The 56,209-nt window shown below is 61.6% G+C and carries 59 protein-coding genes (1 of these 59 cut by a window edge); 19 read left to right on the forward strand and 40 right to left on the reverse strand.

What is annotated here, in order from left to right; genetic code table 11:
* The 3 genes from VR71_RS12505 to VR71_RS12515 form a co-directional block, all read left to right on the forward strand.
* The coding region (locus tag VR71_RS12505) for a ferredoxin (protein WP_296430379.1) at positions 1–641 on the forward strand (641 nt) is incomplete at its 5' end.
* Positions 638–1,126, forward strand: coding sequence for a histidine phosphatase family protein (locus VR71_RS12510; protein WP_045684435.1), 489 nt, complete (start codon positions 638–640; stop codon positions 1,124–1,126). The genes VR71_RS12505 and VR71_RS12510, both read left to right, overlap by 4 nt.
* A gap of 7 nt (positions 1,127–1,133) precedes the next feature.
* Positions 1,134–2,249, forward strand: a complete 1,116-nt coding sequence (locus VR71_RS12515) for an acetoin utilization protein AcuC (protein ID WP_045684438.1) — start codon at positions 1,134–1,136, stop codon at positions 2,247–2,249.
* A 102-nt stretch (positions 2,250–2,351) separates the two neighbouring features.
* On the opposite strand, the gene VR71_RS12520 is transcribed toward VR71_RS12515, so the two are convergent.
* From VR71_RS12520 to VR71_RS12580, 13 genes are all read right to left on the reverse strand, one after another.
* Positions 2,352–3,119 carry an amino acid ABC transporter ATP-binding protein gene (locus tag VR71_RS12520; protein ID WP_009817373.1) on the reverse strand — a complete coding sequence of 256 codons (768 nt, stop codon included), beginning with the start codon at positions 3,117–3,119 and terminating at the stop codon, positions 2,352–2,354.
* A gap of 14 nt (positions 3,120–3,133) precedes the next feature.
* Entirely contained in the window at positions 3,134–4,423 is a 1,290-nt protein-coding gene (locus tag VR71_RS12525) for an amino acid ABC transporter permease (RefSeq protein WP_045684440.1), read from the reverse strand.
* Positions 4,424–4,425: 2 nt separating this feature from the next.
* On the reverse strand, positions 4,426–5,640 hold the full coding sequence (locus VR71_RS12530) for an amino acid ABC transporter permease (RefSeq protein WP_045684442.1): 1,215 nt from the start codon (positions 5,638–5,640) through the stop codon (positions 4,426–4,428).
* Positions 5,641–5,760: 120 nt separating this feature from the next.
* Positions 5,761–6,780: an amino acid ABC transporter substrate-binding protein gene (locus tag VR71_RS12535; protein ID WP_009817370.1), complete on the reverse strand. Its 1,020-nt coding sequence runs from the start codon at positions 6,778–6,780 to the stop codon at positions 5,761–5,763.
* 203 nt (positions 6,781–6,983) lie between these two features.
* A complete protein-coding gene (locus VR71_RS12540) occupies positions 6,984–7,706 on the reverse strand; it encodes an ATP12 family chaperone protein (RefSeq protein ID WP_045684443.1) in 723 nt (240 codons plus the stop codon).
* A gap of 4 nt (positions 7,707–7,710) precedes the next feature.
* Positions 7,711–8,385 (reverse strand): HAD-IA family hydrolase, encoded by a 675-nt coding sequence (locus tag VR71_RS12545; RefSeq protein WP_045684444.1) that lies wholly within the window; start codon positions 8,383–8,385, stop codon positions 7,711–7,713.
* On the reverse strand, positions 8,382–9,425 hold the full coding sequence (locus VR71_RS12550) for an RluA family pseudouridine synthase (RefSeq protein ID WP_045684445.1): 1,044 nt from the start codon (positions 9,423–9,425) through the stop codon (positions 8,382–8,384). The genes VR71_RS12545 and VR71_RS12550 overlap by 4 nt, the downstream gene beginning before the upstream one ends.
* Positions 9,422–9,799, reverse strand: coding sequence for a fluoride efflux transporter CrcB (crcB, locus tag VR71_RS12555; RefSeq protein WP_045684446.1), 378 nt, complete (start codon positions 9,797–9,799; stop codon positions 9,422–9,424). Before crcB ends, VR71_RS12550 begins: the two co-directional genes overlap by 4 nt.
* A 47-nt stretch (positions 9,800–9,846) precedes the next feature.
* Positions 9,847–10,944, reverse strand: coding sequence for a molybdenum ABC transporter ATP-binding protein (gene modC, locus VR71_RS12560; protein ID WP_045684447.1), 1,098 nt, complete (start codon positions 10,942–10,944; stop codon positions 9,847–9,849).
* Positions 10,941–11,624, reverse strand: coding sequence for a molybdate ABC transporter permease subunit (modB, locus tag VR71_RS12565; protein ID WP_045684525.1), 684 nt, complete (start codon positions 11,622–11,624; stop codon positions 10,941–10,943). The genes modC and modB overlap by 4 nt, the downstream gene beginning before the upstream one ends.
* Complete coding sequence (modA, locus tag VR71_RS12570) at positions 11,611–12,411, reverse strand: molybdate ABC transporter substrate-binding protein (RefSeq protein WP_045684449.1); 801 nt, start codon at positions 12,409–12,411, stop codon at positions 11,611–11,613. Before modA ends, modB begins: the two co-directional genes overlap by 14 nt.
* Positions 12,412–12,484: 73 nt before the next feature.
* Entirely contained in the window at positions 12,485–12,850 is a 366-nt protein-coding gene (locus VR71_RS12575; RefSeq protein WP_045684451.1) for a LysR family transcriptional regulator, read from the reverse strand.
* A 205-nt stretch (positions 12,851–13,055) separates the two neighbouring features.
* Positions 13,056–13,358, reverse strand: a complete 303-nt coding sequence (locus tag VR71_RS12580) for a helix-turn-helix transcriptional regulator (RefSeq protein ID WP_296430382.1) — start codon at positions 13,356–13,358, stop codon at positions 13,056–13,058.
* Positions 13,359–13,416: 58 nt separating this feature from the next.
* Between VR71_RS12580 and VR71_RS12585 the strand changes: the two genes are divergently transcribed.
* Together VR71_RS12585 and VR71_RS12590 are read left to right on the forward strand one after the other, a co-directional pair.
* Entirely contained in the window at positions 13,417–14,286 is an 870-nt protein-coding gene (locus VR71_RS12585) for a PhzF family phenazine biosynthesis protein (RefSeq protein WP_045684455.1), read from the forward strand.
* Complete coding sequence (locus VR71_RS12590; protein WP_296430384.1) at positions 14,283–15,233, forward strand: ornithine cyclodeaminase family protein; 951 nt, start codon at positions 14,283–14,285, stop codon at positions 15,231–15,233. Before VR71_RS12585 ends, VR71_RS12590 begins: the two co-directional genes overlap by 4 nt.
* Before the next feature lie 269 nt (positions 15,234–15,502).
* Here VR71_RS12590 and VR71_RS12595 read toward each other — a convergent pair whose 3' ends face one another.
* Positions 15,503–15,991: a dual specificity protein phosphatase family protein gene (locus VR71_RS12595; RefSeq protein ID WP_009817358.1), complete on the reverse strand. Its 489-nt coding sequence runs from the start codon at positions 15,989–15,991 to the stop codon at positions 15,503–15,505.
* Positions 15,992–16,184: 193 nt separating this feature from the next.
* On the opposite strand from VR71_RS12595, the gene VR71_RS12600 reads away from it, so the two are divergent.
* From VR71_RS12600 to VR71_RS12615, 4 genes are all read left to right on the forward strand, one after another.
* A complete protein-coding gene (locus VR71_RS12600; protein ID WP_045684457.1) occupies positions 16,185–17,948 on the forward strand; it encodes a DNA polymerase III subunit gamma/tau in 1,764 nt (587 codons plus the stop codon).
* A gap of 106 nt (positions 17,949–18,054) precedes the next feature.
* The gene (locus tag VR71_RS12605; protein WP_040651261.1) at positions 18,055–18,399 is read left to right on the forward strand and encodes a YbaB/EbfC family nucleoid-associated protein; all 345 of its coding nucleotides are present in this window, start codon (positions 18,055–18,057) and stop codon (positions 18,397–18,399) included.
* A 73-nt stretch (positions 18,400–18,472) separates the two neighbouring features.
* Entirely contained in the window at positions 18,473–19,066 is a 594-nt protein-coding gene (gene recR / locus VR71_RS12610; RefSeq protein ID WP_045684529.1) for a recombination mediator RecR, read from the forward strand.
* Between the two features lie 51 nt (positions 19,067–19,117).
* Positions 19,118–19,474 carry a DUF1294 domain-containing protein gene (locus VR71_RS12615; RefSeq protein ID WP_045684464.1) on the forward strand — a complete coding sequence of 119 codons (357 nt, stop codon included), beginning with the start codon at positions 19,118–19,120 and terminating at the stop codon, positions 19,472–19,474.
* Positions 19,475–19,589: 115 nt separating this feature from the next.
* On the opposite strand, the gene VR71_RS12620 is transcribed toward VR71_RS12615, so the two are convergent.
* The gene (locus VR71_RS12620) at positions 19,590–20,363 is read right to left on the reverse strand and encodes a DUF1013 domain-containing protein (protein ID WP_045684467.1); all 774 of its coding nucleotides are present in this window, start codon (positions 20,361–20,363) and stop codon (positions 19,590–19,592) included.
* A 117-nt stretch (positions 20,364–20,480) separates the two neighbouring features.
* Here VR71_RS12620 and VR71_RS12625 point away from each other — a divergent pair, with 117 nt between their 5' ends.
* Complete coding sequence (locus VR71_RS12625) at positions 20,481–21,137, forward strand: ribonuclease T2 (protein ID WP_045684469.1); 657 nt, start codon at positions 20,481–20,483, stop codon at positions 21,135–21,137.
* An 84-nt stretch (positions 21,138–21,221) separates the two neighbouring features.
* A complete protein-coding gene (locus VR71_RS12630) occupies positions 21,222–22,091 on the forward strand; it encodes a DMT family transporter (protein ID WP_045684471.1) in 870 nt (289 codons plus the stop codon).
* 20 nt (positions 22,092–22,111) lie between these two features.
* Here VR71_RS12630 and VR71_RS12635 read toward each other — a convergent pair whose 3' ends face one another.
* Positions 22,112–22,747: a LysE family translocator gene (locus tag VR71_RS12635; RefSeq protein WP_045684473.1), complete on the reverse strand. Its 636-nt coding sequence runs from the start codon at positions 22,745–22,747 to the stop codon at positions 22,112–22,114.
* Positions 22,748–22,935: 188 nt separating this feature from the next.
* The gene (gene aroC / locus VR71_RS12640) at positions 22,936–24,039 is read right to left on the reverse strand and encodes a chorismate synthase (RefSeq protein WP_045684531.1); all 1,104 of its coding nucleotides are present in this window, start codon (positions 24,037–24,039) and stop codon (positions 22,936–22,938) included.
* Between the two features lie 262 nt (positions 24,040–24,301).
* On the opposite strand from aroC, the gene VR71_RS12645 reads away from it, so the two are divergent.
* Entirely contained in the window at positions 24,302–25,945 is a 1,644-nt protein-coding gene (locus tag VR71_RS12645; RefSeq protein ID WP_009817349.1) for an ABC transporter substrate-binding protein, read from the forward strand.
* 50 nt (positions 25,946–25,995) lie between these two features.
* Here the strand turns inward: VR71_RS12645 and VR71_RS12650 are convergent, their stop codons facing one another.
* A complete protein-coding gene (locus VR71_RS12650; RefSeq protein ID WP_009817348.1) occupies positions 25,996–26,535 on the reverse strand; it encodes an NADPH-dependent FMN reductase in 540 nt (179 codons plus the stop codon).
* A gap of 180 nt (positions 26,536–26,715) precedes the next feature.
* Entirely contained in the window at positions 26,716–27,621 is a 906-nt protein-coding gene (locus tag VR71_RS12655; RefSeq protein WP_009817347.1) for a LysR family transcriptional regulator, read from the reverse strand.
* 193 nt (positions 27,622–27,814) lie between these two features.
* On the opposite strand from VR71_RS12655, the gene VR71_RS12660 reads away from it, so the two are divergent.
* On the forward strand, positions 27,815–28,258 hold the full coding sequence (locus VR71_RS12660; protein ID WP_040650464.1) for a DUF4399 domain-containing protein: 444 nt from the start codon (positions 27,815–27,817) through the stop codon (positions 28,256–28,258).
* A gap of 6 nt (positions 28,259–28,264) precedes the next feature.
* Here VR71_RS12660 and VR71_RS12665 read toward each other — a convergent pair whose 3' ends face one another.
* The 4 genes from VR71_RS12665 to VR71_RS12680 form a co-directional block, all read right to left on the reverse strand.
* On the reverse strand, positions 28,265–30,292 hold the full coding sequence (locus tag VR71_RS12665; RefSeq protein WP_045684475.1) for an NADPH-dependent 2,4-dienoyl-CoA reductase: 2,028 nt from the start codon (positions 30,290–30,292) through the stop codon (positions 28,265–28,267).
* Positions 30,293–30,452: 160 nt separating this feature from the next.
* The gene (locus tag VR71_RS12670) at positions 30,453–31,601 is read right to left on the reverse strand and encodes an alpha-D-ribose 1-methylphosphonate 5-triphosphate diphosphatase (RefSeq protein ID WP_045684478.1); all 1,149 of its coding nucleotides are present in this window, start codon (positions 31,599–31,601) and stop codon (positions 30,453–30,455) included.
* Complete coding sequence (locus VR71_RS12675; RefSeq protein ID WP_045684480.1) at positions 31,598–32,332, reverse strand: alpha/beta fold hydrolase; 735 nt, start codon at positions 32,330–32,332, stop codon at positions 31,598–31,600. Before VR71_RS12675 ends, VR71_RS12670 begins: the two co-directional genes overlap by 4 nt.
* 39 nt (positions 32,333–32,371) lie before the next feature.
* Positions 32,372–34,057 (reverse strand): thiamine pyrophosphate-dependent enzyme, encoded by a 1,686-nt coding sequence (locus VR71_RS12680; RefSeq protein ID WP_045684533.1) that lies wholly within the window; start codon positions 34,055–34,057, stop codon positions 32,372–32,374.
* Between the two features lie 123 nt (positions 34,058–34,180).
* Here VR71_RS12680 and VR71_RS12685 point away from each other — a divergent pair, with 123 nt between their 5' ends.
* Positions 34,181–34,624, forward strand: a complete 444-nt coding sequence (locus VR71_RS12685) for an NUDIX domain-containing protein (protein ID WP_045684481.1) — start codon at positions 34,181–34,183, stop codon at positions 34,622–34,624.
* On the opposite strand, the gene VR71_RS12690 is transcribed toward VR71_RS12685, so the two are convergent.
* The 4 genes from VR71_RS12690 to VR71_RS12705 form a co-directional block, all read right to left on the reverse strand.
* Positions 34,591–35,469 carry a DMT family transporter gene (locus VR71_RS12690; RefSeq protein ID WP_045684482.1) on the reverse strand — a complete coding sequence of 293 codons (879 nt, stop codon included), beginning with the start codon at positions 35,467–35,469 and terminating at the stop codon, positions 34,591–34,593. The genes VR71_RS12685 and VR71_RS12690 overlap by 34 nt on opposite strands.
* 157 nt (positions 35,470–35,626) lie before the next feature.
* Positions 35,627–36,310 (reverse strand): aquaporin, encoded by a 684-nt coding sequence (locus VR71_RS12695; protein ID WP_045684483.1) that lies wholly within the window; start codon positions 36,308–36,310, stop codon positions 35,627–35,629.
* Positions 36,311–36,480: 170 nt separating this feature from the next.
* Entirely contained in the window at positions 36,481–38,118 is a 1,638-nt protein-coding gene (groL, locus tag VR71_RS12700; protein WP_040650461.1) for a chaperonin GroEL, read from the reverse strand.
* Between the two features lie 55 nt (positions 38,119–38,173).
* Positions 38,174–38,461 carry a co-chaperone GroES gene (locus VR71_RS12705; RefSeq protein ID WP_009817336.1) on the reverse strand — a complete coding sequence of 96 codons (288 nt, stop codon included), beginning with the start codon at positions 38,459–38,461 and terminating at the stop codon, positions 38,174–38,176.
* Positions 38,462–38,718: 257 nt separating this feature from the next.
* Between VR71_RS12705 and VR71_RS12710 the strand changes: the two genes are divergently transcribed.
* A complete protein-coding gene (locus VR71_RS12710) occupies positions 38,719–39,639 on the forward strand; it encodes a manganese-dependent inorganic pyrophosphatase (RefSeq protein ID WP_045684486.1) in 921 nt (306 codons plus the stop codon).
* Between the two features lie 68 nt (positions 39,640–39,707).
* Here VR71_RS12710 and VR71_RS12715 read toward each other — a convergent pair whose 3' ends face one another.
* The 13 genes from VR71_RS12715 to dctP form a co-directional block, all read right to left on the reverse strand.
* On the reverse strand, positions 39,708–41,915 hold the full coding sequence (locus tag VR71_RS12715; RefSeq protein WP_009817334.1) for a PAS-domain containing protein: 2,208 nt from the start codon (positions 41,913–41,915) through the stop codon (positions 39,708–39,710).
* 3 nt (positions 41,916–41,918) lie between these two features.
* Positions 41,919–43,088, reverse strand: a complete 1,170-nt coding sequence (locus tag VR71_RS12720) for an FIST N-terminal domain-containing protein (RefSeq protein ID WP_296430387.1) — start codon at positions 43,086–43,088, stop codon at positions 41,919–41,921.
* A 47-nt stretch (positions 43,089–43,135) separates the two neighbouring features.
* Positions 43,136–43,858, reverse strand: a complete 723-nt coding sequence (locus VR71_RS12725) for a response regulator transcription factor (protein ID WP_045684489.1) — start codon at positions 43,856–43,858, stop codon at positions 43,136–43,138.
* 57 nt (positions 43,859–43,915) lie between these two features.
* Positions 43,916–44,707 carry an ABC transporter permease gene (locus VR71_RS12730; RefSeq protein WP_045684490.1) on the reverse strand — a complete coding sequence of 264 codons (792 nt, stop codon included), beginning with the start codon at positions 44,705–44,707 and terminating at the stop codon, positions 43,916–43,918.
* Complete coding sequence (locus VR71_RS12735; protein ID WP_045684491.1) at positions 44,704–45,423, reverse strand: ABC transporter ATP-binding protein; 720 nt, start codon at positions 45,421–45,423, stop codon at positions 44,704–44,706. Before VR71_RS12735 ends, VR71_RS12730 begins: the two co-directional genes overlap by 4 nt.
* Before the next feature lie 48 nt (positions 45,424–45,471).
* Positions 45,472–45,912, reverse strand: coding sequence for a hypothetical protein (locus VR71_RS12740; RefSeq protein ID WP_045684535.1), 441 nt, complete (start codon positions 45,910–45,912; stop codon positions 45,472–45,474).
* A 23-nt stretch (positions 45,913–45,935) separates the two neighbouring features.
* The gene (locus tag VR71_RS12745) at positions 45,936–46,901 is read right to left on the reverse strand and encodes a YVTN family beta-propeller repeat protein (RefSeq protein ID WP_045684493.1); all 966 of its coding nucleotides are present in this window, start codon (positions 46,899–46,901) and stop codon (positions 45,936–45,938) included.
* 11 nt (positions 46,902–46,912) lie between these two features.
* Complete coding sequence (locus VR71_RS12750; protein ID WP_045684495.1) at positions 46,913–48,094, reverse strand: ABC transporter substrate-binding protein; 1,182 nt, start codon at positions 48,092–48,094, stop codon at positions 46,913–46,915.
* Between the two features lie 254 nt (positions 48,095–48,348).
* Entirely contained in the window at positions 48,349–49,866 is a 1,518-nt protein-coding gene (locus VR71_RS12755; RefSeq protein ID WP_045684497.1) for a malonyl-CoA synthase, read from the reverse strand.
* Positions 49,867–49,878: 12 nt separating this feature from the next.
* A complete protein-coding gene (locus tag VR71_RS12760; RefSeq protein WP_045684499.1) occupies positions 49,879–51,123 on the reverse strand; it encodes a malonyl-CoA decarboxylase in 1,245 nt (414 codons plus the stop codon).
* Positions 51,120–52,436: a TRAP transporter large permease gene (locus tag VR71_RS12765; protein ID WP_045684501.1), complete on the reverse strand. Its 1,317-nt coding sequence runs from the start codon at positions 52,434–52,436 to the stop codon at positions 51,120–51,122. Before VR71_RS12765 ends, VR71_RS12760 begins: the two co-directional genes overlap by 4 nt.
* Positions 52,436–52,984 carry a TRAP transporter small permease gene (locus VR71_RS12770; RefSeq protein ID WP_045684503.1) on the reverse strand — a complete coding sequence of 183 codons (549 nt, stop codon included), beginning with the start codon at positions 52,982–52,984 and terminating at the stop codon, positions 52,436–52,438. The genes VR71_RS12765 and VR71_RS12770 overlap by 1 nt, the downstream gene beginning before the upstream one ends.
* 73 nt (positions 52,985–53,057) lie before the next feature.
* Entirely contained in the window at positions 53,058–54,044 is a 987-nt protein-coding gene (gene dctP, locus VR71_RS12775; RefSeq protein ID WP_045684505.1) for a TRAP transporter substrate-binding protein DctP, read from the reverse strand.
* Between the two features lie 138 nt (positions 54,045–54,182).
* Here dctP and VR71_RS12780 point away from each other — a divergent pair, with 138 nt between their 5' ends.
* From VR71_RS12780 to sseA, 4 genes are all read left to right on the forward strand, one after another.
* Complete coding sequence (locus VR71_RS12780) at positions 54,183–54,839, forward strand: GntR family transcriptional regulator (RefSeq protein ID WP_009817321.1); 657 nt, start codon at positions 54,183–54,185, stop codon at positions 54,837–54,839.
* A gap of 47 nt (positions 54,840–54,886) precedes the next feature.
* On the forward strand, positions 54,887–55,363 hold the full coding sequence (smpB, locus tag VR71_RS12785; protein ID WP_009817320.1) for an SsrA-binding protein SmpB: 477 nt from the start codon (positions 54,887–54,889) through the stop codon (positions 55,361–55,363).
* A 15-nt stretch (positions 55,364–55,378) separates the two neighbouring features.
* Complete coding sequence (locus VR71_RS12790) at positions 55,379–55,639, forward strand: hypothetical protein (protein ID WP_045684507.1); 261 nt, start codon at positions 55,379–55,381, stop codon at positions 55,637–55,639.
* 80 nt (positions 55,640–55,719) lie between these two features.
* On the forward strand, positions 55,720–56,209 hold the 5' portion of the coding sequence (sseA, locus tag VR71_RS12795; RefSeq protein WP_045684537.1) for a 3-mercaptopyruvate sulfurtransferase. The gene runs 362 nt beyond the window's last position; 490 of the gene's 852 nt are visible here — the first part of the coding sequence; its start codon is at positions 55,720–55,722; the stop codon falls past the right edge of the window.

The following is a 56,209-nucleotide window of genomic DNA, read 5'->3' on the forward strand; positions in this document are numbered from 1 at the left end:
CCGGCCTCCCCCCGGCGCTCGCAGACCTCGCGCGCGCGCATCACCTGACCGCCTCGGGCGCGCTGCATCTGGCATCCGGTGAAGTGCCCGGCCACCAGAGCCTCGTGCTCCTCAGCCCCGCCGAGCCGGGCTTCTGGCCACATTTCACCGCAACGCCTGAATATCGCGACGGCGCGCGCGACCCGATGAACCGCTGGTCCACCCGCGTCATCACGGCCATGGCCGCAGCACTTGGGGCAACGCCCGTCTTTCCCTTCGACGGCCCGCCGTGGCAGCCCTTCACCGATTGGGCACGCCGCAGCGCCCGCGCTTGGCCGTCACCCGTGGGCCTCTTGGTGCATGATGAGGCGGGGCTGATGATCTCCTATCGCGGCGCACTCGCCTTCCCTGACCGCTTCGCACTCCCGCTGCCCGGTCCACGCCCCTGCGATAGCTGTGCGGATCAACCCTGCCGCAGCGCCTGCCCAGTGGATGCGTTGATCCCCGAGGCCTATAACGTCCCCGCCTGCAAAGCCGATCTCGACCGCCCCGGCAACGACTGTCGCGAGCGCGGCTGTGCCGTGCGCCGCGCCTGCCCGCTCAGCCAATCCTATGGACGACGCCAAGAACAATCCGCCTTTCACATGGGATATTTCGGATGAAGACGCTCATCCTCATGCGCCATGCCAAATCCGACTGGGGCGATCCCCGCCTCCCCGATAGCGCCCGCCCCCTCAACGCACGCGGGCGCAAGGCCTCCACCGCCCTCGGCCACTGGCTCCGCGTCCAGGACCTTCTGCCCGATCAGATCCTCTGCTCCTCTGCGGAACGCACTCAGGAAACCTGCGCCCGGCTCAAACTCGCGACACCACCAGACCTCACTGACGCGCTCTATCTGGCCGAGGCTGACGAGATGCTGGCGGTCCTGCGCCACGCCACCGGCCATCAGGTGCTGATGCTGGGCCACAACCCCGGCATCGCAGAATTCGCGGCCCTGTTGGTCGCCGCCCCCCCGGATCACGAGCGGTTTGACGATTACCCCACCGGCGCCACGCTCGTCGTCAGTTTTGACATCGCCGATTGGTCCGCGTTGCACCCCGGCACCGGCACGGTGGTGCAGTTCCTCACCCCGCACGACCTGCCCTAACCGGCGCATGCAAACGCCACTCTTTATCGGATCAGAGATCTATCGCGGCTCCTCCTACGGAGCGCGCCACCCGCTCTCGATCCCGCGCGTGCCCACCGTGATCGACCTCTGCCGCGCTCTGGGCTGGCTGCCGCCGGCGCAATACCGCACCAGCCCCCGCGCCAAGCCGCAGGCGCTGACCACATGGCACACCCCGGACTATATCACCGCTCTGCAAGTGGCCGAGACATCAGGCCAAGTGACGCCCGAAATCCGCGCCCGCCACCAGATCGGCACGCTGTCCAATCCGATCTACCCAGAGATGTTCCGCCGCCCCGCCACCGCCGCCGGTGGCTCGCTTCTGGCCACAGACCTCTTGGCCACGGGCGGCGTGGCCTATAACCCCGGCGGCGGCACACATCACGGCATGGCCGATCACGCGGGCGGGTTTTGCTACCTCAACGACCCGGTGCTGGCGATCAAGGCGTTTCTGGCCCAGGGACTCAGCCGCATCGCCTATGTCGATATCGACGCGCATCATTGCGACGGGGTCGCCGCCGCCTTCCACGGCGACCCCCGCGTCCTGATGATCTCCACCCATGAGGCCAGGCGCTGGCCCTTCACCGGCACGCTTCATGACCGCGCCGGGGGTCATGCCATCAACCTGCCCCTGCCCCGCGCCACCAATGACAGCGGCTTTGCCATGGCCCTGCACGAGGTCATTCTTCCAGCGGTGCAATCCTTCACCCCTCAGGCGCTCATCCTGCAATGCGGGGCCGATGCCGTGACCGAGGACCCGCTATCGCGCCTCGCCCTCTCCAACAACGCCCATTGGGAGGCGGTGGCGCTCCTGCGCCCACTCGCCCCCCGCCTGCTTGTCTTGGGCGGCGGTGGCTATAATCCCTGGACCGTCGGCCGCCTCTGGTCGGGCGTCTGGGCCACGCTGAATGGCCACGCGATCCCCGACCGCCTGCCCGAACCCGCCCGCGCCATCTTGGCAGCACTCTCCTGGGCGCGCCGCCCGGCCCTGCCTGACGATGCGCTCATCGACACCCTGCGCGACACCCCGCGCCCCGGCCCCATCGCCGATGACCTGCGCGCCTCGGTCCAACACCTGCGCGACCGCCGCACCACTTGGGTCTGACAGCAAAGGGGCGGCGCAGCGCCACCCCTTTCATCGTTCTCAAAATACTCCGGGGGAGTCCCGGACTTGCTCCGGGACGGGGGCAACGCCCCAATCCCTTTTTCAGTGCCCCAAAATTTGGCTCAGAAACAGCTTGGTCCGGTCACTCTTGGGATTGTTAAAGAACTCTTCCGGCTCGTTTTGCTCGACGATCTGGCCCTGATCCATAAAGATCACCCGATTCGCCACCTTGCGCGCAAATCCCATCTCATGCGTCACGCAGAGCATGGTCATGCCTTCCTCGGCCAGTTGGATCATCGTATCCAAAACCTCCGAGATCATTTCGGGATCAAGCGCCGATGTCGGCTCGTCAAACAGCATGATCCGCGGTCGCATGCACAAAGAGCGCGCAATCGCCACCCGCTGCTGCTGCCCCCCCGAGAGCTGGCCGGGATATTTATTGGCCTGCTCCGGGATCTTGACCTTTTCAAGGAAATGCATCGCCACTTCCTCGGCCTCGCGCTTGGGCGTCTTGCGCACCCAGATCGGCGCCAGCGTGCAATTCTCCAGAATCGTCAGATGCGGAAACAGGTTGAAGTGCTGAAACACCATGCCAACCTCTGACCGGATCTTGTCGATATTCTTGAGGTCATTCGACAACAGCGTGCCATCGACCGTGATCTTGCCCTTCTGATGCTCCTCGAGCGCGTTGATACAGCGGATCAGCGTGGATTTGCCCGAACCCGACGGCCCGGCGATCACGATCCGCTCGCCCTGATACACCGTCAGATCAATGTCGCGCAGCACGTGAAACGCGCCATACCACTTGTTCATCTTGGTGATATCGACGGCAACCTGATCCGAGACGTTCAATTGTTTTTCAGCGGCCATGATGATGACCCTCCTTACCGATGATCCGTGCGAAGCTGACGCTCCAGCCACTGGGAATATTGCGAGATACCGTAGCAGGTGATGAAGAACAGGACGCAGGCAAAGCCAAACAGCTCCCAATAGACCCCGTTCCATTCGGACGAGGCGAGGATCGGACCACGGATCATGCCGACGATGTCGAACATCGAAATGACCGAGACCAGCGTCGTATCCTTGAAGAGACCGACGGCCACGTTGACAATGCCCGGAATCGAGATCTTGAGCGCTTGCGGCAGGATGATCAGCTGCATGGATTGCGCGTAATCAAGGCCCAGACTGTCCCCGGCCTCATATTGTCCGCGCGGCAGCGCCGCGAGCCCCCCCCGGATCACCTCGGCGATATAGGCCGACGAGAACATCGTGATCATGATGATCACCCGCAGGATCAGGTCGAAATTCGTCCCCGGCGGCAGGAAATACGCCAGCACAACATTGGCCACGAACAAGAGCGTGATCAGCGGCACGCCGCGAATGAACTCGATAAAGACCACGCAGATCCATTTGATGATCGGCATGCTCGATTGCCGCCCGAGCGCCAGCAAAATACCCAAAGGCAAGGACAGCGACACACAGACCACCCCCAGCATCAGGTTGATCATGAACCCGCCCATATCGCGCGAGGCCACGGCCTGAATGGCCATCACATTCTCCATCGGTCCGGTCACATAGCCCGACAGAATCCAAAAGATGAGCGCCGCCACGAAGGCGGCAATCACCGCGACACCCGCGCTGATCGTCACCACACGGCTATAGGTAAACGCGCCCACCAGCACCCCCAAGATGGCAAAGACCGGCACCAACACCGACCCGCCCCAGATCAGCCAATAGGCGATGAACGGGTAAAGCCCGGTAAAGATCAGCATCTTGCGCGGGAATATCTTGCCAAACAGCACCGGTGCGGCGGCAATGAACAGCAGCACAAAGGCCAAACCGGGCCGCCAATAGAGCTCGGATGGGTATTTGAACCCGAACAAAAGCTGATTCCAGCGCTCCGTCAGCACCGCGAAACAGCCGCCCATCTTGCCATCTAGGATCTCACGACAGGCGGTCAGGCTCGGGCTTTCCCAAACACCGTTGATAAACCAAGGCGCGGTGGAGATAACGATCTGAAACACCACATAGGCCGACACCAGCGTCAAAAGCGCGTTGCCGGGTGACGAGAACAAGTTCTCGCGCAGCCATTTCACCGCCCCCGTCTGCGCCGTTGGAGGCGGCGCTTCGGGCAGCATGTGCGTGCGCACAAAGGCGAGTTGATCACGGGCCATGCTCAGCGCTCCTTCAGCTTGATCGAGTTGTTATAGACGTTCATCACCGCCGAAATGGCGAGGCTGATCGTCAGATAGAACAACATCAGCATCAGCACGCATTCAATCGCGCGCCCCGTCTGATTGAGCGTGATCCCCCCCAGCGTGCCGGTCACATCCATGTAACCCACGGCAATCGCCAGTGACGAATTCTTGGTGAGGTTGAGATACTGCGAGATCAGCGGCGGGATGATCACCCGCAGCGCCTGCGGCAGGATCACCAGATTCATGATCCGCTTGGGCCGCAGCCCCAGCGAGGCCGCCGCTTCCGTCTGCCCCTTGCTGACCGCCTGAATACCCGCCCGCACGTTCTCGGCGATAAAGGCACCGGTATAGATCGCCAGCGCAAACCACAGCGCAATCAGCGAGCCTCGAATATGCAGCCCCCCGTCAAAGTTGAACCCTTTCAACGCCGGGTAATCGAGAGTGATCGGCTGACCCAAGACAAAGAAGATCAGGATGGTCGGCACGAACAGGATCACCAGCGATGGCCATCCCATCGGCAACAGCCGCCCGGTGTCATACAACAGCTTGGTCGCATAGCGGCGGTAATAGAACACCCCCGCAATCGACGCGAGAAAGGTCAGGACAACCACCAGCGATCCCGCCCCCCAAACCGGCGCGGGCACATATACCCCCCGGTTGGTAAAGGCGAACGCATCCAGCAACATCGACGCGTCGGCATTATCCCCGCGGAATTGATTGGGGGACGGCATCGACGCCGTCATAATCGTCGCAATGATCAGGATCCAGATCAGCACCGGCACATTGCGGAAGGCCTCGACGTAAACGGCCATCAGCTTGCGCACCAGCCAATTGGGCGAGAGCCGCAGAATACCCGCTGTCACGCCAAACAGTGTCGCCGTAGCACAGCCCAGAACCGCAACGATCAACGTATTGATCACGCCCACGACGGAGGCGCGCATATGGCTCGACTGGCTGTCATACTCGATGGGTCGCTGGTTGATGTCATACCCAGCCGGATCACTCAGAAAGCCGAACGAGATGTTCTGCCCCTGTGCGGCAAGGTTGCTCACCAAATTGGCCCCGAGATAGCCAAGCAGCAACAGCAAGAGCATGAGCGCAATGAATTGGAACGTATAAGAGCGATACCGTGTGTCATAAATCAGCATAGAAAGCTGAAACGACGCCTTGGGAGGGTCGGTCATCGTTGTCATCTGGGAGTTTCCCTGTGTTTCGACCCGGATTTTTATCGGCATTTCTGCCGTGGGCCGATTTTTAAGTGGTCTAGAGGTGAAAAGGGCGCGGGAGAGACCCGCGCCCTTCGTCAGAAGATTTTACCGGAACGGCGGAGCGTACATGATGCCGCCCTGCGTCCACTGAGCGTTCAGACCACGGGCCAGACCGATCGGGGTCTTTTCGCCGATGTTCTTCTCAAAGATCTCGCCATAGTTGCCGCTGGCGGCAATCGCCCGCTTGGCCCACTCGTTGTCGAGACCGATCATCGCACCCAGATCACCCTCGGTGCCGAGGATACGGTTGATCTCCGGGTTGTCGCCCGCTGCAGCAGACAGCTCGCCGATATTGGCCGAGGTGATGCCCATTTCTTCAGCAGCAACCAGCGCGTAGAACGTCCAGCGCACGATGTCAGCCCAGTCGTTGTCGCCATGGCGAACCAGCGGGCCGAGCGGCTCTTTCGAGATGATTTCCGGCAGGATCACGTGATCCGTGGGGCTCTCGAAGGCTGCGCGAGTCGAGGCCAGACCCGACGCATCGGTGGTGTAGGTGTCGCACGCGCCAGCCAGATACTGCTGCTGACCTTCGGCATTCGTCTCAATCGGCACCGGCTCATAGCTGATGTTATTGGCACGGAAGAAATCCGCGAGGTTCAGCTCAGTGGTGGTGCCGGTCTGAATGCAGACCGTCGCGCCGTCCAGCTCTTTGGCAGAGCTGACACCCAGCGACTTGGGCACAAGGAAGCCCTGACCGTCGTAGTAGTTCACGCCGACGAAATCGAACTTGAGATCGGTATCGCGCGAGAAGGTCCAGGTGGTGTTGCGCGCCAGCATGTCAATCTCGCCCGAGGCAAGCGCAGTAAAGCGGGTCTTGCCGGTGGTCGGCACGAATTCAACAGCATTCGCATCGCTCAGCACAGCGGCGGCGACGGCACGGCACACAGCCACGTCAAAACCTTCCCAAACACCGTTCGCATCGGGGGCAGCAAAGCCCACGAGGCCGGTGGTCACACCACAGTTCAGCTTGCCGCGTGCCTTCACGTCATCCAACGTGGCAGCCGCAGAAGCACCAGCCGCAAGGCCGGCCACCGTCAGCGCGCCCAAAAATACGGTTTTTTTCATGTTTACCTCTTCCTGATTATCCGCCCTTCAAGAGCGGTTTGTCGGATCTTACGACCCATTTGACACTGTGGGCAGGGTTTTCACCCCTCTCAGTGAAGCCAAGTTTGTGTGGATTCATCACTAAACGTCAAGTCTTTGTTCACGAAACCCAATTGCAAACCAATGCCAAACCAGCACTTGCCCTTGCGTCAGTCACGCAGGGATCAGATTGCCCGGTCCTTGCGCGAAAGATCATAGAACCTTTTGGCATGCAGAAAGTCAGATTGTTTCCGCGCCGCCATCTCTTCGGCCTCTTCGTCCTTACCCCATTGCTCCGCCTGCCAGGTTTCATCGACCCGAGACAGGTCCCAGAGCGCATCGGCCGGATATAAATCGTCCAGCGCGGCAAATCCGATCACAAGAGACCCGCTCATACTCACAAGATCGTGAAATGCCGTCAGGGCCCATGTATCAAGGGCCTCCACATGCGCTTTCAGGAGTGAAATCGCCTGAGCGTCCTGCGGCACATGCACCACGCCCACAACCGGAAGCAGCTTTACAGACAGGACCGATTCGGTCCAATCCAACAGCGGATCCCAGGCCTCTGCCTGTTTTTTGATCAATTCCTCGGGACTCGCAGCGCGGTAACAGATCAGATCGCTGTCGCCATAGGCCGCCAGCATCTCGACCACCTCATCCCGTTGCGGCGCGACCTTGTCGAGCGCGGCATTGGCGGACCGGGTACAGGGCATCGTGTTGGGGTCGATCTTGCCGTCCTGCGCATCCCATTCCGCGGCAATCGCCTCTGCCAGCGCTCGCGTCGGCACGATCAGCGTGGCCTTGGCCGGGGTGCGCACCACGCGCCCATCCAACCGCACGCCAAACCCCTCGTCTTCCTCGACAACGCCCGCTTCTTTCCAGAACCGCTTGGCTTTCCATTCGCTCATCGTCTTACCCCCAGAGTCGATCCAACGCAGCGGGCAGCGCCCGGAAATCCGGCACGATCTCGCGCGCGGACCTCAGCGCCTCGGGCCGGTGATAGCCCCAGGCCACCCCGATACCGGCAATGCCTGCCGCCTGCGCCATATCCATGTCAAAGCTCGTATCGCCAATCATCACCGCGTTTTCCGGCGCAACCCCGGTTTCCGCCAGCGCCGCGCGCAGCATCGAGGGATGCGGCTTGGACGGATGATGATCCGCCACCTGCCGCGTCACGAAATAGGACCGCAGATCATGCCCCTCCAAGAGCTTGTCCAATCCCCGCGCCGATTTGCCCGTCGCCACGCCCAACAGGGTCTCCGGCACCGCATGCAGCGCCTTCAGGGTCTCCAGCGCATATGGATAGAGCGGCGAGGACTGCTCGACGCCGGTCTCCAGTCGCAGCCCCATATAGGCCTCCTTGTACCAGCCCACGATGCGCCCCTGAACGTCGCCCGGCAAGGTCGGCGCAAGACGCGGGATCGCCACATCGAGCGAGAGACCGACAATACCCAGAATCAAGTCCCGCTCCGGCGCAGGCTCTCCGGCGCGATCAAACGCCGCCCGCATCGCCGCCAGAATATCGCCTTGGCTATCGACCAGCGTGCCATCGACGTCAAAGATTACCAGACGCAAGGACCGGCTCATGCCATATCCTCGAGCGGGTCCTCCGGTGCCTCGGACGGCACCCACTGAAACAGATCCCATGTCCGCTGCATATGCTCGGGCAACGGCGCGGTAATGTGCAAAATGGCCCGCGACACCGGATGCTCGATCTTGAGCGAGCGCGCGTGAAGATGCAGCTTGCGGCTCACATCACCGCCCAGTTGCGCCCCCCAGCCATCGCCAAGGTTCTCCTGCCCCGAACCGCCATATTTGCCATCGCCGACAACCGGATGCCCGATCTCGGCCATATGCGCCCTGAGCTGATGCGTCCGCCCGGTCACCGGGATCAGCGCCATCCAGGACGTGCGCGCCCCCGCCGCCTCGATCACCGCATAATCAGTGGTCGCGGGCTTGGCCCCCGGCGTGGTCTCGACCTCGCGCGGATGCACGCAGATCATCTTTTCGCCTTCGCCCTTGGCCCCATGCCCCGGCGCCTTGACCAGACCATAGCGCACCGTGCCCATGCGCGGCGTCGGCACACCCGCGACAGCCGCCCAATAGATCTTGCGTGTGTTGCGATGCCGGAACGCCGCCGTCAGCCCCTTGGCCGCCTCCCGCGTCCGCGCCAGCAACAACACCCCCGAGGTGTCCTTGTCCAACCGATGCACCAACCGTGGCTTTTCCTCCGCGCCAAAGCGCAGCGCCTCCGCCAGCCCATCGACGTGCCGCGTCTGCTTGCTGCCGCCCTGCACCGGAAGACCCGGCGGTTTGTTCAACGCGATCACATGATCGTCGCGGTAGATCACGCAAGACTGAATCATCTTGGCATCCGCCGGGCTGATCCGCGCCAGCGCCCCCGTTGGCCGCTCATCCGTATCTGGCAACGGCGGGATCCGCACACTCTGCCCGACCTCGAGCCGCGTCGCAGGCTTCACCCGCCCGCCATCGACCCGCACTTCACCCTTGCGGCACATCTTCTCGATCTGCACTTGGCCGACATGCGGAAACAGCCGCCGGATCCACCGATCCAGCCGTTGATCCCCGTCATCCGGCCCAACAACCCGCGTCTGAACACCGCTCATGCGAAAAACCCCCGCGCCAGCCAGACGCCCAAAATCAATGCCCCGATGGACAATACCACCGACAGCCCGACATAGCCCAGCGCCGCCATCGCCTGCCCCCGCTCCCAGAGCGTAAAGGCCTCGAGCGAGAACGCCGAAAACGTGGTGAACCCACCCAAAAGGCCGCTCATCACCAAGGGGCTCAGATGCCCCACCCCACGCTGCGTCAAGACCACAACAGCCACTCCCATCAGGAACGAGCCAAGGATATTGACCCCCAGCACCGCCACCGGAAATCCAGGACCGACAAAGCGCAGCGCCGCAAGGCCCACGCCATAGCGCAGACAAGAGCCGATCGCGCCCCCTACGGCCACTTGAATGAAACCTGTCATCATGCCCGCGTCTGTCGCGTGCGCCCATGCAATTGTCAAGCGTAGCGCAGTTAACCGCGCGGCAAGGCCTGCCGATCGAACGCCGCCGCCTTGATCATCGCCACCAGCTTTTGCCCCGGCACGACCTCCAGATCGCGCAGCGCCGCCCGCGTCACCCTTGCGCGCAAATGTTGACCCCCGAGCGCGAGCAGAACCTCGGCATAGGCGGTTTCGGCCTCCACCTCGACCCGCAACACCTCGGCCTCTAGCATGTTACGGATGCTGACCCCGGCGGGCCTCGCCAGCGCCAGCGCCACATCGCGCGCCCGCACCCGCAACCGCACGGCCTCTCCAACAGGCAAGCGGATTTCGGGCACCTCAAGCGCAAGACCACCGCCCAGATCAACCCGCGTTAGATGCATGTCGACGTCCTGCGCCACCACATGTCCGGCCAGAACAGCCCCCGCCTCGAACCGGCCCTGTACCCCAGCCAGATCAAGCCGCTCCAGCGTCTCGGCCACGCCGCCCGCCGCCACCACACGCCCCGCCTCCAGCGCGACAATCCGATCCGCCAGTTGCGTGACTTCCTCAATCGCATGCGTCACATAGATCACCGGCACGCCAAACACCCCCGGCAACCGCGCGATATACGGCAGAATTTCCCCCTTGCGCCGCGTATCCAGCGCCGCCAGCGGTTCATCCATCAGCAACAGCCGTGGTCGAGACAAGAGCGCCCGCCCCATCGCCACCCGCTGCCGCTCGCCCCCCGACAGCGTCGTCGCCCCGCGCCCGAACAGCGGCCCGAGATCGAGCGCGTTCACCACATCGTCAAACCCATAACGCGCCGGCAAATCCGCCGCCCGCTTGTCAGCATAGTCCAGATTGCCCCGCACCGAGAGATGCGGAAAGAGCCGCGTATCCTGAAACACATAGCCCACGCCGCGCCGATGCGGGGCCAACCCCCTCCGCCCGTTCAGCCAGACCTCATCGCCATAGGCCAGCCGCCCCCGCGCGCTGGTCTCGAACCCGGCAATCACCCGCAACAACGTGGACTTGCCACACCCCGACGGACCGAACAGCGCAGTTAGCCCCTGCCCCTCGAACCCATGCACCACCTCCAGCGCAAAGCCGGGGAAATCGACCCGGATATCGACACTGAGCGCCGTCATCGCACGCCCGCATGTATGGGAAACCGTCGATTGAGCACATAAACCGCCAGCAGCACCACAAAGGAAAACACCAGCAAGATCGCCGCCAGCATATGCGCGGCCGCATAATCAATCGTCTCGACATGCTCATAGATCTGGATCGAGACCACCCGCGTCTGCCCCGGAATATTGCCCCCCACCATCAGCACTACGCCGAACTCGCCCACCGTATGGGCAAAGGTCAGCACCACCGCTGTCAGATATCCGCGCAACGCCAGCGGCGACGTCACGCTGAAGAACGCATCGAGCGGCCCCGCCCGCAGGCTCGCCGCCGCCTCCAGCGGGCCGCGCCCCACCGCCTCAAAGGCCGATTGCAAGGGCTGCACCATGAAGGGCAGCGAATAGAGCACCGAAGCGACCACCAATCCGACAAAGGAAAACGTCAGTGTCGTTCCCGTCACCTTCAGCCACAGACCGCCCAACGCCGCAGTCGGGCTGAACAGGACCAGCATGTAAAACCCCAAAACCGTCGGCGGCAGCACCAGAGGCAAGGCCGTCACCGCCTCGACCACCGGCTTGATCCGCGCCCGCGTCTGCGCCAGCCACCATGCCAGCGGCGTGCCCAGCAGCAGCAGCAGCAGCGTCGTCATCCCCGCCAGTTGCGCCGTAAGCCAGAGCGGCCCCAGATCAGGAGCCACCATCGCCTGCCCCATATCCGTAGGCGGCGATGATCTGCGCCGCCGCATCGCTGCGCAAATAGTCCAGAAAGGCCCGCGCCGCCGCATTGTCACGCCCCGCAGCCAGCAGCACAGCATCCTGCCGGATCGGCGCATAGAACTGCTGCGGCACCTCCCAATAGCTGCCCTCCGCCGGCAGTCCCGGCTGTTGCACCGCCGAAAAGGCGATAAGACCAAGCTCTGCCGCGCCACTCGCCACCATCGCATGAGTCTGCCCGATATTCTGCCCCATGACGATCTTGGGCTGCACCGCCTCCCAAAGCCCCATGCCGTCGAGCGCGTCTCGCGCGGCCTTGCCATAGGGGGCAAGCTCCGGATTGGCGATCGCCAGATGCCGCAGCCCGGACGCACGCAGCGCCTCTTGCCCGTCATCCCCGATCCGCCCCGGATCGGCACTCCACAACGCCAGCCGCCCCGACGCATAGGCAAAACTGCTGCCCTCGACCCCGAGCCCCTCGTCGATCAACCGCGCCGGAGTGCCCGCATCCGCTGATAACATCATGTCAAACGGCGCACCCGCAGCAATCTGCGCATAGAGCTTGCCGGTCGATCCCGTGGTCAGCACCACCTCATGCCCGGTTTCCAGTGTGAACTGCGCCGCCAAGCTCTCCGCCGCCCCGGCAAAATTCGCCGCAATCGCGGCCAACGCCTCCTCCGCAGAGACGTGCAGCGGCGCGAGGGCCAGAGTGGCGGCAAAAAACGCACGGCCCAGCGCATGGCCCAGCGCACGGCCTGACAATAGTCCGAACATGGCGGTCCTTTCCACTGACGATATGTTCGCTGAAACATATCGCAGGCAAGCTGCGTTCTGACAAGCGTTATGTTCACTCGGAAACATCCCTCAGCAGCGCCGCCAACCCCGCGACCTCCGCCGCCCCTGCCTCGTCGGCAACCGCCTCCAGCGCCCGGTAAAGTCGCAGGATTTCGAGGCCCATCTCGGTCAGCACCGCGCCACCGCCCCCCGGCCCGCCGCGCGTGCTCTCGACCACGGGGGCCGCGAACATCGCGTTCATCGTCTCGATCAGCATCCAGGCGCGCTTATAGCTCATTCCCATTTCGCGCCCCGCCGCCGCAATCGACCCGCAACGCCCGATCCGCTCCAACAGCTCCGCCTTGCCGGGACCCACCATCCGCCCCTCGCCAAAGACGACACGCAGGTGCAAATGAGCTGGATCATTGGGATGGGTCATGCCGTGAGTGTCGCCTGTTCAAGTCCGGCCATATGTATCAAACGCACCAAGAGCCTAGCGGCCTTTCCCCCCTTTGTGAATCACAATGCGGACATGATCGGCAAAACCATGCACACTGCATCGCCGGACCTTCGCCGCACAGTCCACAAAGGACCGCAGAGCGGGACGGAGTTTCCTGTATCTCAGGTCGTATGGATGTCCGATTTCAATACATCTGGCTAACACTTCCAAGCACTGCGTCGACCCGATCTGCGCGCAGCTTGTAGAATACCCAATTCTTGATCTTCTTGCTTTCGACCATGCCGGCCTCTTGCAGGATCTGCATGTGATTGGTCACGGTCGGTTGCTTCAAGCCGATTTTCTCGGTGATGAAGCCGACGCAAACCCCGTCTTTGACCAGATCACCATCGACTTGCGGCGGGAAGTGAGCCTTGGGGTCAGAGAGCCAATGCACGATGCGCAACCGGTTCTCGTGGGCCAAGGCGCGCAGTGTTTGGGCGGTTGACATGTACACATCTTCTGAATAGACAATCATCTATATAGCCTTTCCACTATTCAGGTGCCATATGCCACTTTCCAGAACACCCTTCAACTTCATCCACTGCGATGTTTTCGCCGACAGGCCCTATTCCGGCAATAGTCTGGCGGTTTTCACAGATTGTGCGGGGCTGAGCGGGCCACAAATGCTGACCATAGCCCAGGAAATGCGGCACTTTGAGTCGATCTTCCTGAGCGAGGAAAACGGTCACATCTGCGCGCGGGTTTTCGACCTCTTCGAGGAGTTGCCCTTTGCGGGCCATCCGATCATCGGCGCGGCTTGTAGCTTGCACAAAGAATCGGGCACCGGGGACAGCCGAGAATGGAGCATCGGCCTGCAAGGCGGGAGGGAGGTCACTGTCTCGACGCAGCATCGGGATGGACGCTACTTCGGCACGCTGGATCAAGGCAGGCCGGAGATGATCGGCACGGTTGACACGCAGGAACGGCAGGGCATTGCCAGGGCCTTTAATCTGGACCAACTGGCGGACTTTCCGCTGGAGGTCATCTCCACCGGCCTGAAATACCTCGTCGTCCCCGTCGCCGGTGGGTTGAAGGACGCGCGGATCACTGTTCCAGATCTGGAGCGGACTCTGCATCGTCTCGGCGCGGAGTTTGCCTATCTGGTCGACGTAAACACCCTTGAAGGACGGCATTGGAACAACGACGGGATCATGGAGGATGTCGCGACCGGCAGCGCCGCAGGCGTTGTCGGGGCCTATGCATTGAAGCATGGTCTGGCGGAACCGGGCCGCAGCTTTTCCCTGAAACAGGGCCACTTCATGGGCCGGCCGAGCGAGATTATCGTAACGTCTTTCGGCACGCCAGACGATATCGCAAGGGTCACTGTCGCAGGGGAAGTCGCCCATGTCGGCCGAGGTAAAGTGATCGCGCCATGATCCCGGTTATCGGCCCGGATGCCATTCGCCCGCATTTGAGCATCACGCGGTTGATCCCTGCTGCGGAGCAGGCGTTCCGAGCGATCTCGGACGGCAGCGCGCAGGCGCTGGCCCATGTTCTGCATCCCAACGCGCTGGCCGATATTCATGTGAAATCGGCGACACTCCACGGTTGTCCAATCTTTACGGTCAAGATGGCGGGGTGGTCGCAAGTGCTGGCGGATCGGGGCGAACCGGCATCCAGCGGCATGATTGCGGTCTTTGACAGCGAAACCTGCAAGCCGCTGGCCATCCTGCAAGACGATCATCTGATCTCGGACTACCGGACCGCAGCGGCGGGGGCGCTGGTGGCCAGGCTGTTGGTGCCGCAGGAAGCCCGTTCTGCCTTGATCGTCGGGACCGGGACACAGGCTCGGCTGCAGGCTGAGGCCTTGCTTGCGGTGCGCGCCATCAAGATCCTGCACATCTGGGGGCGGGACCCGACCAAAGCCGGTGAGCTGTGCCGCGCGTTGGGCGCAGGCCTCACCGGGGTGGCCGTGCGAATCGCCGACGACCTGCCAGCGGCTGTTGCCCAGGCCGATGTGATCGTGACCGCGACCGGCGCAAAAGACCCCTTGATACAGGCCGGGTGGCTCAGGGCGGGTCAGCACCTCACCTCGGTCGGATCAGATGACATGACCAAATGCGAGATTGATCCGGCACTCCTCCAAGACGCGGAGGTTTTTGTCGATGCCAAGGTTTCGGCACTCAAATACGGGGCGCCAGCCCGTGCCATCGCGGCAAATTTGTTGCCCGAAGAAGCGCTGACGGAAATCGGATCTGTCCTGACCCGGGAAAGCGGGAACAGGCAGGCGACAACAGTGGCCTGCCTCTCGGGACTGGGCGTGCAGGATCTGACTACCGTGAATGCTTTTTGGGAAGAGCTTGCGTCAGCCGCAATCGGATAACTGCCGTTCAGTTGGACTGCAGAATTTTGCGAAATGGGCTCGTCCCCGGCTTTCGCCGCAACCTGCGCGAAGGTCCGATCTATCAATTTAGGTCAGCTGATGACGTGAAGCTCAAAGTTATCTGACGTTCGACATCAACCCTATTGGTCGGCTTGCCGTGATGGCCATCGCACGCGCTGTGATTTCAATTCGCGGGCACTTGCTCCGGCGTGTAGGTTTTGGACCTTACAAAATCACCTTACAAACCTTACGGATCTTACAGACTCAAATCACGCCCGTCCCCGCCGCGCCCAATTGAGTTGTGCATCAGTCTCAATCGCGCAGGGCCGAATATTTCTCAACCGCTCCAGTGCCTTATCCGCCCCCTCCCCGCTCTCGATCATCAACCGCAACGCCACCATACCCGACCGACCACAGCCGCCCCGGCAATGAACCAACACCCTCCCCCCCCCCGAAAGCGCCCCCCTGACGGCCTCACTGGCCTTATTCCATGCTTCAATTTGGTCATAGCTTGGGGTCCCGAAATCGGGAATTGGATAAGAGATCCAGCGCGTCCCAGACTCCTGAACATCTGCGGCTAGCCCCCCGGCCCCAACGGCCACCATCTCGGCCTCGGTGGTCAAGGAAATCACCAGCGCGGGCTTCCAGTCGCAGATATGCGCCAGATCGCCCGGATAGTCTCCACTCGCCCCCGGAAGGGGCGAAAGGGCCAATGTCCCCCCCCCGACCCGCAGGGCGTATATGATAAAATCACTCATTATTTCAATACCTTGCGCGCCATTCAAACTGGCGGGACCATCAGGCGCTCGACGCTCTCACCTCGACAATCCACGTCATGTCCTCCCTCATCCTTCCCTCAGCTTTGGCATATCCTATCAAAAAAGCAAGGTGGACGCCCTCCCTCCCCCGCCTTACGTTGTGTAATCATCCGAATCCCGCAAAGGCTCTTTCATGTCCGACACCCCCACCCCCGGCTATCAGGTTCTCGCCCGCAAATATCGGCCCGAGACCTTTGCCGATTTGGTGGGTCAGGACGCCATGGTCCGCACCCTCAAGAACGCCTTTCAGGCCGACCGCATCGCGCAAGCCTTTATCATGACCGGCATTCGCGGCACCGGAAAAACCACAACCGCACGCATTATTGCCAAGGGCATGAACTGCATCGGGCCTGACGGAATGGGCACCCCCACGACCGAGCCCTGTGGCGTCTGTGAACATTGCCGCGCCATTATGGAGGGTCGCCACGTAGATGTGATGGAGATGGACGCCGCCTCGCGCACCGGCGTAGGCGATATCCGCGAAATCATCGAAAGCGTGAATTATCGCGCAGCATCAGCACGTTACAAGATCTATATCATCGACGAGGTGCATATGCTCTCGGTCAATGCGTTCAACGCATTGCTCAAGACGCTGGAAGAGCCGCCCGCGCATGTGAAATTCATCTTCGCCACAACCGAGATCCGCAAGGTGCCGGTGACGGTACTGTCGCGCTGCCAACGCTTCGATCTGCGCCGCATCGAGCCTGAGGTGATGATCGCCCTCCTGCGCCGCATCGCAGACAAAGAGAGCGCACAGATTTCAGACGACGCGCTCGCGCTCATCACCCGCGCGGCGGAAGGCTCAGCGCGGGATGCAACCTCGCTGCTGGATCAGGCGATTTCGCATGGCGCAGGCGAGACGACGGCGGATCAGGTCCGGGCAATGTTAGGGCTGGCGGACCGTGGCCGCGTGCTCGATCTTTTTGACATGATCCTGCGGGGCGATGCAGCAGGCGCGCTCTCGGAACTCAGCGCGCAATATGCCGAAGGCGCTGATCCCCTCGCCGTGCTGCGCGATCTGGCCGAGATAACCCATTGGATTTCTGTTGTAAAAATCACGCCTGACGCGGCCGATGATCCCACCATCGGCCCAGACGAGCGCGCGCGAGGGCTGGAAATGGCCACGGCCTTGCCGATGCGCGTGCTCACCCGCATGTGGCAAATGCTGCTCAAGGCGCTGGATGAAGTGGCGCAATCACCCAATGCGATGATGGCCGCCGAAATGGCGGTGATCCGCCTCACGCATGTGGCCGACCTGCCCACGCCCGAGGATCTGGTGCGGCGTCTGCAAGACGCGCCACCAACCGGTCCGGGTGGCGGAGGCATGCGCACGCAACCTTCGCCAAACCAGACCACAGCTGCGCAAAGCGTGACTTACACTCAGACCCATTCCGGCCCCTCCGGTCCCGTCGCCCAAGGCAGTGCATCCCCGATGCTGGCGCAAGACCCGGAACAGGCGCTTGCCCGCTATCCGACGTTTGAGCATATGCTGGAGCTCATTCGCACCAACCGCGACGTGAAACTCTTACTCGAAGTCGAGGGGAATTTGCGCCTCGCCAATTACCGCCCCGGTCGGATCGAATTCACGCCCACGCCGGACGCGCCCGGCGATCTTGCTCAACGGCTGGGCAGCGCTCTGCAACGCTGGACCGGTAATCGCTGGGCGGTAACCGTTGTCAATTCCGCCACCGCCCCCACAATCCTCGAGGCGCGCAATGCCGCTGAGGATGCACTTGAGGCCGAAGCCCAACAGCACCCACTTGTGCAAGCCGTCTTTGCCGCCTTCCCCAAGGCCAAAATCGCCCGCGTCAAGACCGTGCAGGACATCGCAAACCATGCCGAAGCCGAGGCGCTGCCTGAGGTTGAGGATGAATGGGATCCGTTTGAAGAGGACTGAAAGCACCGCCTCTTGCCAGTCGCCTTTTGACAACAGATATGCTTAAAGGCGGAAAATCCATTCGATGGCTCTAGATCAATGGGCCAGAACCAAAGGAGATCACAGCATGTTCAAGGGTTTGGGCCAAATGGGCGATATGGCCAAGATGATGAAGGCCGCGCAGGAAATGCAAAAGAAGATGGCCGCGCTGCAAGACGAAATGCACACGATCATGGTGACGGGCGAATCCGGCGCAGGTCTGGTCAAGGCGACCTGCACGGCCAAGGGCGAGCTCAAGGCGCTCGACATCGACCCGTCGATCTTCAACTCCGATGACAAAGAGGTTGTCGAGGATCTGATCCTTGCCGCGATCAAGGATGCGCAAGCCAAGGCATCGGCCCGCGCCCAAGAGGAAATGGGCAAGATCACCGAAGGCATGGGCCTGCCCAAGGACATGAAGCTGCCGTTCTAGGCCACACCGTCCATCTTGCTGAAAATACGCACGAAATCAGCACCAACGCATGTTCCCTGATCGGACCCCGAGATTGAGCAGCACCCGCGAAATCGACGCTCTCATTGACATGATGGCCCGCCTGCCTGGACTCGGTCCGCGCTCGGCCCGGCGGGCAGTGCTGCATATGATCCGCAAACGCGCGCTGCTGCTCTCTCCTCTCGCGCGGCTGATGCAGATCGTAGCGGATACGGCCCGCGAATGTGCCACCTGCGGAAATATCGGCACCACCGAGATCTGCGACATCTGCGCCAGTGCAAAACGTGCCAATGGCCAAATCTGCGTCGTCGAAGATGTGGCCGATCTCTGGGCGATGGAACGCGGCCAGGCTTTCAAGGGGCGGTATCACGTGCTGGGCGGCACACTCTCGGCGCTGGATCAGGTCGGACCCGAGGTATTGCGCATTCCTGACCTGGTTGCGCGTGTCGAGTCAGAGGCGATCACCGAGGTTATTCTTGCGCTCAACGCCACTGTCGATGGTCAAACCACCGCGCATTACATCGCCGATCAACTGGATGGCAAAGTTACGCTCACGTCGCTTGCGCAGGGTGTTCCCATTGGCGGCGAGTTAGACTATCTGGACGACGGCACAATCAGCGCGGCCCTCTCGGCACGCAAGCGTCTGTGACACGCGTCCTTTTTTTCCAGCTCTACGTTCAATGGATACACAGTTCTTCTCATGGCCCCGCTTACCCTCGCTCTTATCTACCTCGCGGCGCTGAATTTGCTGACCTTGGGGCTGTTCTGGTGGGACAAACGCTGCGCCATCGAGCGGCGTTGGCGCGTGCCTGAAAGCACGCTCTTGACGCTCAGTCTGATCGGAGGCTCACTCGGGGCCAAGACAGGTCAGGGCATATTCCGTCACAAGACGCGAAAAGAACCATTTCGCACCTCGCTCAACGCCATTGCGGTCCTACATATCGGCTTTCTCGCGGCCCTCGTGTTGCCGGAATTTCGCGCCTCTGTCATGGAGCTGTTGACGCAAACCGCCGGATATGTGCTCGGCCTCGCCTACACTTGGGTCGTTTCGGCCTGAAACTTTGCCAAGCAGGTCTCGACGGCAGTGCAGGCGCATCCCAACCCGTAACACGACATGAAAAAGGCCCAAGAGTACATCCTGGGCCTTTTCGAACAGGGCGCGTCTGAGACGATTACCGGCGGCGTGAGCCGGTATCCTCATCCTCATCCTCGTCGTCATCATCATCCGAGGCTGGAAGATTAAAGAAGCTCTCAGCGTCGTATTTCTTTTCACGTTCTTCCGGGTGGTAGTCCTGCCCCAGAGTAAAGCTCTCCAACCCTTCGAGGGCTGTGGGGATACGCGGCTCGGCATCGCCACCAAGGCTCTGCTCGGTGCTCAGCAATTTGCGACGTTCATCATCGGTCAGCGCTGCACCTTCCTTGGCCTTTTTGGCGGCGGCTTTTTGCACGGCAGCATCCAGTTCGGATTGCTTGCACAGGCCAAGCGCCACCGGGTCGATGGGTTGGATATTGCCGATATTCCAATGGGTGCGCTCGCGAATCGCCTGAATGGTCGGTTTCGTTGTGCCCACAAGGCGCGAAATCTGACTATCGGCCAATTCTGGATGGAACTTGACCAGCCAAAGGATCGAGGCCGGGCGATCTTGACGCTTGCTGAGCGGCGTGTAGCGCGGACCACGCCGGGTCTCTTCCCCCTGAGCAGCGGCGTTGAACTTCAGCTTGAGCTTGTGCAACGGATTGGACTGCGCGCGGTCAATCTCTTCTTGCGTCAGCTGGTTATTCGCAATTGGATCAAACCCCTTGACGCCGGTGGCCACATCGCCATCGGCAATCCCCTGCACTTCCAATTCGTGCATGCCACAAAAATCGGCAATCTGCTTGAAACTGATCGTCGTGTTGTCCACCAGCCAGACGGCTGTGGCCTTGGCCATGATCGGCATAGACATCTCTCAGGTCTCCTTTACCCAAAACTTCCCCGTCGCCTGAAAGGGCGGTTCCGGCGGGCCGGAACGGGTTTCCATTGTAGGGGAACTTGGCGGCCTTATACTTGCCCTGCAAATAAAATGAAAGACCAAAGAATGCGCGCCCTTTTGCCTCTGTTTCTCTACTTGTGTCTTCTCCCTGCCTCTGCCGCCGCGCAATCAAACAGCTCAGGCGTTTTCGACTATTACGTCCTCAGCCTGAGCTGGTCGCCCACTTGGTGCGCGCTCGAAGGCGACGCACGCGGCGCCGCTCAATGCGCGGACGCGGCCGATACCGGCTGGGTATTGCACGGCCTCTGGCCGCAATATCATCGGGGTTGGCCAGAGCATTGCCAGAGCCCACATGCCCCACCCACCCGCACGATGACCCGCGCAATGGAGGATGTAATGGGAAATGCGGGACTCGCTTGGTATCAGTGGAAAAAACACGGCTCTTGCTCGGGGCTGCCCGCCGCTGACTACTTCGCCCTATCGCGCGAGGCTTATCGTCGGCTCTCGCGGCCAGAGGTGTTTCGCAAGCTCTCAAAACCGGTGAAACTGCCCGCCAAAGTGGTCGAAGAGGCGTTTCTCAAGGCCAATCCGGGCCTTGAGCCTGACATGCTGACGATCACCTGTCGCGCAGGACGCATCCAGGAGGCGCGCCTCTGCCTCTCGCGGGATTTGACCCCCGTGCCCTGCGGCGTCGATGTGGTGCGCGATTGCGCGCTGCGGGATGCGCTCTTTGATCCAATCCGCTGATCTCTCCGCATGCCCCCTTGAACCCCACCGGTAATTCCTGAATGGTCGCGCCAAACGCGCGCAGAAATCAGGGCAGGCAAAGACATGGACATCCGGGCAATCCTCATGGGGCTGGGCTTTGCGCTCATGTGGTCCTCGGCTTTCACCTCGGCGCGGATCATTGTCTCTGCCGCTCCGCCGCTCACAGCGCTTGGCCTTCGGTTCCTGATCTCGGGCCTGATCGGCATAGCCATCGCCCTGTTACTGGGGCAAACGTGGCGTCTCACGCGGGCACAATGGCGCGCCACTATCATTTTCGGAATCTGTCAGAATGCGCTCTATCTCGGCCTGAATTTTGTCGCCATGCAGACGATCGAGGCCTCCTTGGCCGCGATCATCGCCTCCACCATGCCGCTCATCGTGGGCTTTTTCAGCTGGATCTTTTTGAAGGAGCGGCTTGGAAAGGTTGGAATCATGGGGCTCTTTGCCGGGCTTGGCGGCGTGGTGATCATCATGGGCGCGCGGCTTCAGGGGGGCATGGACCTCTATGGCGTGGGTCTCTGTGTGATTGCGGTGTTTGCACTGGCCTTTGCCACGCTGGCGGTGCGCGGCGCGGCATCGGGGGGCAATTTCCTGATGGTTGTAGGCTTGCAGATGATGGTGGGCGCGGTCCTGACCGGCTCCATCGGCCTTGCCACTGAACCCCTCGTAATCGACTGGAGCACGCAGCTTGTGGTGGCCTTCCTCTACACCACGCTGATCCCCGGCCTCGCCGCCACGCTGGTCTGGTTTCTCTTGGTCGAGCGGATCGGCGCCACCCGCGCCGCCACCTTCCATTTCCTCAACCCGTTCTTTGGCGTGGCCATCGCCGCGATGCTGCTCAATGAGGCGCTGCGGTTGGGCGACCTGATCGGCGTGCTGGTGATCATGGGCGGGATTCTGGCGGTGCAACTGTCACGGCAAGGGCGGATTTGATCCATTCACCGGCAACGCCCTTAGGTCTCGGACATCGCAAGTTTGAAAGCGGCAAAGCAAAAGAACAAGCCCAGAGTTGCTTCTATCCAGCGCCGGCCGGCGGCATAGGCTGTGCGGACAGGCGCTGCCGACAATGCCACGGCCCAAGCCCCGTGGCATCCGAAGGAAATTGCAAACGCTCCGGCGAAGAAGAGCGTCACCACTCCGGCCCCGGCACCCTCAACTGACCCGATAGAGGCAATCGCGATCCAGAATGCAATCGCCTTGGGATTGGTAATCTGCAACAAGTAACCAGCCATGAAATGCCGCAGCGGTGAACGACGTTCGGCGTTCAGAGGGCGCAGAGCGGGTGGGTTCAACGCCTTTTGAAACGCCCCCCATGCAAGATAGAGAAGATAGGTGGCCCCAATGACGCGCAGAGCGCTCATCGCCCAGGCAGCCTGTGACAGGATAAGGCCGACCCCCAACATGGTTAGAATGTTGATTGTTGTGCTTCCGACGGCAACCCCCAACGTCGCCATCAGCGCTGGCCGGCGCCCATGTTCGGTGGCAATCCCAATCAACATGGCCACGGATGGCCCCGGCGAAGACGCTGCGACCAAAAGAATGGCGTAGGCAGCCAAGATGCCGGGCAAGTACAAGGCAAGGTCGGTCATGGTGATTTCCAATTGATTTCCGGTATGCTCATTTCTGCGGAAAACCGACCCTCTGTCCAGCGCCAACACTTCGCTATATATCGAAGTATGCCTGAAATCAACGAGGGAGCATCCCACCCCCAGAATCCGCCACTTGCCACCATGACCTCTGGCGTAGGTAGCAGCCCGTCCCTATCAGAAAAGCGAGGTCAGCCGATGCGCCCCCGCGGCCCATCCCCTACCTGCCCACGATGCAAAAGCAGGTGATCGAGTATCACGCAGGCCATCATCGCCTCGCCCACCGGCACCGCGCGAATACCGACGCAGGGATCATGCCGCCCCTTGGTCACGACCTCGATGGGGTTTCCATCCACGGTGATCGACTGGCGCGGGGTCAGGATTGATGATGTAGGCTTGACCGCAAACCGCACAACGATCTCCTGGCCTGTCGAAATCCCACCAAGAATACCCCCCGCATGGTTCGAAGCGAAATGCGGGCCATTCTCGCCCATGAAAATCTCATCGGCATTGGCGCTGCCGGTGAGGCGCGCCGCCGACATGCCTTCGCCAATCTCGACGCCTTTGACGGCATTGATTGACATCATCGCGGCGGCCAGATCCGTATCCAGCTTACCATAGATCGGCGCGCCAAGCCCCGCAGGCACGCCGCGCGCGACGACTTCGATCACCGCGCCGACCGAATCGTGCTTCTTGCGCAACGCTTGCAGATAGTCTTCCCACGCAGGCGCCGCCGCCGCATCGGGCAGCCAGAAATCATTGCCGTCAATCGCGTCCCAATCGAACCGCGCGCGGTCCAATTCCATCTCGCCCATGGCGACCATGTAGCCCTTGATCTCGATCTCCGGCACCAAGGCCGCAAGCGCGGCCCGCGCCACACCGCCCGCTGCCACCCGCGCCGCCGTTTCCCGCGCCGAAGACCGCCCGCCACCGCGCGGATCACGCAGACCATACTTGAGGTGATAGGTGATATCGGCATGGCCGGGGCGGAACGTCTTGGCAATCTCGCCATAATCGCGCGAGCGTTGATCGGTGTTCTCGATCATCAACTGGATCGGCGTGCCCGTGCTCTGGCCCTCGTAGACGCCTGAGAGGATGCGCACCGCATCGGGCTCGTTGCGCTGCGTCATGTTCTTGTTCTGGCCCGGACGGCGCTTGTCCAGCCAGAGCTGCAACATCGCCTCATCCAGCGCCACGCCCGGCGGGCAACCATCGACCGTAGCACCCAAGGCAGGGCCGTGACTTTCGCCCCAAGTGGTGAAACGAAACAGATGACCAAATGTGTTGAGGCTCATGCGCAAGGCTCCTTTGTCGTTCATCTAGCCTCGGCTTGTCCGCGCCTCAAGCCATTTTGGCGGGCATTTGTCGCAAACAGGCGATCCATGGGATCGAATCGCGATAGTCTCTTGCTCGGGATGGGCTGGCGGAGCGGTATAAACCGAATGACAGCGGCACGTTCAAAAAACACTGGCGCAGGGCACGGACCCTGCTAACACTACCGGCAAGACTGTCCAAAAACGACAGCACACCGACAACAAACTCAACAGGGAGAAGATAATGACCAATGACACCTCGCACGACAACGTGCGCCCGGTCGTCCGCAAGATGGCCGAGGACACCCGCGCCGGCAAGATGAGCCGCCGCGAATTCGTGGCGCTTGCTTCGACCTTCGGCGCATCCTCTGCCGCAGCCTACGGCCTCCTTGGCCTTGCGGCACCCGCCCCCGCCTATGCTCAAGAGGGCAAGACAGGCGGCGTGTTGCGCGTGGCCAGCCGGGTAATGGACATCACCGACCCGCGCAAATATGCGTGGTCCGAGCCGGGCAACCTGGCCCGTCAATTCTGCGAGCCGATGGTCCGCTGGGCCTCGGATTTCACCTTTCAGCCGATGCTGCTCGAAGCGTGGGAGGTCAGCGACGACGCCAAGACCTACACGCTCAAAGTGCGCCAGAATGCGGTCTGGAACAACGGCGACGCCTTTACCGCAGATGACATCATCTACAATCTCAACCGCTGGTGCGACAAGGCGGTCGAGGGCAATTCCATGGCCTCGCGCATGGGCACTCTGATCGACCCCGAGACCAACAAGGCCATTGATGGCGCCATCGAGCGCGTCGATGATTTCACCGTTCGCCTCAACCTGCCGCGCCCTGATATCACCATCATCGCGGGCATGTCGGACTATCCCGCGCTCTGTGTGCATTCGAGCTTTGGAGAAGATGGCGATCTGGCCAAAGCCCCCATCGGCACCGGCCCGTTTGAGCTTGTTTCGATCGAGATCGGTGTTGCTGCGGAATACAAGCGCCGCGAGAATGGCAAATGGTGGGGCGGCGATGTCTATCTCGACGGCATCCGCTTTATCGACTTTGGCGAGGACAACGCCTCGATCGTTGCTGCGTTTGACGGCGACGAAATCGACATCAACGACGAATCCACGGCCGATTTCATCGAATCCTACGACGCACTTGGCCTGACCAAACAGTCCAAACCCACGGCCAACACCATCGTCGCCCGCATGCGCGCCGATACCGCGCCCTATGACAGCAAAGACTTGCGTAACGCCATTCAATTGGCCTGCGACAATGCCGTGCTCTTGGCGATCTCGATCAATGGCGAGGGTGTGCCTGCGGAAAACCACCACGTTGCCCCGTTCCACCCGGAATATGCCGAACTGCCCGCTATCGCGGCAGACCCGGCCAAGGCCATCGAAATGGCACGCGCTGCGGGCCATGGCGATACAGAGATCGACATCATCTCGATTGATGGCGATTGGCGCACCACGACCACCGATGCCATCGGCGCGCAACTGCGTCAGGCCGGCTTCAACGTCAAGCGGACCGTGATCCCCGGCTCGAGCTTCTGGAACGACTGGACCAAGTATCCGTTCTCGACCACCAACTGGGGGCCGCGCCCCTTGGGTGTGCAGGTGCTGGCACTGGCCTATAAATCAGGCGAAGCGTGGAACGAATCCGGGCACGCCAACCCAGAGTTCGATGCCCTGCTTGACGAGGCGCTCGGCATTTTTGACGCAGACAAGCGCCGCGAATATTCCGCCAAGCTGCAAGCGATGTTGCAAGACAGCGGTGCGGTGATCCAGCCGTTCTGGCGCAATCAGGCGCTGCACCACACCGACAAGGTCAAGGGCGTGCAAGCGCATCAATTCCGCGAAATGCATTACGAGCAGGTCTGGCTCGACGTCTGATCGCCCCCGCCTGACAGATCGGGCCGCCCATGACGGGCGGCCCGTTTCATTTACGCCACCTCTGCACGCAAGACCGCCATCCGCTCGGTCAAGAGCTTGCGTGACATCTCATCCTTGAGCTTACCTTGATCGTCAAACGCGTTCATCGCCCCGGCAATCAACACAGCCGTGCCGGGCAAGAGCCGCGCTTGCAACTGGGTAAGGCAAGACAGCGTCATGAACTGCGCGGTCTCGCCCCCGGTGCGCCCCGCAGAGGCGGACACCACCACGACGGGTTTATCCTTAAAGGCCGCACCCGGCACCCGGCTGATCCAGTCCAGACCATTCTTGAGCACGCCAGTGATACCTTTGTTGTATTCCGGCGCACCGATCACCACGGCATCCGCATCCTTGATCTGCTGGACGAGGTGCTTCACTGCATCTGGCACGCCCTCCGCTTCTTCCAGATCGCCATCATAAAGCGGCAGCGCCAGATCGCCCTCGCTCACATCCGCCGGGCCAAAGGCCTCTGCCGCCTCGGCCAAAAGCATGCGGTTATACGATCCTTTGCGCAGCGATCCTGAAATCAACAAGAGCTTCGGGTTTGCCATCTGAAATCCTCTCAAGGGTTATAATCGTTCCGCGCACAAACTGGTGCGCGACACGGCATTTGGCAACCGTGACTGCCCGCACAGCCGCTGTGCAAGCTCTCAGAGCCCAAGAAAAACCCCGGCGCGGGGATCAAACCGCAGCCGGGGAAGTACCCGCCAAAGAGTGCGAGGAGGACGTCGTTACCAGTCCACCGGACCCTTGTCCGCGAATTGATGGACCAGAAAATCAATAAAGGCCCGCACCTTGGGTTGGGTGAACCGACCCGGCGGATAGACCGCATAAATGCCCTGCAATTCCAGCGGCAAATCAGGCATGGCATCTTCAATCAGCCCATCGGCCATGGCACGCGAATAGAGAAACGAGGGTAGATAAGCGATACCAAGCCCCGAAATCGCAGCATTCAGGAGGGATTGACCATCGTTGACGCTGAGCCCCCCCGCCGTGCGCACTTGCCGCTTTTCCCCCGAGGGCGCGGTCAGTTTCCACACCGCGCCACCTGCCTGACTCGAATAATGCAAGAGCTTGTGTTCGTTGAGATCGTCAATCTTCTGCGGCCGCCCGTATTTTTCAAAGTAATTCGGGCTGGCGATCATCCGCTTGGTGGTCTCTGTCAACTTGCGGGCGCGCAGCGTGCTGTCCTCCAACTCGCCAATGCGCACCGCCATGTCAAACCCTTCGGAGATCAGCTCGACATAGCGATTGTTGAGCACCATATTTACAGTGATGTCTGGGAATTCATCCAGGAATGTTCCCAACACCGGGCTCAGATGATTGACCCCGAAATCTGTGGCTACGGAAATCCGCAACAGGCCCGACGGGTCCGACTGCATCGAACTCACCAGCGCATCCGCCTCGCCCGCGTCATTCAGAACCCGCAATGCCCGATCATAATAGGCAAGCCCAATCTCGGTCGGGCTCACCCGCCGCGTGGTCCGGTTGAGCAACCTTGCCCCCAAACGGGCCTCCAGCGACGACACGTGCTTGGACACGGCGGATTTGGAAATGCCCATCTTGCGGGCTGCGTCAGTAAATCCACCCTGATCCACCACGGTGGCAAAGGCTTCCATCTCGGTCAGGCGATCCATACTCGTACCTCTGAGTTGCGTCTTGAAGATCTTTGTGACGGGAAAATCGGGCACAACTGGGGCGCTTGCCAGACAATATCTGGATTTCGTCGTCATCGTTCGCCAGCTGGAAACATGGAAACACCAAGCTGTGATTGTTGACGAGATACGTCAGCGCACCACTTATGTTACCATATCCATCGGAGGAGCTACCATGACGCGCATCATTACACTCACTGCCGCCGCCTTTCTGAGCCTCACGAGCCCCCTCTTCGCCGGGGATACCCCCGCACCCGAAGGGGCCGAGGTCTATTTCGTCAATCTCGAGGATGGCGCCACCGTCACGGCACCGGTCACCGTCATCTTTGGCCTCAAAGGCATGGGCGTGGCCCCTGCCGGCACCGAAAAAGAGGCGACCGGGCATCATCACGTGCTGGTCAACCGCCCGCCTTTGGGTGAAGGGCCGGACGGTACCGAGGAGCTGAACGTGGGTCTGCCCGCCGATGACAACCACCGCCATTTCGGCGGCGGCCAGACACAGGTGACGCTGGATCTGGCACCGGGCACCCATACGTTACAACTGGTCATGGGCGACCTGAACCATGTGCCCCACGATCCGCCGGTGGTATCCGAGGTGATCACGATCACCGTCGAATAAGCCGCGTCAGAGCGCGGCAGCCAGCCGCGTGCCCTGATCAATCGCGCGTTTCGCATCAAGTTCGGCGGCCAGATCCGCGCCGCCGATCACATGCGACGTAACGCCCCGCGCCTCCAGAGCGTCGGCCAGGCTGCGCTCGCTCAACTGACCCGAGCAGAGCACGACGGTATCCGCCTCGATCAGCGTCGGGCGTTCACGCGCCTCGCCAAAACTCACATGCAACCCCGCCGCGTCAATGCGCTCGTAATTGACGCCGCCGATCATCTCGACGCCTTTCATCTTGAGCGCGGCACGGTGAATCCAGCCTGTTGTTTTGCCCAAACGCTTGCCGGGGGCTTCTGCCTTGCGCTGCAAGAGCGTGACCTTGCGCGCGGGCGGCTCTGGCTGCGGCCCCTGCGGCGACAGACCTCCGCGCACCTCTGCCGGATCGCCCACGCCCCATTCGGCGCGCCAGAGCGCGATATCCTCGGTCGGGCTAATCCCCTCATGCACAAGGTATTCGGACACGTCGAATCCAATGCCGCCCGCGCCCACAACCGCCACACGGCGACCCACCTCTGCGCCCCCCCGCAACACGTCGATGTAATTCACCACATTCGACGCATCCTGCCCCGGGATACCCGGATCGCGCGGGACAACGCCGGTGGCGATGATCACGGCGTCAAACCCGTCCAAATCCTCGGGACGCACCTCCTGCCCCAGCCGCAGATCGACGCCCGATTCGGCAACCATGGTGCCGAACCAGTCCACCAACCCGCGAAACTCTTCCTTACCAGGGATGACCTTGGCCATGTTCAACTGACCACCCAGTTCCGCCGCGCGATCAAAGAGCGTCACTTGATGCCCCCGCTCCGCCGCCGTAATCGCCGCCGAAAGGCCCGCAGGCCCCGCACCAACCACCGCAATCCGCTTGGACACCGTCGCAGGCGCAATCACCAATTCCGTCTCATGGCAGGCGCGCGGATTGACCAGACAGGATGTCAGCTTGCCCGAGAATGTGTGATCGAGGCACGCCTGATTGCACGCGATGCAAGGCGCAATCGTGGCGCTGCGTCCCGCCACCGCCTTGTTGACGAATTCCGCATCCGCCAGAAACGGCCGCGCCATGCTGACCATATCGGCAGCGCCCTCCGCCAGCACCCCCTCGCCCACTTCGGGCGTGTTGATCCGGTTCGAGGTGATGACGGGAATCCCCACCTTGCCCATCAGCTTTTTCGTGACCCAGGCAAAACCCGCACGCGGCACGCTCGTCGCAATCGTGGGGATCCGTGCCTCATGCCAGCCGATGCCGGTGTTGAGGATCGAGGCACCCGCACCCTCGATTTCTTGCGCCAGTTGCACCACCTCGTCATGGGTGCTGCCACCCGGCACCAGATCAATCATGCTGAGCCGGTAGATGATGATAAAGTCAGACCCCACCGCCGACCGCGCCCGGCGCACCACCTCGATCGGCAGGCGCATACGGTTCTCATAAGAGCCACCCCAGCGATCCTCGCGCTTGTTGGTATGGGTCACAAGAAACTGGTTGAGGAAATACCCCTCAGACCCCATGATCTCGACCCCGTCATAGCCTGCCTCGCGCGCACGGGTTGCGGCGGTGACGATATCAGCGATCTGTTTCTCGATCCCGTCCTCATCCAATGCCTTGGGCGTAAAGGGTGAAATCGGCGACTTGATGGCCGAGGCGCTCACGCATTCCTTGCCATAGGCATAGCGCCCGGCATGCAGGATCTGCATCGCGATGAGACCACCTGCCTCATGCACCCGGTCCGTGACGATCCGGTGATTGGCGATATCCTCGGGCGTAAAGAGCCCCGCCGCACCGGGGAACACGCCCCCCTCGCGATTGGGCGCCATGCCGCCCGTGACCATCAGACCGACACCGCCCCGCGCGCGCGCTGCATAAAACTCCGCCACCCGGTTCCAGTCGCGGGTTTCCTCCAGCCCCGTGTGCATCGACCCCATCAGCACGCGGTTCTTTAGCGTCACATGCCCCAGATCGAGCGGGCTGAGAAGATGCGGATACTCGGACATGGCTGACCTCCCTTGGCTGCCTCGCACCATGGCTTGGGCCTACGATCTTGTCACCCCGAAACGCTGCGTTACACAGTGGGCCGGTGAGAGCGCCTGGGCAACGGCCCCATAGAAACGATCCAGCGCGCGCGTTGACCATGACCATAACGCCCCAGGACCCTTACCCGACAAAGCGCCGTGCCACCTCGCCCGCCATATAGCTCACACGCCCGCCCGCAAGCGTGGCCATCACACGCCGTGTCTCGGGCTCGATGACCACCAGATCAGCCCGCAATCCCGCCTGCAACACACCGCGGTCGTCCAGCCCAAGCACCTCTGCCGGACCGCGAGAGACAAGCCGCCATGCCGTTGCCAGATCACAAACCCCGCCATCCGCGAGAAAAAACGCCGCGCGCTTGAGCGAGGGATAGTGATAATCCGACGCCAGCGCATCCACGAGGCCCATCGCCACCAGATCGACCGCGCTGACATTGCCCTTGTGTGACCCACCACGCACCAGATTGGGGGCGCCCATGATGACGCTATCGCCACCCGCGCGCGCCTCTTCGGCGGCTTCCACTGTCTCGGGGAATTCGGCAATCGTCATGCCGCGCGCCCGCGCCACGCGCCGCGCCTCGGCGGTCCCGTCATCATGGCTCCCCAACCGCACACTCTGCGCGCGCAACCCAGCACTCAACCGTTCCAACGCAGGCCCGACCTCGGTTATTCTGTCATGCAATCCCTGAATGAACTCCAGATGCTTTTCGGGATTGCGCCCAATCCGAAGCGCCTGCCCGGTCAACCCCTGAGGCCGCTTGCCCGCCGCCAATGCCGCATGCGGCAGGTGATCGTTGAACACAACATAGCCGATGCCATGCCGCGCTACCATCTCGAGCACCGCATCATAATCCTCAAGCAAGGACATCTCGAACCGCAATTGCGCCAGCAAATCCGTGTCAACCCTGCCCCGCACCTCTCCGAGCGCGTCGAACACACGGTCCGCAAACTCCGCACCGCGCATCCCACCTTCCCAGCTATAGAACTGCGCCAGAACGGCGGTGGTGATGCCATTGGCGGCCAGTTCCGCCTCGGTCGCGATCATGCCTTGGGCAAGATCCTTCATCGCACCGCGCCGGGGGGCCAGATGCCGCTCGAACCCGTCACCATGCACATCGACGAGGCCGGGCAGAACCATGTATCCGCTTAGATCAATCTCTCGGCCCTCAGGCGCATCGGTGACAAGCCCGTCGCTGAGGGACAAATCCCCATCCTCAAGCCCGTCAGGCCGCAGCACCTGCGCCCCGCGCAATGTCACAGTCAGCACGCTCATCCTCCACGCCGCCCAAACAGAACATCGCCCAAACTCAGGCCATGGTCGAATTGCCCATGCTCCAGAAATTCCTCGATCTGCGCGATCACGAGCGGGTTGTTCATCAGGAATGTATGCGTCACCGGCAGGGTGATGTGATCGGCCATGCCTTCGACCCTTGTCGAGGCGACCGAGACCTTGCCATCGTCCGGCCCGTCGATCAGGCTGGAAAAATAGGGGTTGAGCGAGCGGGTGCCCGCGATCACCCCCAATTCGAAATCCACCGGCGGCAGGTTTTCCGGCACGCCGCCCGGCCCGGTTTCCAGTTGCAGCCCCGCAGGACCGTTGAGCCAGCGGAAAAGCTCGAGACCGCCCAGTTCATCCACCAATTCGCTGCCATGATTGGGCGGGGCCAGCATCACGACCCGGCCCATCTGGTCGGGGCGATTTTTCTGGAGCCAGAGCCGCAAGAGAATGCCACCCATGGAATGCGTGACGAAATGCACCCGCGTCGCGCCACAGACCCGCACGGCAAAGGGCAGTGTCTCACGCGCAAGCCGCTCGATTTCTTCTTCGGTCGACGGGTAATCGGGGCTGAAAACATCATAGCCGCGCGCCTCAAGCACCTCTTGCAGGATCACAAAGGACGCATCAGAGCGCGCCAGCCCATGCAAGAGCACCACGCAATCGGCCCGCGCCGCCGTGGTCCAGAAGGCCAAGACTAGGCCCGCAAGGATGGTCACTCTGCTCATGTCGCCCCCATAGGCGCAAATGCGCGCGCTGAACAGGGGCTACGCGCCGTCCCGTTTGCGCAGCCCCGCCGCGCGCATCTGGCTCAGCGTCACCCGCGGGGTCAGCGCCTCGGGCGAGATCACGAGATCAAGCACAGCACCGGTGGGCGAGGCGCAGGCGCGCGCAAAGGCGTCCGCGAACTCCTCGGTCCGCTCCACCCGTTCACCGTGAAATCCATAGGCGCGCGCCAGGGCCGCGAAATCCGGGTTGACCATATCGGTGCCCGAGACGCGTTCGGGATAGGTCCGCTCTTGATGGGCGCGGATGGTGCCGTAGATGCCATTGTTGAGGATCAAAATCACCGGCTGTGCGCCCGCCTGCGCGGCTGTAGCCAATTCCTGACAGGTCATCTGGAAATCACCGTCGCCCGCGAAACAGACCACGCGCCGCTCCGGATACATGACTTTGGCGGCAATCGCCGCCGGGACGCCATAGCCCATGGCTCCCGATTGCGGGGCCAGAAGGCGCATTTGAGGCCCGTATTTCAGGAACCGCCCCGACCAGATCGCGAAATTTCCCGCACCGTTGGTGATGATCGCATCCGCGGGCAGCACCTCGCGCAGATGGGCTGTCACCTTGCCCATATCGACAGGCGAAGGCAGGTCCGGCAAATCAAACCCCGCCTCATAGCCTGCGCGCGCCTCTGCCCGCCAAGCGGCCCAATCACCCGCGACCGGCCCGCCCGCGTTCAGCGCACGCACAAAGCCATTCGGCCCCGCCTGAATGCCCAGTTGCGGCTGATAGACCTTGCCCAGTTCCAGATCAGAGCCATGCACATGGATGAGGCGCTGCTTGGGTTCTGGTAGGTCAAAGACCGTGTAACCATCCGTGGAGTTTTCACCAAACCGATTGTTGATCGCCAGAATCACATCCGCCTCAGCCAAGAGGCGGCGCACATTGGGCACCATGCCCACACCGGCCTCGCCGCAAAACACCGGCGCGTGATTGTCGAACTGATCCTGATAGCGAAAGACCGAGACGACCGGGATGTCGGACCCCACCGCAAACTCTCCCAAATCTGCGCGACCGGCCTCTGTCCAGTTGCAGCCGCCGTAGAGGATGAGTGGTCGCTGGGCCCCGGCCAGCATTTCGCGCGCCCGCGCCATGGCCTCTGCGCCCGGTTCCGGTTCTGGATACGTCCCCGGCCCAGAGAGCGGCAGCACCTCGGTCACATCGGTCAGCATATCCTCGGGCAGCGCCACCACCACGGGGCCGGGGCGGCCCGTCACGGCGGTTTTCCACGCCCGCGCCACGATTTCGGGGATGCGGCCCACCTGATCAATTTCGACCGCCCATTTCACCATCGTGCCAAAAACGGCGCGGTAATCCAGCTCCTGAAACGCCTCGCGCCCCTTCATATCGGTGCCCACCTGGCCGACAAAGAGGATCATCGGCGCGCTGTCCTGCATCGCGGTATGCACCCCGATCGAGGCATTGGTCGCCCCCGGCCCTCGCGTGACCCAAGCGATGCCGGGACGGCCCGTCAGCTTGCCATAGGCCGCCGCCATATAGGCAGCACCGCCCTCCTGTCGGCAGAGCGTAAAATCGAGCCGCCCGGCGGTGTCATGCAACGCATCCAATACTGCAAGATAGCTCTCTCCAGGCACGCCGAAACTGTGCCGCGCCCCAAGCGCCAACAGGCACTCCACCAACAATTGCCCCCCATTGCGCGTGTTCTTTGCCATGCCGGATCCTTTCCATGTGTTGCGCGCAAGCTGGACCAAGGCCGGGTCCAAACACAACCCCTTTTCAGCCGGCCTCGTGCCGCATACCCTCAGACCGCAACGCCCCATATGTCAGGTCCGCCCATGCCCTCGCCTCGCCTCGCCGCCCGCGCCGTGATTGTGGATCAGGGGCGCCTGTTGCTGGTCAATGCCTATGCCGATGCCGCCAGCACGCTCTGGTGCGCGCCGGGCGGTGGGGTCGAAGCGGGCACCTCGCTGCCCGACAACCTGATGCGCGAGGTTCACGAAGAAACCGGCCTCACAATCCGCGTCGGCACCCCCTGCCTGATCAACGAGTTTCATGCGCCCAGCACCGGCTTTCATCAGGTCGAGGTGTTCTTTCGCTGCACGGTGGTTGCAGGCACGCTCTCGGACGACTGGCACGATCCCGAACACATCGTCAGCCGCAGGCGTTGGGTGACAGAGACTGACATGGGGGACTTGCGGGTCAAGCCCGACAGTCTGGCGCGCGTCGCCTTTCAACGCGGGATGGGTTACGATCCACTCGAGGAAATCGTCGGCCCCTGAGCACGCCTTGGGATCACCGACACCGCGACGCCGCCCAGCACCAACGCGCTTGCCAGCACGAATTCCGCGCTCAGCGCCTCGCCCAGAAAGAGCATTCCACCGGCCATGGCGATGACCGGCACGGTCAGCTGCGCCACCGCCGCAACCGAGGCGGCCAGCCGTGGCAAGAGACTATACCAGAGCGCATAGCCCAGACCGGATGTCACCGCCCCCGACAGCACCGCGAGCACAACGCCCTGAGCCCCGATCACGATCCCTTCCGCGCCCTTGGGCACCAACCAGCCGACCAATAGGCCCACGGGGGCAGCCCAGATGAAATTCGCCGCTGTGGCCATCAACGCGTCGCCCGACCGTCTTCCGCTCAACGAATAGACACCCCAACCGACGCCCGCAGCCGCCATCAAGAGGCCATGGAAGACGCTCACCTGCGGTCCCGCTCCGGGCCAGAGCAGCCACGCAAGCCCGCCAAAGGCCAGCCCGGCCCCGATCCAGCGGCGGACCGGCATCGCCTCGCGCGCGAGCAGACCGCCTGCAAACATGGTGATCTGCACCACGCCAAACAGGATCAGTGCCCCCAGACCGGCATCAAGCGCCCGGTAGGCCAAGGAAAACCCATAAAGATAGACAAGAAGCGATAGCACCCCAACCACACGCCCCGGCCCCAAAAGCTGCACCCGACCACGCAACACCAGACACAAGACACCCAACATCACCGCGCCTGAGACAAGGCGAATAACCCCAAAACTGACCGCATCTATGCTTCCCCCTGCCAAGGCCATTCGGTTCAGCACCGAATTGGCGGCAAAGGCGATCAGGGTGAGGGCGGTCAAGAGAAAGAGGCGCATGGCCCTTTGCTACCCGCTCTCGCGCGCGGGGTATAGTCAGATGATCGTGAAAGCGCCCGCCTTCATCGTTCTGCAAATACTCAAATTCCGACCTTGCCGCCGGATCATGCCGGTGCCGGGATGGGGCCGCCCTTGGGCGACCCCAGATACCGGTGGCTCAGCTTTGCGCATCCAACTGGCCGCTGCGAAACAGCAGCCCTGCCGCCACGGTGCCAATCACCGGGGCCACGATAAAGAGCCACAGTTGCGCCAGCGCCGTGCCGCCTACGAATACCGCAGGCCCGATCGAGCGCGCCGGATTGACCGAAACACCCGTCACGTTGATGCCAACGAGATGGATCACCACAAGGGCAATGCCGATGGCCAGCCCCGCCAGATGGGCCGGCGCGCCTTTGCCGGTGGCACCAAGGATCACAACAATGAAGAGAAAGCTCGCCACCACCTCGAAAATGAAGGCCGCGGTCATGGCGTATTCGCCCAGATAGCCCGGACCCCAACCATTCTGGCCCAGCCCGTTCTGTGCGACGCTGTAATCCGCCTTGCCGCTGGCGATCAGCATCAAAATGCCCGCGCCTGCCAAAGCGCCGAGGATCTGCGCCAAGATATAGCCCGCCGCCTCGGACAGAGACATACGGCCCGCCGCCACCGCCCCCAAGGAGACAGCAGGGTTGATATGGCAGCCCGACACCGGACCGATGCCATAGGCCATGCCAATCAGCGCAAAGCCGAAGGCAAAGCTGATGCCCGCAAGGCCGATATCGCCCCCGGCAAGCACCGCCGCCCCACAGCCAAAGAGAACAAGAGTGAAAGTGCCGATGAACTCGGCCAGTTGCTTTTGCATTGGAAACCACCTGCTGAACTTGTTTAACAGGCGTAGAGTATCGCGGATTTCGATCTGTGGAATGGGGAATTTTCGGTGTTTGGGTCACATCTTTGATGCCATGCCACCGTCCAAAGAAAAGGGGCCGCCCGAAGGCAGCCCCGATCCGTTAGCATGTTGCCAAGAGTGGCTTACATCATGCCGCCCATGCCGCCCATGTCGGGCATACCGCCGCCAGAGCTTTCCTTCTGCGGCTTGTCGGCCACCATCGCTTCGGTGGTGATCAGCAGGCCAGCGATCGAGGAGGCATCCTCAAGCGCGGTGCGGACAACCTTGGCCGGGTCGATGACGCCAAACTTGAACATGTCGCCATATTCGTCGGTCTGGGCGTTGTAGCCGAACTTGGGATCTTCGCTCTCACGGATTTTGCCCGCGACAACAGATCCGTCAACACCAGCATTCTCGGCGATCTGACGCAGCGGCGCTTCCAGCGCGCGACGCACGATGGCGATCCCGGCGTTCTGGTCGCTGTTTTCACCCTCAAGCCCAGCCAGTTTCTTGGCAGCCTGAACCAGAGCCACGCCACCGCCGACAACGATGCCTTCTTGCACGGCTGCGCGCGTTGCATTGAGCGCGTCATCGACGCGGTCCTTGCGCTCTTTCACTTCCGTTTCGGTCATGCCGCCGACGCGGATCACGGCAACACCACCGGCCAGTTTGGCCACGCGCTCTTGCAGCTTTTCGCGATCGTAATCAGACGTGGTGTCCTCGATCTGCTGACGGATCTGGCTGACCCGTGCTTCGATCTCGGCCTTCTCGCCTGCACCATCAACGATGGTGGTCGCATCCTTGGTGATCGAGATTTTCTTGGCAGAGCCAAGCATGTCCATACCGACATTCTCGAGCTTCATGCCCAGATCTTCAGAGATCACCTGACCGCCGGTCAAAATTGCGATATCCTGCAGCATCGCCTTGCGACGATCGCCAAAGCCGGGGGCCTTGACAGCAGCAATCTTGAGACCGCCACGCAGCTTGTTGACCACGAGAGTCGCCAGCGCTTCGCCTTCGACGTCCTCGGCAATGATCAAGAGCGGCTTCTGGCTCTGGATCACCTGCTCGAGCAGCGGCACCATCGGCTGAAGGCTCGACAGTTTCTTCTCGTGCAGCAGGATGAGACAATCATCCAGATCGGCAATCATCTTGTCGCTATTGGTCACGAAGTAGGGGCTGAGATAGCCACGGTCGAACTGCATGCCTTCGACCACATCGGTCTCGGTCTCGAGGCCCTTGTTCTCTTCGACGGTGATGACACCTTCGTTGCCGACCTTCTGCATCGCTTCTGCGATCTGACGACCGATTTCGGACTCGCCATTGGCAGAGATCGTGCCGACCTGCGCAACTTCGGCGCTATCGTTCACGGGGCGCGATGCGGCCTTGATGGCCTCTACAACCTTGCTCGTTGCCTGGTCGATGCCGCGCTTGAGATCCATCGGGTTCATGCCGGCGGCAACCGCCTTCATACCTTCCTTGACGATGGCTTGCGCCAGAACCGTCGCGGTGGTGGTGCCGTCGCCGGCCTCATCATTGGTGCGGCTGGCGACTTCTTTCACCATCTGCGCGCCCATGTTCTCGAACTTGTCTTCCAGCTCGATTTCCTTGGCAACCGATACACCGTCTTTGGTGATGCGCGGAGAGCCAAAGGATTTGTCCAGAACCACATTGCGGCCCTTGGGCCCCAGTGTCACCTTGACCGCGTCGGCCAGGATGTTCACGCCCTTGAGCATGCGATTGCGGGCGTCTGTATTAAAGCGTACGTCTTTTGCAGCCATTATAAGGTGCTCCCGTGTTTGAGTTCCGGTCAGATCAGCGTGAGGGGGAATACCCTTACGCGATCACGCCCAGAATGTCGCTTTCCTTCATGATCAATAGCTCTTCGCCATCAACCGTGACTTCTGTGCCCGACCATTTGCCGAACAAAATGGTGTCGCCGGCCTTTACGGCCATTGCGATAAGCTCACCATTGTCCTTGCGTGCGCCATCGCCGCAGGAAACAACTTCGCCTTGGCTCGGTTTTTCTTTGGCGCTGTCGGGAATGATCAACCCGCCCGCGGTTTTAGCTTCGCTTTCAACGCGGCGGACAAGCACGCGGTCATGCAGCGGTTTAAATGCCATCTCTGAGGCTCCTTGGCTCAAAGTTACTCCCTAGTGATCCCTCTACGGGGATCATTAGCACTCATGGGGTTCGAGTGCTAACGTCGCATAGCTAGGGAGTGCGCCCGAGGGAGTCAACAGCTTTGATGGATAAAATCATGCCTTTGGCCACCAGCATCCTTGGGATTTTATGCCGCAGCGCAGCATCGACCGGGTGACAAAGTCTGCGCGGCCCCCTATAAGGCGCGCAAACCCGTCTTAACCACAGGAATCCCCGCATGACCACCCTCGTTTTCGGCCACAAATCCCCCGACACCGACTCCACCGGATCGCCCATCCTCTGGGCGTGGTATCTCAACGAGGTACAGGGCACTGCGGCCGAAGCCGTGCTCTTGGGCGAACCCAATACCGAGGCTGCCTTTCTCTTGAGCAAATGGGACTTGCCCAAGCCGCGCATCATTTCCGACGTCGACGCCGGTCAGGCCTGCGTGATTGTCGATACCAACAACCCGGCGGAACTGCCCGCCAATGTGAACAATGCCGATATTCAGGCGATCATCGACCATCACAAACTGGTCGGCGGTCTGGAAACCAAAGGCCCGATCGACATCACCGTGCGGCCGCTGGCCTGCACCGCAACGATCATGCTCGACCTGATGGGCGATGACGCAGCCAAAATGCCCGACTGGGCCAAAGCCACGGCGCTGACCTGCATCCTCAGTGATACGCTTGAATTCCGCTCGCCGACAACCACCCCGCATGACCGCGCCGTAGCCGAAAAGCTCGCAGCCGATCTCGGGATCTCCATTCCCGACTACGCGGCCGAAATGTTCGCAGCCAAATCAGATGTCTCGGCCTTTTCCGACGCAGAGTTGCTGCGCATGGATTCCAAGGAATACGAGGTCGCAGGCACCAAATTCCGTGTCTCGGTTCTGGAAACCACGTCGCCCGCCATCGTGCTCGACCGCACGGCAAGCCTGATGAACAGCATGAAAACCGTCGCCACCGAGGACGGCGTTGATCAGGTGCTCTTGTTTGTGGTCGACATCCTCAAAGAAGAAGCCACCTTGCTCGTCCCCAACGATCTGGTGAAAACCTTGGCGGAAAAGAGCTTTGGTGCGACCGTCACAGGTGACGCGGTGGTCTTGCCCGGCATCATGAGCCGCAAAAAACAGATCATCCCCAGCCTCACGCTCTGATCGCCTGTCCGACGCGTCTCAAAGGGCCGCCTCCGGGCGGTCCTTTCCCTTGTCGGGCTGCACTGCCTCTACCGCTCGAACGCCATCAGAAACGCCTCAAGCTGCGTCGGATCAATCGGCTTGGACAGCACGGTAAGGTCGCTCGCTTGGCAATGCACGCGCACATCGGCGCTCAGATGCCCGGTGATGATCCGCGCCGGAATCGAGCCGTGCCGCGCAATGATCTGCGCCACGACATCCGGCCCCCGCACGCCGCCATCCAACTCGTAATCCACCAGCATCGCATCCGGGCTCAGCCCAAGATCGGCCAGTTGCGTCAAGGCTTCGGGCAGATTGGCCGCGTCCACGACATCCGCCCCCCAACTGCGCAAGAGCAAGGTCATCGCCTGCCGCAAATCAGGGTCATTCTCGATCAATAGAACAATGCGCCCTTCCAGCGATGCCCGCGCTCCGCCATGCGGATTGAGACTGCGCGCGTCCTGACCTGACCAAAAGGAATAAACCAAAGGCACGGTCACACTGAAACAAGCGCCACAGCCCAGATCAGACCGCAACTCCAGCGGATGCCCCAAGAGCGCACAGGCCCGGTCCACGATAGCCAGACCAAGACCCATCCCCTCGGCAGCGCTCACATGCGCATCCAGCCTGTGAAACTCCTGGAAAATCCGGTCCTGATCCGCAAGCGCAATCCCCGGCCCTGTATCGCGCACCTCAAGCCGCAGATTGCGCCCCTGACGCCGCGCGCCGACCAGAACCTTTCCCGACGGGGTATAGCGGATCGCATTGGCGATCAGGTTCTGCAGAATGCGGCGCAGATAGCTTGCGTCGCTCTCGACCAGAGCGTCACACGGCACATAGCGCAGGTCCAACCCCTTGAGCGCAGCAATCGGAGCGAACTCGTCGTTGAGTTGGTCCATGATCCTGCGCAGCGGAACATGGGTCACATCCACCTCGACATGCCCGGATTCGAGCCGGGAAATATCAAGCAGCGCGTCGATGATATCCTCGACACTGGTCAGCGCCCGCTGCGCCTTGTCCATCAACACGCGGTGATCGTCGCTGGCCAATTCCTCATGCAGCGACGCAAGGTAGAGCCGCGCCGCTGACAGCGGCTGGCGCAAATCATGGCTCGCCGCCGCGACGAACCGCGATTTCGAGGCATTGGCCCGCTCGGCCTTGGCCAACGCGTCCTCCAGCTCCAGCGTGCGATCGCGTACCCGCTGTTCCAGCCGCTCATTGGCATGCGCAAGCGCCCGCGCCGCTGCGCGCTCCGCCGTCACATCCGAAAAGCTGATCACAAAGCCCCGGTCGGGCATCTGCCGGGCAAAGACATCCAGCGTCTTGTGCTCGCCACTGCGCATGTAGAACCGCAATGGCGCGCGCCGATCCTGCGCCGCCACCCACGCCGCAATGTCACGCGCCGTCAAACCGCCTTCGATCTCGAAATCGCTGCCGATCCGCCGCAGAATCACATCGAATTCGATCCCCACCCGAAACCGGGACAGCGGGATCGACAACATGCTGCCCGCGTTCTGATTCCAGCCAAGCAACTGACCGCCGCGGTCAAAGATGCAAACGCCCTGATCAATGTGTTCCAACGTCGCCCGGATCAACTGCGCCTGATCGTCCAGGAGCTTGCCACGCTCGCGCCGCTCCAGCCGGATGATATCGGTGATATCGGTTTGCAGGATCACCGTCTGCCCGTCGCGGGTGCGATGTTCACTGACCTGAACCCAGCAATCGCCGGTCAGGTTGAGGTTGAACATCACATGCTTTTCCTGATGCAACTGCATCCGCCGCGCCGTCCAATCGCCGCGACTCTGCATGTCCGGCAGTTCCAGAAACCGGCTCTGGCTCGCGTGGCGCACGTAATCGGCAAACTCCAGACCGGGACGCAACTCGACCACCAGATCGGGCATATACATGCCAAAGCGGCTGTTATGCAGCACCAGCCGCCCATCGCTGTCAAACAGCGCGAATCCCTCCTGAATCGTCTCGATGGCATTGGCGAGATCCGAGCGCGCCCGCTCGGCCTGTCGGATCGCCTGCGCCAGTTGGGCATTTGAGTCGTTGAGCAGGTCCAGCGCATGTTCCAGATCGCGGGTGCGTTCGCTGATCTGATCTTCCAGAATCACCGCCCGCTCGAAATGCGCATAGGCGACGCCCCCGTCGTCCGTCACCTGCTCGACCCGGCGCATGAGCACTTCAATGATCTTGAGCAGCTTGCCGTTTTGCCGCTCCAGAGGATCAGACCTGTCGATCAGTGCTTCGGACATGGGCTAGCGCCCGATAGGGGGATAAATCGCCACCCCGGTCATGGTCTGATTGACATGCAACCCGTTGATCTGCTCGCCATAGGTCGAAAATCCCACCACGCGATGCGCCGCCAGAATACGCGAAATCTCGGGGCCGATCTGGCGCTGCTGCACCTCGGTCCGACGCAGGATGCAATCGCAGGCCAGCACCGTCAGCGGCTGTGTCTCCTGCCCGAGCGCAGCCAACTCCCGGTCCAGATGCGCCACCATATCCTGCGACTGTGCAAGCGTCAGAACCAGCCCCTCGTCAATCGCAGAAAAGAACTGCAAATCGCCATTGGCCTCAGCCCGCTGAATGGCGCGCACGTGATGCTGGCCGCCGATCCGCACCACCACCGGGTTTTCCGCAAAGGTCGAGGGCGTCAGCTCATCGATTCGGCAGCCGAGGATGCGGGCATATTCCTCGGCAGCCACTTCCGCGTTGATCTGGTGAACGATTCGGCGCGCCGGGTCTGCATCCGTCACCACCATGCGGCGATCCGTAGGCTGGAAATGGTCGAGCCGAAAAACCCGCACCGGACAGTCGGTGCGCATCAGGCAAACCACAGCGGCATTCTGCAGCGTCACGCCATCGCAGGAAATCAGCGTCTGCGCGAACCGCTCGCCATCTGCTGCCGATCCACCAAAGAGCGGCATCGGACCCAACCCAGCCGCCAAGGCGGCAACAAGTTCGTCCTCCTTGAGCGACAATCCGTCAACGGCAAGAAACGCAAATTCATTCGGGAGCGCGTCACCCGCCTGCGTGCTCAACCACGCTCGCGCCCGCACCGTCTGTGACACACAGGCGGTGCTATCCAGGTTCGACAGCGGGGTGACGACCTGCAACACTGCGTGAAAATGATCCGCGGCAAACCCCACAGCGACGATGCTGCCCTCGGCATAGCCCGCCATCCCGATCTCGCCTGCTGTCGTACAGCCCACACAGCGGCTATCGCCAAAGACACGCGCGGCCTCCGCCATAAGACCCTCGAAATCCGCCTGCGGGCTGACAAAAAAAAGCACCAGCGCCAGACGCACATCTCCCATGGCGCGGCGCAGCGTGCCTATGGCATCCTCTGCGTCATGCGGAACCTCGGCGCGTGCGACAATGGACCCGTCGCACAGCGTGCCCGGCTCAATCAGGCTGCTGTCCATCATTCCTCCCGTAGGGCTCCTCCGAACCCATGGAAAGGTTAGTCCGCTTACTCCGTCTCGCGCAAGACGTTAGAGAAGCTGGCCATCTGTGCGATCAACACCGCCTGCGTGCGGGTCTGAACCCCCAGTTTGCGCATGATGGCGGTGACATGAGTCTTGACCGTGGTCTCGGCGATCGACAATTCATAGGCGATCTGCTTGTTCAACCGACCCTCGCAGATCAGTTGCAGGATGCGCGCCTGCTGCCGGGTCAGATGCGCCAACCGCTCCACCGCCTCGTCACGGTCATTGACCGGATGTTCGGGCGTCTTGGTCAAGACCACACCTTCAGGCAGGAATATCTCACCCGCCGCTATCGCCTCGAACGCGGCACGAAACACCGGACGCTGGCTGTGCTTTGGGACAAACCCCGCCGCCCCGGCATGGATCACGGAACAGACCATCCGGCTCTCGGACATCGAGGACACGACCACGATCGGCGTCTCACCCACCACCGACTTGAGCCGTGCCAAACCGTCAAGCCCGGTCACATCCGGCAGGTTGAGATCGAGCACGATGATATCTGGCGGGCCATTCTCGGCCACCATCGCCAGCGCCTGATCGAGGCTCTCGGCGGTGTCGATCCGCGCGATTCCCGCGACGGACTTGAGGGTCATCGACAGCGCATCGCAAAACAGCGGATGATCATCCACAATCAGCGCCGTGCTGAAACGTCCCGGCCCCGCGGGTGCGGGACGGGTGCCGGGAATATGCGCCGTTTTGGGTGTCATGCCGCCATCCTACCAAAGGCCTACGCGCGGGCCTACTCACACCAAGGTCTGAGATCCTCAGCCCCGCCGCCGCATCAACCCGCGCCCCGGATCATAGCCCCAGAGCGCCAGACCAAGAAAGACCAGACTTGCCAGCGCCGTCCACAAGAGCGCCATGCCGTTGAATTGCCCATAGAGCGCAAAGCGGATCAACTCGACCGCATGGCTGAACGGGTTGACCGCGCAAATGTCGCGCAAAAGCATCGAACTTTCCGCCATCCGCCACAGCGGATAGAGCGCGGTAGACATGAAAAACGTGGGAAAGATCACGAAGTTCATCACGCCGGCGAAATTCTCCATCTGGCTGATAAAGGACGACAGCGCCACGCCCAAAGCCCCCAGCATCACACCCCCAAGAATCAGCGCGGGCAGAACATAGAGATAGCCCATCACCGGCATCTTGATCCCCATCGCCGCCGCAATGCCCAGAAACGCATAGCATTGCAGCACCGACACGGCAGTCCCGGCAAGGATCTTGGCAAACAAGAGCCACCAACGCGGCAAAGGGCTGGTCAGCAAGAGCCGCATCGACCCCATTTCCCGGTCATAGACCAGACTGAGCGACGATTGCATGCCGTTGAACAACAGGATCATCCCACACAGCCCCGGCACGATATAGGTCTCATAGGTGATATATGTCTGATAGGGCGGGATGATCGACAGGCCCAGCGCCGCCCGAAACCCGGCGGCAAAGACCACCAGCCAGACGAGGGGCCGCACCAAGGCCGAAACAAACCGCGAGCGCTGCCGCGCAAAGCGCAGCGCCTCGCGTGTCACAATCGCCGCCAGCGCGATCAAGAGAGGCCTCACGCGGGTGCCCCAGTCAGGCTCAGAAACCGCTCGGTCAGCCCCTCCTGCCCGGCAATCTCGCGGGTAGTGCCATCGGCCAGCACGCGACCCCGGTGCAGGATCACCAACCGATCCTCGGGCCAGACCTCATCCGTCAGATGCGTGGCCCAGAGCGCGGTTAGCCCGTCACTGGCACATAGATCATGCACATGGGCGGTAATCGCCCGCCGCGCCTCGGCATCCAGCCCCACCGTCGGCTCATCCAAGAGCAGAACCGCCGGTTGATGCACCAGCGCGCGGGCAATCTCGGTGCGCCTGCGGTGCCCGCCATTCAGATCACGCGCCAATTCATCCGCGCGCTCACCCATTGCCATCCGCTCCAGCGCCGCCTCGATTCGCATCTCAGCCGCGCGCCCCGCCAGCCCATGCAGCGCCGCGAAATAGCGCAGATTGCGCCGCACGCTCAGGTCCAGATCCAGCGTCTGTTGTTGAAACACCACCCCGATCCGCGCCAGCGCTTGCCGGGGATTGGTGGCAATATCATAGCCCGCAACCCTGATCCGCCCCTCGCGCGTCGTGAAAAGCCGCGTCAACAGCGCGAAAAGCGTCGATTTTCCCGCCCCATTGGGGCCAAGCAGGGCACAGAACGCGCCCTGCCCGACCTCAAAGCTCACATCGTCCAAGGCGCGCTTTGCCCCGTAGGAAAATCCCAGCCCCTCGATCCTTAGCCCCGTCATGCCGCGTTCCTGCCTTGTCATCCCGAAAGCATAGACCGGGGCGCGACCTTATTGAATGATGAACTCAAGCCGCTGACTGTCGCCGCTCGTGCCGGGGATCAAGAGGTTATACCGCCCCGGTTTGATCGCGATAAAGGAAAATTCCGCCGTGCCCGCATCGTCAAACTCCAGACTGTCGATCGCCATCGGGCGGATTTCGATATCGTTGATCACGATCTCATCCATCCAGATCGCCCGAAAGAATTCCGGCCCCGTCAGCGCCAATTCCGCACTGCCATCCGCGGTGATCTCCATCTCGTAATATGCACCCGATTGCAGCGTGATCGGCCCCTCGCCCAACGGCTTGCCAGAGGCCAGCGTAACCTCAATCTCATCCCCCCGGTTGCATTTCGCCAAGAGCCCGGCAAAGCCCAGATCATCGCAGAGTGGTGCGGCATGAGCGGGGGCTGCCAGCATCGCAAAGGCAACGGCGGTCAGTATATGTTTCATCATTTTCCCTCTTCCCTGTTGGATCAATCAGATACGACCACGACGCCCCAGGGCTGTTGCCCCACCTGCACCGATTTCACGACCTCTTCGGCCCCGACATCAATGATCGAAATATCGTTGGAATTGCCGTTGGTGGTGTAGAGGTATTTCTCCTCTGCATCAAAGGCCAGTTGCCAGACGCGCTGTCCCACCAACAGGTATTTCTCGACCTCAAAACTCTCGCCATTCACCAGAGCCACCCGGTTCGACGGCCCCAGCGCGACAAAGATTTTCTTGCCATCCGAGGTGACGCGCACCCCCACCGGCTGCAACAGTTCCGGCGCGATGCCCGGCACCTCGAACGTCACCTTGTGGACGATCTCGCCGCCATCCGGGTTGATCACGCTGACCGTGCCGCCAATCTCGGCGCTCACAAACAGATATTTGCCATCCGCCGTATATTGCGCAAAGCGCGGGCGCTGATCGACCAGCGTATTCTGCACGATTTCAAACGTCGTCGTGTCGATGAAATGCGCCATGTTGGTGGTCTCCGAGGTGTTGACCACATATTTGCCATCCGGCGAGATCCCCATGCCCTCCGGCTCCACGCCCACCGGTACTTCGGCCAGAATTGTATGCGTGTTCACATCCGTCACCGTGACCAGATTGTCATCCTCATTGGCGATAAAGAGCGGATTGCCCGACGGGTGCAGCACGAACAATTCCGGGTCCGGCCCCGAGGGCAGCGTGTGCAATTCCTGATAGGTCGCCGTGTCGAACACCCGCACCACATTATCATCCGAAGCGCAGACATAGAGATGCTTGCCATCCGGGCTTGCGGTGATGCCGCGCGGGCGGTTGCCTGCGGCGAATTCTGTGATCACCTCCCATGTCTCGCTATCCACAACGGTGATCGTATTGCCGCGTTCATTGCTGACAAACACCTTTCCGGCCAGCGCCGGGCTGGTCATCAAGGCCACAAAGGCGGTCGCAAGGGCTAAGCGGGTCATCGGGTAATCTCCTATGGGTCAAAGGCAGTGCAGGCGCTCTCGGGCTGATCCAGCCCCAGCGTATCCAAAAGCGAGCGTTGATGCAGGAACCCCTCCTGCGGCGAGACGCTCAGCATGATCCGCCCGTCCGCCAACAAAATCGGCTGGCGCATCTGGCCATTCCACGCCCGAAAGGTCAGCTTTTGCCCCTTGAACGCCGCCAGCTCGAAATTCTCGCTCAGCGCATAGGCGCGGATTTCGGCAGGATCGGCGCTCTTGGTGCGCGTCACCGCCTCGCCCAGCACCCGCAGCGCAAGCCAGACGGTGTAATCCTCGGGGCGCATATAGCGGCGGGTCAATTCCTCGAACCGATTCTGAAATTGCGTTGCGCCCCACGCCTCCAATGCCGGATGCCACGTCAGCGGCCGCAGCCCCGCCGATCCAGCGATGAGCGAGGGCCGCCAGGTGTGAAACGGCAGATAGGTGGCAAAGACGTCGGTTTCATCGGCGGCAATGACGACATCATGCTCTTTCATATCTTGGGTAAAAACCGGCAATTGCCGCTGCACCTGCACATGCCCCGTATCCGTGCGCCGCGCGCCGCCAGTGTCGGTGAATGCCCTTTCATCAACAATCCTTGTCCCGAATTTCGCGGCAGAGGCGCGATAGGCGTCAGCCAGCGCTATATCCTCGGGATGCGAGCCATGAATGAGCGCCCAGCGCGGCCATTTCTTCCAGATCAAAAACTGCGCCAAAGCATCGCTCAGCATTTGCCGCGACGGAGCGATATGCAGGATATTGGCCCGGCATTCGGCACTGCGCAGCGCCGTATCGGGTGCCAAGGTGTTCAGGATCAGCGTATCGGGGGCCGCCGCCTGCGACATCGCCAGCAAGTCCTCGGCCCGCGCCTGCACCGCAAAAAACCGCAGCCCCTCGCCCTGCAACCGCTCAAACTCGGCCAAGGCAGTCTCGGGCGTCGCGGCGACCTCTTGCGTCACATAGGTCTGGCCCATGAACCGGCCCGTGGTCTGATTGTCCTCGGTCGCCAATTGCCCGCCGGCAAAGCCCAGATCATCCGGCCTTAAATCCAGCCGCGACACCGGCAAAAGCGCGGGGTAATCCACCCGCAGCACAACCGCCTTGACCTCTTGCGCAAGCGAAGGCTGTGCGAGGGCCACAAGGCCCGCAAGAACGAGCAAGGCTAAACGAAACATGCGCGGTCTCCGTCAAGGTCTCGGCGGTGGCGGGATCGCCCCATGCGGGTATCCTAACAAAACCGATAGGTTTGTAAGACATTTTTACCCGACCACGCGCCGCCTCGCGGAAACTCGCACATGTAATGAATAATTATGTAACTATTTCAAATATTTGATATGCATCATACTTTGGTCGCACAGGCCGACAAGCGGTCATGAAAAGGCCCGGCGCCATCGGCAGCCGGGCCTTTTTCCCCCCTGATCCGCGACAGTCACGCCGAGGCGAACAATCCCGAATACTCAGCGCGCAGGATGTTCTTTTGCACCTTGCCCATGGTATTGCGCGGCAACTCTTCCAGCACGATCAACTTGCGCGGATGCTTGAACCGCGCAAGGCTTTTGACCGCTACCCCGGCAATCCCATCAAGGTCCAGCACAGCCCCCTTTTGTGGCACAAGGAACCCCACCACAGTCTCGCCGAAATCGGGATGCGGCACGCCCACCACAGCACTTTCCAAAACGCCGGGCTGCTCATCCAGCAACAACTCAATCTCCTTGGGATAAATGTTATAGCCGCCCGAAATGATCAGATCCTTGTTGCGGCCCACGATCTGCACATAGCCCTGATCGTCGATCATCCCCAGATCGCCGGTGATGAAGAACCCGTTGGCGCGCAATTCCTCGGCGGTCTTCTCGGGCATGTTCCAATAGCCCGCAAACACATTCGGCCCCCGCACCTCGATGAGACCAATCTCGCCCTGTGGCACCTCTGCACCCGTCTGCGGATCGGTGATCTTCAACTCAACGCCCGGCAGAGGAAAACCAACCGTGCCCGCCCGCCGCGCGCCCTCATAAGGGTTTGAGGTGTTCATATTGGTTTCGGTCATGCCATAGCGTTCCAGAATCCGGTGCCCCGTGCGCTCTTCAAACGCCACATGGGTTTCCGCCAACAGAGGGGCCGACCCAGAGGTAAAGAGCCGCATATGCGCCACCAGATCGCGGGTAAACCGCGGATCGTCCAAAAGACGGGTGTAGAACGTTGGCACCCCCATCATAGAGGTTGCCCGTGGCAGCAATTCAATGACGCGATCCTGTTCGAACTTCGACAGGAATATCATCGACCCACCCGCCAAGAGAACGATGTTGGTCGCAACAAACAGGCCATGGGTGTGAAAGATCGGCAGCGCGTGCAACAGCACATCGTCCCGTGTGAACCGCCAATACTCCACCAAAACCTCGGCATTGGACAGCAGATTGCGCTGCGTCAACATCGCCCCCTTGGAGCGCCCCGTTGTGCCAGACGTATAGAGAAACGCCGCCAGATCATCCGGCTCGCGCGCAGCGGTCTCGAATGTCTCGGGCTGCCCCTTGGCCGCATCGACCAGCGTGCCCGTGCCATCGGCATTGAGGGTCATCAGAATGGCCCCGGCCTGATCCGCCACCGCCTGCAACGCGCCCATCTTGGCCCCGTCACACAACAGAACCTTAGCCCCGCTATCGCCCACGAAATAGCCCAACTCATCGCCGGTATAGCCGGTGTTCAGCGGCAAAAACACAATGCCCGCCTGCACACAGGCCGCATAAACCGCGAGCGCCTCCGGCGATTTCTCGACCTGCGCCGCCAGACGGTCGCCGGGTGCCAGTCCGGCACCGCGCAACGCATGCGCAATGCGCGCCGTCAGACGCAAAAACGCATCATAGCTGACCACCGCACCCTCCGCCAAATGCAGGAACGGCGCGGTTTGCCCGGCATGACGACCGAACAGATTATCGTAGAGGGGATTGGCCATGGCTCTTGTCCTTCACTCTGTCTTTTTCGCAGCGGCGGCGGCCAGTGCTGTCACCTCGGCAGAGGCGGCAATCACGCCCGCCCCGGCAAATCGCTCGTGGTTCTGCGAAATCTGTGCCCGGTCGTAAAGGTAATTCACCATCACCCCGCCCGATTGCGTTTTCCCATTGGGCGACAGGTCCGCACCGGCGTGAATGGCATGCACCGAGGCCCCGTTGCCAAGATGGAACCGCGCCACCGGATCATAGGGACCACCATCGCCCCGCTTGGCCTTGAGCAAATAGTGCGCCGTGACCGCCCGAAGCGCTTCTGCCTTCTTGGGCAGCGCCCCGCCACTCTCCTTGAGCCAGCGCGTCAGCCCCGGAATGGGCGACAGCGTGACAAAGGTCTTGAGCCCCGGCAATTCCTGCGACAGATCCGCCACCACCTGCTTGATCAGCGAATTGCCAAAGGAAATCCCCGCCAGCCCCGCCTGACAATTGGAAATCGAATAGAAAACCGCCGTATCCGCCTCATGTGCGCCAATCACCTCACGCTCTTCGGACAAAACGTCATGGATCGCCCCCGGAATCCCCCGACTCAGCGCCACTTCGACGAAAATCAGCGGCTCGTCGGGCATCGCCGGGTGAAAGAACCCGAAACAGCGCCGATCCTTCGGGGCCAGCCGCAGTCGCAGGTCGTCCCAGCTGTCAATCGCATGCACCGCCTCATAAGCGATGATCTTTTCCAGCACATCGGCGGGCGAGGACCAGTTGATCGGACGCAACACCAGAAACCCGCGATTGAACCAAGACGCGAACAGATGCTTGAGATCAAGGTCAAGCACAGCCAGCGCCGGGTTGTCCCGCGCCAGACGCAAGAGGTCTGCGCGCATCGCCACCAGTTGCGCCGTCGCCCCCGGCACCTGATTCAGCCGCCGCGCCAGTTCCTGCCGTGGCGGCTCTGCCGTGTCCATGAAGACACGATAGCTGTCCCGATCCGGCCCAGCCTCGAACGCGTCCAGCGCCGTGCGCACACTCTCGGGATCGACGCCCATCCCCTCGGTCAGAAACCGAAAGAACCCCAGTTTTTCGGCCTCCGCCATCCCGGCATAGCGATCCAGGATCAGCCGCGCCAGCGCCATCCCCGACACCTCACTGGAACTGCCCATCAGATCCCGACACAGATCCTCGATGCTCCGGTTCTTCTGGTCCGGCTCCGAAGCGCCGCGATAGCGCCGCTCAAAGACTGTCGCCAGCAAATCCGCCAGAACGCTCATCGTGCCGCCCCCATCACCGCATCAGGCAACCAAGTCGCCAGCCCCGGAAAGAGACACAAAAGCACGATCGCCAGCACCATGCAGCCCACATAGGGCAAAGAGCCGTAGAGGATGGTCTTGAGCTTGATATCCGGCGCGATGGAATTGATCACATAGAGGTTCAGACCCACAGGCGGCGAAATCAGACCGATTTCCATGTTGATTGTCAGAATAACCGCAAACCAGATCGGATCGAATCCCGCAGTCGTGATGATCGGCAACAGAATGGGTGCCGCCATCAGGATCACAGCCACCGGCGGCAAAAAGAACCCCGCAATCAGCAGGAACACATTGACCGCGCCCATCAACACCCAGCGGTTGACCTCCAAGGTGCCGATCCATTCGGCAATGGACTGGGTGATAAAGAGCGATGAGAGCATATAGGAAAACACCCCGGCCGCCGCGATGATGAAGAGGATCATCACACTCTCCCGCGTGCTGTCGCGCAGCACCACCCAGAGCGCGCGCGGCGACCAGAGACTATAGATGATCATCGCGATCAACAGACACAAAAGCGCCCCCACCGCCGCCGTCTCGGACGGCGTGGCAATGCCGCCATACATGGCATAGAGCACGCCAAGGATGATAAAGAGAAAGGGCAACACCCGCGGCAGAATCTCGAACCGCTCGCGCCAGGTATAGCTGCGCCCGGTCAGGAGGTTCATATCCCCCGACCGCCATGTCGAATAGAGCGACCAAATCATAAAGAGCATGACCAGCATAAGGCCCGGAATGACCCCGGCCAGAAACAGCCGCCCAATCGAGGTTTCCGTGGCGATGCCGTAAACGATCATCGTGACCGAGGGCGGGATGAGAATGCCCAAGGTGCCGCCCGCCGCAATCGACCCGGCGGCCACCGCATCGGGATAGCCCCGCTTGCGCATCTCCGGGATACCCATCTTGCCGATGGCGGCACAGGTGGCGGGGCTTGATCCCGACATCGCCGAAAAGAGCGCACAAGCCCCAAGGTTCGAGATCACGAGACCGCCGGGAACCCGCGTCAGCCACCGCTCCAGCGCCTCGTATAAATCGGCGCCCGCCCGCGTCGACGCGATAGAGGCACCCATGATGATGAACATCGGGATCGACAAGAGCGCAAAGTTGTTGAGCTTGCCAAAGAAGATTTCCGGCAGCAACTCCAGCGACCGCATGCCGTCGAACACGATCAGGAACCCGCCTGAAACAATCAACAGACCCAGCGCCACCGATACACCGGAAAACAGCACCACGATGGTCGCTATCGCGACAATCAGACCAAGTACGAGCGGATCCATCAGACGTCCTCCAGCCCAAAGGGCGAGTCGATATTAAGCAGCAGCGCGACCAGATCGGCGATCAACTGCAGCAGAAACAGGCCAAGCCCGACGGGCAACGCGAGATAGGGAATCCACAGATCAATCGCCCAGACCGTGTCCGAGGTCCATCCGCGCGCCCAGGCGACGTGCCAGAATTCATAGCCATACCAGAGCATGACCGCGACAATCACGATCGAGAGCGTGAGCGTCACCACCGCCAACCCCTTGCGTGCGCGCCGTGGCACCGCAAGCGGGATCAGGTCCACATTCACATGCCCGCGCAACCGCTGCACATAGGACAGTCCCAGCAGTGTGGCCGCGATCATCAGATAGATCACCGCTTCGGTCTGCCAGATGGTCGTTCCGTTCATCACGAACCGGACCCAGATCATCTGACAGGTGATGAACACGGAGGCGACGATCATCGTGGCCGAGATCCACCCCGCCAGTGTAGAGAGCGCCGCAACCGCGCGCAGAAAAGGATTTTGTCCGGTGCGCGCAATGGCACCCGATGCATGGCCAGCCATGGTCTACCTCATGTCAGAGTGGGGGCGAGAAATCGGCTGCCGCGCCACAAACCGGCGCGACAGCCAAAGCGGATCACTCGACGGCGAACGCCATATCAAGCAGCGCCTGCCCGTCCGGCACGCTTGCAACGAACTCTTTATAGGAGGTCTCCGTCGCCAACGTACGCCAGGCCTGGAAATCCTCTTCGGTCATCGCAGCGATCTCGACGCCCGCATCCCGGAACACCTCGACCGACGCGGCATCCTCTTTCTTGGCCTCTTCGAGATAGAAGGCTTCGGCCTTTTCCGCCGCCGCCGTCAAGGCCGCCTGCTGCTCTGCGCTCAGACCTTCAAAGGTGGATTTGTTCATCAAGAGCGGCTGATACATGAACCACAGTGCCACGTCGCCTGCGGGCGTGTAGCATTTCACCTGCTCGTAGATGCGGTAAGACACGAAAGACGAGGACGAAGTGTTGACCGCATCCAGAACGCCTGTCTGCATCGCATTGTAGATTTCGGAAGACGCCATCGACGCAATCGACGCGCCCGCACCCGCCAGCATCTGCTCGAATGCCTTGCCTGCGGCACGGGTCTGCATGCCCGCGACATCCTCAGGCTTGGTGATGCACTTGTCGGTGCTGGCAAAACCGCCAGCCAGATAGCCATGCACCAGAACCATCACGTCATCTTCGGCCATCTTTGCCTCGATTGCCTCCATAAAGGGGCTGTCGGACATGCGCGCGGCGTGGTCATGGTTCTTGACCAGACCCGGCATCAGCGTGAGATTATAAGACGGCTGCTGGCCGCCTGCATAGCTGAGCGGCAGCACGGTCATGTCAAGCTGACCCCGGCTCAATGGCGTATATTGCTCGCGCGCCTTGAACAGCGACTCCGACCCAAAGATCTTGATGTCGAGATCGACACCGGCGGCCGCCACCTCATCAGCCACAATCTGCGCCACCTTGTGACGCACGTCGTTGTTGGACCACTGATGCGACAGGCGCAGTTCGGCAGCATTGGCAACGCCGCTCAGCAGCATGATCCCGGCCGCCGCAGCCGCCGTGAAAGTCATTTTCTTCATATCTTCCTCCCATTGTGCCCGCGCAGGGTAGCCCGGACCGTATCGCTCAGTGTTTGGTGTTTTGAATTCAGAGTCAAGATTTTTGTATACAAGAGTTTCCCACTTGCGCACAAACCTCGCTCTCGCTAGGATTTTTTTATGGAGATACGCCGCGCCGATATCATTGCAGATGCACTGGAGGAACTGGTCTTCACCGGCGATTTCAGTGATGGCGACCGGCTGGATGAAATCCGCCTCGCGCGGCAATTCAACGTGTCGCGAACGCCCATCCGCGAGGCGCTCGGTCGGCTTGTCGCCTCTGGACTTGCCGAACAGATCCCCCGGCGTGGCGTCTTCATCCGCCAACCCGGACTGGTCGAACTGATGGAAATGTTCGAAACCATGGCCGAGATCGAGGGCGTCTGCGGTCGCCTCGCAGCCCATCGGATTTCAGAGACGGCGCTGGCCGATCTCGACGCCGCCAATGCCCGCTGCACACAGGCCATCGCGGCGGATGATGCCGACGGCTATTACCGCGAGAATGAACAGTTCCACCACATGATCTATCGCCACGCGGGCAATTCCTTTCTTGAACAAGAGGCGCTGCGCTTGCATCGCCGCCTGAAACCGTTTCGCCGCATGCAGTTGCGCCTGCGTGGGCGCATGGCGCAATCCATGGCCGAACACGAGTCGGTCGTCGCCGCCCTGCGCGCCGGCGACGCCGCGCGTGCCGCAGAGGTTCTGCGCGGCCATGTCGCCATTCAGGGCGAGAAGTTCCACCTCCTGATGGCCAGCATCCGCCGCGCAGCGGAATAACATCGCCCCCGCTGGACAGCGCCCGCGCGCGCCATTAGGTAGGCGGAATGGCCAAGGACAAGGAAAACCCGAACTACAAGGTGATCGCCGAGAACCGGCGCGCACGCTATGATTTTGCCATCGAGGACGACCTCGAATGCGGCATCATCCTTGAAGGCTCCGAGGTGAAATCCCTGCGCGTGAACAGCGCCAATATCGCCGAGAGCTACGCCATGGTCGAAAATGGCGAACTCTGGCTGGTCAACTCCTACATCGCCCCCTACGAGCAGGCCAAGACCTTTGGCCATGATGAAAAGCGGCGTCGCAAGCTGCTCGTCTCGAAAAAGGAAATGTCCCGCCTCTGGAGCGATACCCAACGCAAGGGCATGACGCTGGTCCCCTTGGTGCTCTATTTCAACCATCGCGGCATCGCCAAGCTCAAGATCGGCATCGCCAAGGGCAAAAAGAACCATGACAAGCGTGAAACCGAGGCCAAGCGCGACTGGGCCCGGCAAAAACAGCGCCTGCTCAAGGATCACGGCTAGGGCAAGGGACTGCGGATGGAATTGCTGATCGCCCTTCTGTCCGGTGCCACTGCGGCCATGCTCGCCGCTGGTGTTTGGCTTTCGCCCCGTCTGGGCTGGCTCCTGCATGCGGGCGTAGGCGCATGTGGGGGGGCCGTTGGCGGATACATCCTTGCCATGACATCCTCAGCGGTTGGCGACACCGCCTATCTGATCCGGCTGGTCGCCACGACGGGCCTCTGCGGTGCCGCAGCCCTCTGGACCCTTGGTGCCGCCGCGCGCCTCCTACGCCGTTAGCCTCACAGGCGCGACACGGTCTTGCCCTTTTGCCCCTCAGACTGTAGGCAGAAAGCGTTTGAACCGGGGGGCAAATGGCCATGGACGATCCGAAAACGCTTGTTTCCACCGACTGGCTGGCGGCCCATTTCAAGGACCCCGACCTGCGCATTCTCGATGGCACCATGTTCATGGCGGCAGAGGGCCGCAGCGGACGCGCGGAATACGAGGCCGCGCATATCCCCGGCGCGCGATTCTTCGACATCGACGACATCAGCGATGCCCGCTCCGAACTGCCGCACATGGCCCCGCCGGTCGAGAAGTTCATGTCGAAACTCCGCGCCATGGGCGTCGGCGACGGCCATCAGGTGGTGGTCTATGACGCCAAGGGGCTGTTTTCCGCGGCCCGCGTCTGGTGGCTGTTTCGCCTTATGGGTCAGGACAATATCGCCGTGCTCGACGGCGGTTTCCCGAAATGGCAGGCCGAGGGCCGCGCCGTCGAGGATATGCCGCCCATCATCCGCGACCGTCACATGACCGTTCGCCGCCAGAACCAGATGGTCAAGGACGTGACCCAAGTCGCCGCCGCCG

Source organism: Roseovarius sp. BRH_c41, assembly GCF_000961715.1.
Classification (GTDB): Bacteria; Pseudomonadota; Alphaproteobacteria; order Rhodobacterales; family Rhodobacteraceae; genus Roseovarius.

Bases quoted from the DNA above. Each gene is read 5' to 3' on its own strand.
- VR71_RS12530 (WP_045684442.1), bottom strand. From the start codon at position 5,640: ATGACAACGATGACCGACCCTCCCAAGGCGTCGTTTCAGCTTTCTATG.
- VR71_RS12670 (WP_045684478.1), bottom strand. From the start codon at position 31,601: ATGAGCGTGCTGACTGTGACATTGCGCGGGGCGCAGGTGCTGCGGCCT.
- VR71_RS12600 (WP_045684457.1), top strand. From the start codon at position 16,185: ATGTCCGACACCCCCACCCCCGGCTATCAGGTTCTCGCCCGCAAATAT.
- VR71_RS12660 (WP_040650464.1), top strand. From the start codon at position 27,815: ATGACGCGCATCATTACACTCACTGCCGCCGCCTTTCTGAGCCTCACG.
- VR71_RS12580 (WP_296430382.1), bottom strand. From the start codon at position 13,358: ATGTCAACCGCCCAAACACTGCGCGCCTTGGCCCACGAGAACCGGTTG.
- VR71_RS12770 (WP_045684503.1), bottom strand. From the start codon at position 52,984: ATGGCTGGCCATGCATCGGGTGCCATTGCGCGCACCGGACAAAATCCT.
- VR71_RS12625 (WP_045684469.1), top strand. From the start codon at position 20,481: ATGAAAGACCAAAGAATGCGCGCCCTTTTGCCTCTGTTTCTCTACTTG.
- VR71_RS12510 (WP_045684435.1), top strand. From the start codon at position 638: ATGAAGACGCTCATCCTCATGCGCCATGCCAAATCCGACTGGGGCGAT.
- VR71_RS12720 (WP_296430387.1), bottom strand. From the start codon at position 43,088: ATGGACAGCAGCCTGATTGAGCCGGGCACGCTGTGCGACGGGTCCATT.
- VR71_RS12575 (WP_045684451.1), bottom strand. From the start codon at position 12,850: ATGACCCATCCCAATGATCCAGCTCATTTGCACCTGCGTGTCGTCTTT.
- VR71_RS12545 (WP_045684444.1), bottom strand. From the start codon at position 8,385: ATGAGCCGGTCCTTGCGTCTGGTAATCTTTGACGTCGATGGCACGCTG.
- VR71_RS12615 (WP_045684464.1), top strand. From the start codon at position 19,118: ATGGCCCCGCTTACCCTCGCTCTTATCTACCTCGCGGCGCTGAATTTG.
- VR71_RS12525 (WP_045684440.1), bottom strand. From the start codon at position 4,423: ATGGCCCGTGATCAACTCGCCTTTGTGCGCACGCACATGCTGCCCGAA.
- VR71_RS12680 (WP_045684533.1), bottom strand. From the start codon at position 34,057: ATGGCAAAGAACACGCGCAATGGGGGGCAATTGTTGGTGGAGTGCCTG.
- VR71_RS12690 (WP_045684482.1), bottom strand. From the start codon at position 35,469: ATGCGCCTCTTTCTCTTGACCGCCCTCACCCTGATCGCCTTTGCCGCC.
- VR71_RS12725 (WP_045684489.1), bottom strand. From the start codon at position 43,858: ATGACACCCAAAACGGCGCATATTCCCGGCACCCGTCCCGCACCCGCG.
- dctP (WP_045684505.1), bottom strand. From the start codon at position 54,044: ATGAAGAAAATGACTTTCACGGCGGCTGCGGCGGCCGGGATCATGCTG.
- VR71_RS12715 (WP_009817334.1), bottom strand. From the start codon at position 41,915: ATGTCCGAAGCACTGATCGACAGGTCTGATCCTCTGGAGCGGCAAAAC.
- VR71_RS12665 (WP_045684475.1), bottom strand. From the start codon at position 30,292: ATGTCCGAGTATCCGCATCTTCTCAGCCCGCTCGATCTGGGGCATGTG.
- VR71_RS12750 (WP_045684495.1), bottom strand. From the start codon at position 48,094: ATGTTTCGTTTAGCCTTGCTCGTTCTTGCGGGCCTTGTGGCCCTCGCA.
- modC (WP_045684447.1), bottom strand. From the start codon at position 10,944: ATGACGGCGCTCAGTGTCGATATCCGGGTCGATTTCCCCGGCTTTGCG.
- groL (WP_040650461.1), bottom strand. From the start codon at position 38,118: ATGGCTGCAAAAGACGTACGCTTTAATACAGACGCCCGCAATCGCATG.
- VR71_RS12740 (WP_045684535.1), bottom strand. From the start codon at position 45,912: ATGAAACATATACTGACCGCCGTTGCCTTTGCGATGCTGGCAGCCCCC.
- VR71_RS12520 (WP_009817373.1), bottom strand. From the start codon at position 3,119: ATGGCCGCTGAAAAACAATTGAACGTCTCGGATCAGGTTGCCGTCGAT.
- VR71_RS12705 (WP_009817336.1), bottom strand. From the start codon at position 38,461: ATGGCATTTAAACCGCTGCATGACCGCGTGCTTGTCCGCCGCGTTGAA.
- VR71_RS12550 (WP_045684445.1), bottom strand. From the start codon at position 9,425: ATGAGCGGTGTTCAGACGCGGGTTGTTGGGCCGGATGACGGGGATCAA.
- VR71_RS12515 (WP_045684438.1), top strand. From the start codon at position 1,134: ATGCAAACGCCACTCTTTATCGGATCAGAGATCTATCGCGGCTCCTCC.
- VR71_RS12710 (WP_045684486.1), top strand. From the start codon at position 38,719: ATGACCACCCTCGTTTTCGGCCACAAATCCCCCGACACCGACTCCACC.
- VR71_RS12765 (WP_045684501.1), bottom strand. From the start codon at position 52,436: ATGGATCCGCTCGTACTTGGTCTGATTGTCGCGATAGCGACCATCGTG.
- VR71_RS12675 (WP_045684480.1), bottom strand. From the start codon at position 32,332: ATGAGCAGAGTGACCATCCTTGCGGGCCTAGTCTTGGCCTTCTGGACC.
- VR71_RS12540 (WP_045684443.1), bottom strand. From the start codon at position 7,706: ATGAGCGAATGGAAAGCCAAGCGGTTCTGGAAAGAAGCGGGCGTTGTC.
- VR71_RS12760 (WP_045684499.1), bottom strand. From the start codon at position 51,123: ATGAGCGTTCTGGCGGATTTGCTGGCGACAGTCTTTGAGCGGCGCTAT.
- aroC (WP_045684531.1), bottom strand. From the start codon at position 24,039: ATGAGCCTCAACACATTTGGTCATCTGTTTCGTTTCACCACTTGGGGC.
- VR71_RS12595 (WP_009817358.1), bottom strand. From the start codon at position 15,991: ATGAGTGATTTTATCATATACGCCCTGCGGGTCGGGGGGGGGACATTG.
- VR71_RS12695 (WP_045684483.1), bottom strand. From the start codon at position 36,310: ATGCAAAAGCAACTGGCCGAGTTCATCGGCACTTTCACTCTTGTTCTC.
- modB (WP_045684525.1), bottom strand. From the start codon at position 11,624: ATGGTGGCTCCTGATCTGGGGCCGCTCTGGCTTACGGCGCAACTGGCG.
- VR71_RS12755 (WP_045684497.1), bottom strand. From the start codon at position 49,866: ATGGCCAATCCCCTCTACGATAATCTGTTCGGTCGTCATGCCGGGCAA.
- VR71_RS12745 (WP_045684493.1), bottom strand. From the start codon at position 46,901: ATGACCCGCTTAGCCCTTGCGACCGCCTTTGTGGCCTTGATGACCAGC.
- VR71_RS12645 (WP_009817349.1), top strand. From the start codon at position 24,302: ATGACCAATGACACCTCGCACGACAACGTGCGCCCGGTCGTCCGCAAG.
- VR71_RS12605 (WP_040651261.1), top strand. From the start codon at position 18,055: ATGTTCAAGGGTTTGGGCCAAATGGGCGATATGGCCAAGATGATGAAG.
- VR71_RS12780 (WP_009817321.1), top strand. From the start codon at position 54,183: ATGGAGATACGCCGCGCCGATATCATTGCAGATGCACTGGAGGAACTG.
- VR71_RS12590 (WP_296430384.1), top strand. From the start codon at position 14,283: ATGATCCCGGTTATCGGCCCGGATGCCATTCGCCCGCATTTGAGCATC.
- VR71_RS12535 (WP_009817370.1), bottom strand. From the start codon at position 6,780: ATGAAAAAAACCGTATTTTTGGGCGCGCTGACGGTGGCCGGCCTTGCG.
- VR71_RS12650 (WP_009817348.1), bottom strand. From the start codon at position 26,535: ATGGCAAACCCGAAGCTCTTGTTGATTTCAGGATCGCTGCGCAAAGGA.
- VR71_RS12685 (WP_045684481.1), top strand. From the start codon at position 34,181: ATGCCCTCGCCTCGCCTCGCCGCCCGCGCCGTGATTGTGGATCAGGGG.
- smpB (WP_009817320.1), top strand. From the start codon at position 54,887: ATGGCCAAGGACAAGGAAAACCCGAACTACAAGGTGATCGCCGAGAAC.
- VR71_RS12790 (WP_045684507.1), top strand. From the start codon at position 55,379: ATGGAATTGCTGATCGCCCTTCTGTCCGGTGCCACTGCGGCCATGCTC.
- VR71_RS12735 (WP_045684491.1), bottom strand. From the start codon at position 45,423: ATGACGGGGCTAAGGATCGAGGGGCTGGGATTTTCCTACGGGGCAAAG.
- VR71_RS12635 (WP_045684473.1), bottom strand. From the start codon at position 22,747: ATGACCGACCTTGCCTTGTACTTGCCCGGCATCTTGGCTGCCTACGCC.
- VR71_RS12585 (WP_045684455.1), top strand. From the start codon at position 13,417: ATGCCACTTTCCAGAACACCCTTCAACTTCATCCACTGCGATGTTTTC.
- modA (WP_045684449.1), bottom strand. From the start codon at position 12,411: ATGTTCGGACTATTGTCAGGCCGTGCGCTGGGCCATGCGCTGGGCCGT.
- VR71_RS12620 (WP_045684467.1), bottom strand. From the start codon at position 20,363: ATGTCTATGCCGATCATGGCCAAGGCCACAGCCGTCTGGCTGGTGGAC.
- crcB (WP_045684446.1), bottom strand. From the start codon at position 9,799: ATGATGACAGGTTTCATTCAAGTGGCCGTAGGGGGCGCGATCGGCTCT.
- VR71_RS12630 (WP_045684471.1), top strand. From the start codon at position 21,222: ATGGACATCCGGGCAATCCTCATGGGGCTGGGCTTTGCGCTCATGTGG.
- VR71_RS12655 (WP_009817347.1), bottom strand. From the start codon at position 27,621: ATGGATCGCCTGACCGAGATGGAAGCCTTTGCCACCGTGGTGGATCAG.